Annotated in this window: 52 protein-coding genes and 2 tRNA genes (2 of these 54 cut by a window edge); 42 read left to right on the top strand and 12 right to left on the bottom strand. The window is 45.3% G+C overall.

The window, feature by feature from the left end; genetic code table 11:
* From ffh to KUL49_RS08560, 7 genes are all read left to right on the top strand, one after another.
* Positions 1 to 991, top strand: the 3' portion of a protein-coding gene (gene ffh / locus KUL49_RS08590) for a signal recognition particle protein (protein ID WP_131137025.1). 449 nt of this gene lie to the left of the window's left edge; the window shows 991 of its 1,440 coding nt (coding positions 450–1,440); the start codon falls outside the window, past its left edge; the stop codon is at positions 989 to 991.
* A 187-nt stretch (positions 992 to 1,178) separates the two neighbouring features.
* The gene (locus tag KUL49_RS08585; protein WP_131137024.1) at positions 1,179 to 3,263 is read left to right on the top strand and encodes a YncE family protein; all 2,085 of its coding nucleotides are present in this window, start codon (positions 1,179 to 1,181) and stop codon (positions 3,261 to 3,263) included.
* Positions 3,264 to 3,615: 352 nt separating this feature from the next.
* Positions 3,616 to 7,338, top strand: a complete 3,723-nt coding sequence (locus tag KUL49_RS08580) for an ATP-binding protein (RefSeq protein ID WP_131137023.1) — start codon at positions 3,616 to 3,618, stop codon at positions 7,336 to 7,338.
* The gene (locus KUL49_RS08575; RefSeq protein WP_014978725.1) at positions 7,335 to 7,970 is read left to right on the top strand and encodes a hypothetical protein; all 636 of its coding nucleotides are present in this window, start codon (positions 7,335 to 7,337) and stop codon (positions 7,968 to 7,970) included. Before KUL49_RS08580 ends, KUL49_RS08575 begins: the two co-directional genes overlap by 4 nt.
* A complete protein-coding gene (locus KUL49_RS08570; RefSeq protein WP_131137022.1) occupies positions 7,967 to 9,184 on the top strand; it encodes a phosphoenolpyruvate carboxylase in 1,218 nt (405 codons plus the stop codon). The genes KUL49_RS08575 and KUL49_RS08570 overlap by 4 nt, the downstream gene beginning before the upstream one ends.
* Positions 9,185 to 9,653: 469 nt before the next feature.
* Positions 9,654 to 10,046 (top strand): TerB family tellurite resistance protein, encoded by a 393-nt coding sequence (locus KUL49_RS08565; RefSeq protein WP_014948825.1) that lies wholly within the window; start codon positions 9,654 to 9,656, stop codon positions 10,044 to 10,046.
* A gap of 35 nt (positions 10,047 to 10,081) precedes the next feature.
* The gene (locus KUL49_RS08560; RefSeq protein ID WP_131137021.1) at positions 10,082 to 11,338 is read left to right on the top strand and encodes a carboxylesterase; all 1,257 of its coding nucleotides are present in this window, start codon (positions 10,082 to 10,084) and stop codon (positions 11,336 to 11,338) included.
* 202 nt (positions 11,339 to 11,540) lie between these two features.
* Here the strand turns inward: KUL49_RS08560 and KUL49_RS08555 are convergent, their stop codons facing one another.
* The 3 genes from KUL49_RS08555 to KUL49_RS08545 all read right to left on the bottom strand — a co-directional run bounded on the left by KUL49_RS08555 (position 11,541) and on the right by KUL49_RS08545 (position 17,648).
* A complete protein-coding gene (locus KUL49_RS08555; RefSeq protein WP_131137020.1) occupies positions 11,541 to 14,657 on the bottom strand; it encodes an efflux RND transporter permease subunit in 3,117 nt (1,038 codons plus the stop codon).
* Positions 14,650 to 15,708 (bottom strand): efflux RND transporter periplasmic adaptor subunit, encoded by a 1,059-nt coding sequence (locus tag KUL49_RS08550; protein ID WP_131137019.1) that lies wholly within the window; start codon positions 15,706 to 15,708, stop codon positions 14,650 to 14,652. The genes KUL49_RS08555 and KUL49_RS08550 overlap by 8 nt, the downstream gene beginning before the upstream one ends.
* 131 nt (positions 15,709 to 15,839) lie before the next feature.
* Positions 15,840 to 17,648, bottom strand: coding sequence for an ABC transporter transmembrane domain-containing protein (locus KUL49_RS08545; RefSeq protein WP_131137018.1), 1,809 nt, complete (start codon positions 17,646 to 17,648; stop codon positions 15,840 to 15,842).
* Between the two features lie 192 nt (positions 17,649 to 17,840).
* On the opposite strand from KUL49_RS08545, the gene KUL49_RS08540 reads away from it, so the two are divergent.
* The 6 genes from KUL49_RS08540 (at position 17,841) to KUL49_RS08515 (ending at position 21,503) form a co-directional block, all read left to right on the top strand.
* Positions 17,841 to 18,515, top strand: a complete 675-nt coding sequence (locus KUL49_RS08540; protein WP_131137055.1) for a DsbA family protein — start codon at positions 17,841 to 17,843, stop codon at positions 18,513 to 18,515.
* A 292-nt stretch (positions 18,516 to 18,807) separates the two neighbouring features.
* Positions 18,808 to 19,059 carry a 30S ribosomal protein S16 gene (gene rpsP / locus KUL49_RS08535; RefSeq protein ID WP_014948832.1) on the top strand — a complete coding sequence of 84 codons (252 nt, stop codon included), beginning with the start codon at positions 18,808 to 18,810 and terminating at the stop codon, positions 19,057 to 19,059.
* 23 nt (positions 19,060 to 19,082) lie between these two features.
* Entirely contained in the window at positions 19,083 to 19,604 is a 522-nt protein-coding gene (rimM, locus tag KUL49_RS08530) for a ribosome maturation factor RimM (protein ID WP_039233395.1), read from the top strand.
* The gene (trmD, locus tag KUL49_RS08525) at positions 19,605 to 20,366 is read left to right on the top strand and encodes a tRNA (guanosine(37)-N1)-methyltransferase TrmD (protein WP_014948834.1); all 762 of its coding nucleotides are present in this window, start codon (positions 19,605 to 19,607) and stop codon (positions 20,364 to 20,366) included.
* Between the two features lie 18 nt (positions 20,367 to 20,384).
* Complete coding sequence (gene rplS / locus KUL49_RS08520; RefSeq protein WP_024015986.1) at positions 20,385 to 20,744, top strand: 50S ribosomal protein L19; 360 nt, start codon at positions 20,385 to 20,387, stop codon at positions 20,742 to 20,744.
* A 129-nt stretch (positions 20,745 to 20,873) separates the two neighbouring features.
* Positions 20,874 to 21,503, top strand: coding sequence for a trimeric intracellular cation channel family protein (locus KUL49_RS08515; RefSeq protein ID WP_014948836.1), 630 nt, complete (start codon positions 20,874 to 20,876; stop codon positions 21,501 to 21,503).
* Between the two features lie 97 nt (positions 21,504 to 21,600).
* Here KUL49_RS08515 and KUL49_RS08510 read toward each other — a convergent pair whose 3' ends face one another.
* Positions 21,601 to 22,317 (bottom strand): enoyl-CoA hydratase/isomerase family protein, encoded by a 717-nt coding sequence (locus KUL49_RS08510; protein ID WP_131137017.1) that lies wholly within the window; start codon positions 22,315 to 22,317, stop codon positions 21,601 to 21,603.
* Between the two features lie 429 nt (positions 22,318 to 22,746).
* On the opposite strand from KUL49_RS08510, the gene KUL49_RS08505 reads away from it, so the two are divergent.
* Positions 22,747 to 23,835 (top strand): 3-deoxy-7-phosphoheptulonate synthase, encoded by a 1,089-nt coding sequence (locus KUL49_RS08505; RefSeq protein ID WP_014948838.1) that lies wholly within the window; start codon positions 22,747 to 22,749, stop codon positions 23,833 to 23,835.
* Between the two features lie 75 nt (positions 23,836 to 23,910).
* Positions 23,911 to 25,065 (top strand): bifunctional chorismate mutase/prephenate dehydrogenase, encoded by a 1,155-nt coding sequence (tyrA, locus tag KUL49_RS08500; RefSeq protein ID WP_014976023.1) that lies wholly within the window; start codon positions 23,911 to 23,913, stop codon positions 25,063 to 25,065.
* A gap of 58 nt (positions 25,066 to 25,123) precedes the next feature.
* Here tyrA and pheA read toward each other — a convergent pair whose 3' ends face one another.
* The 3 genes from pheA to yciH all read right to left on the bottom strand — a co-directional run bounded on the left by pheA (position 25,124) and on the right by yciH (position 27,856).
* Entirely contained in the window at positions 25,124 to 26,305 is a 1,182-nt protein-coding gene (gene pheA / locus KUL49_RS08495; RefSeq protein ID WP_039227282.1) for a prephenate dehydratase, read from the bottom strand.
* A 354-nt stretch (positions 26,306 to 26,659) separates the two neighbouring features.
* Complete coding sequence (locus KUL49_RS08490) at positions 26,660 to 27,460, bottom strand: response regulator (protein WP_131137016.1); 801 nt, start codon at positions 27,458 to 27,460, stop codon at positions 26,660 to 26,662.
* A 63-nt stretch (positions 27,461 to 27,523) separates the two neighbouring features.
* Complete coding sequence (gene yciH / locus KUL49_RS08485) at positions 27,524 to 27,856, bottom strand: stress response translation initiation inhibitor YciH (RefSeq protein ID WP_131137015.1); 333 nt, start codon at positions 27,854 to 27,856, stop codon at positions 27,524 to 27,526.
* Between the two features lie 171 nt (positions 27,857 to 28,027).
* On the opposite strand from yciH, the gene KUL49_RS08480 reads away from it, so the two are divergent.
* From KUL49_RS08480 to KUL49_RS08445, 8 genes are all read left to right on the top strand, one after another.
* Positions 28,028 to 28,333, top strand: a complete 306-nt coding sequence (locus KUL49_RS08480) for an STAS domain-containing protein (protein ID WP_069943977.1) — start codon at positions 28,028 to 28,030, stop codon at positions 28,331 to 28,333.
* A 43-nt stretch (positions 28,334 to 28,376) separates the two neighbouring features.
* On the top strand, positions 28,377 to 30,053 hold the full coding sequence (locus KUL49_RS08475; RefSeq protein ID WP_075176226.1) for a fused response regulator/phosphatase: 1,677 nt from the start codon (positions 28,377 to 28,379) through the stop codon (positions 30,051 to 30,053).
* A 251-nt stretch (positions 30,054 to 30,304) separates the two neighbouring features.
* Positions 30,305 to 30,745 (top strand): TerB family tellurite resistance protein, encoded by a 441-nt coding sequence (locus KUL49_RS08470; protein WP_014948851.1) that lies wholly within the window; start codon positions 30,305 to 30,307, stop codon positions 30,743 to 30,745.
* Positions 30,746 to 30,926: 181 nt separating this feature from the next.
* Positions 30,927 to 32,999 carry a bifunctional diguanylate cyclase/phosphodiesterase gene (locus tag KUL49_RS08465; protein ID WP_039233444.1) on the top strand — a complete coding sequence of 691 codons (2,073 nt, stop codon included), beginning with the start codon at positions 30,927 to 30,929 and terminating at the stop codon, positions 32,997 to 32,999.
* 298 nt (positions 33,000 to 33,297) lie between these two features.
* On the top strand, positions 33,298 to 33,579 hold the full coding sequence (locus KUL49_RS08460) for a calcium-binding protein (RefSeq protein ID WP_223866688.1): 282 nt from the start codon (positions 33,298 to 33,300) through the stop codon (positions 33,577 to 33,579).
* Positions 33,580 to 33,639: 60 nt separating this feature from the next.
* Positions 33,640 to 35,037: a sensor histidine kinase KdpD gene (locus tag KUL49_RS08455; RefSeq protein WP_014948855.1), complete on the top strand. Its 1,398-nt coding sequence runs from the start codon at positions 33,640 to 33,642 to the stop codon at positions 35,035 to 35,037.
* 1 nt (position 35,038) lies between these two features.
* Positions 35,039 to 35,623: a hypothetical protein gene (locus KUL49_RS08450; RefSeq protein ID WP_014948856.1), complete on the top strand. Its 585-nt coding sequence runs from the start codon at positions 35,039 to 35,041 to the stop codon at positions 35,621 to 35,623.
* Positions 35,620 to 36,960, top strand: a complete 1,341-nt coding sequence (locus KUL49_RS08445; protein ID WP_014948857.1) for a sigma 54-interacting transcriptional regulator — start codon at positions 35,620 to 35,622, stop codon at positions 36,958 to 36,960. Before KUL49_RS08450 ends, KUL49_RS08445 begins: the two co-directional genes overlap by 4 nt.
* An 86-nt stretch (positions 36,961 to 37,046) precedes the next feature.
* Here KUL49_RS08445 and KUL49_RS08440 read toward each other — a convergent pair whose 3' ends face one another.
* Positions 37,047 to 37,532 carry a GAF domain-containing protein gene (locus KUL49_RS08440; RefSeq protein WP_131137014.1) on the bottom strand — a complete coding sequence of 162 codons (486 nt, stop codon included), beginning with the start codon at positions 37,530 to 37,532 and terminating at the stop codon, positions 37,047 to 37,049.
* Between the two features lie 124 nt (positions 37,533 to 37,656).
* The gene (locus KUL49_RS08435) at positions 37,657 to 38,508 is read right to left on the bottom strand and encodes a DUF72 domain-containing protein (RefSeq protein ID WP_131137013.1); all 852 of its coding nucleotides are present in this window, start codon (positions 38,506 to 38,508) and stop codon (positions 37,657 to 37,659) included.
* Between the two features lie 247 nt (positions 38,509 to 38,755).
* Between KUL49_RS08435 and aspS the strand changes: the two genes are divergently transcribed.
* The 15 genes from aspS (at position 38,756) to KUL49_RS08360 (ending at position 50,864) form a co-directional block, all read left to right on the top strand.
* Positions 38,756 to 40,516: an aspartate--tRNA ligase gene (aspS, locus tag KUL49_RS08430; RefSeq protein WP_069943983.1), complete on the top strand. Its 1,761-nt coding sequence runs from the start codon at positions 38,756 to 38,758 to the stop codon at positions 40,514 to 40,516.
* 3 nt (positions 40,517 to 40,519) lie between these two features.
* Positions 40,520 to 40,960: a dihydroneopterin triphosphate diphosphatase gene (nudB, locus tag KUL49_RS08425; protein ID WP_131137012.1), complete on the top strand. Its 441-nt coding sequence runs from the start codon at positions 40,520 to 40,522 to the stop codon at positions 40,958 to 40,960.
* Positions 40,960 to 41,478, top strand: a complete 519-nt coding sequence (ruvC, locus tag KUL49_RS08420) for a crossover junction endodeoxyribonuclease RuvC (RefSeq protein ID WP_014948862.1) — start codon at positions 40,960 to 40,962, stop codon at positions 41,476 to 41,478. Before nudB ends, ruvC begins: the two co-directional genes overlap by 1 nt.
* Before the next feature lie 36 nt (positions 41,479 to 41,514).
* Positions 41,515 to 42,135: a Holliday junction branch migration protein RuvA gene (gene ruvA, locus KUL49_RS08415; protein ID WP_014948863.1), complete on the top strand. Its 621-nt coding sequence runs from the start codon at positions 41,515 to 41,517 to the stop codon at positions 42,133 to 42,135.
* A 68-nt stretch (positions 42,136 to 42,203) separates the two neighbouring features.
* Complete coding sequence (gene ruvB, locus KUL49_RS08410; RefSeq protein ID WP_014976035.1) at positions 42,204 to 43,208, top strand: Holliday junction branch migration DNA helicase RuvB; 1,005 nt, start codon at positions 42,204 to 42,206, stop codon at positions 43,206 to 43,208.
* Between the two features lie 586 nt (positions 43,209 to 43,794).
* The gene (gene ybgC / locus KUL49_RS08405; RefSeq protein WP_014948865.1) at positions 43,795 to 44,193 is read left to right on the top strand and encodes a tol-pal system-associated acyl-CoA thioesterase; all 399 of its coding nucleotides are present in this window, start codon (positions 43,795 to 43,797) and stop codon (positions 44,191 to 44,193) included.
* Positions 44,183 to 44,872, top strand: a complete 690-nt coding sequence (gene tolQ, locus KUL49_RS08400; protein ID WP_014948866.1) for a protein TolQ — start codon at positions 44,183 to 44,185, stop codon at positions 44,870 to 44,872. Before ybgC ends, tolQ begins: the two co-directional genes overlap by 11 nt.
* Before the next feature lie 29 nt (positions 44,873 to 44,901).
* Positions 44,902 to 45,321 carry a protein TolR gene (tolR, locus tag KUL49_RS08395; protein WP_014948867.1) on the top strand — a complete coding sequence of 140 codons (420 nt, stop codon included), beginning with the start codon at positions 44,902 to 44,904 and terminating at the stop codon, positions 45,319 to 45,321.
* 7 nt (positions 45,322 to 45,328) lie between these two features.
* Positions 45,329 to 46,222 carry a cell envelope integrity protein TolA gene (gene tolA / locus KUL49_RS08390; protein WP_131137011.1) on the top strand — a complete coding sequence of 298 codons (894 nt, stop codon included), beginning with the start codon at positions 45,329 to 45,331 and terminating at the stop codon, positions 46,220 to 46,222.
* Positions 46,223 to 46,226: 4 nt separating this feature from the next.
* A complete protein-coding gene (gene tolB / locus KUL49_RS08385; RefSeq protein WP_131137010.1) occupies positions 46,227 to 47,582 on the top strand; it encodes a Tol-Pal system beta propeller repeat protein TolB in 1,356 nt (451 codons plus the stop codon).
* Positions 47,583 to 47,622: 40 nt separating this feature from the next.
* The gene (gene pal, locus KUL49_RS08380; RefSeq protein ID WP_014948870.1) at positions 47,623 to 48,189 is read left to right on the top strand and encodes a peptidoglycan-associated lipoprotein Pal; all 567 of its coding nucleotides are present in this window, start codon (positions 47,623 to 47,625) and stop codon (positions 48,187 to 48,189) included.
* A complete protein-coding gene (gene ybgF, locus KUL49_RS08375) occupies positions 48,189 to 48,983 on the top strand; it encodes a tol-pal system protein YbgF (RefSeq protein ID WP_131137009.1) in 795 nt (264 codons plus the stop codon). Before pal ends, ybgF begins: the two co-directional genes overlap by 1 nt.
* A gap of 292 nt (positions 48,984 to 49,275) precedes the next feature.
* Positions 49,276 to 49,351, top strand: a tRNA-Lys gene (locus KUL49_RS08370).
* 244 nt (positions 49,352 to 49,595) lie between these two features.
* Positions 49,596 to 50,651: a quinolinate synthase NadA gene (gene nadA, locus KUL49_RS08365; RefSeq protein ID WP_039227298.1), complete on the top strand. Its 1,056-nt coding sequence runs from the start codon at positions 49,596 to 49,598 to the stop codon at positions 50,649 to 50,651.
* A gap of 122 nt (positions 50,652 to 50,773) precedes the next feature.
* A tRNA-Ser gene (locus KUL49_RS08360) sits at positions 50,774 to 50,864 on the top strand.
* A gap of 188 nt (positions 50,865 to 51,052) precedes the next feature.
* Here KUL49_RS08360 and KUL49_RS08355 read toward each other — a convergent pair.
* Positions 51,053 to 51,487, bottom strand: a complete 435-nt coding sequence (locus tag KUL49_RS08355; protein WP_014976038.1) for a hypothetical protein — start codon at positions 51,485 to 51,487, stop codon at positions 51,053 to 51,055.
* A gap of 236 nt (positions 51,488 to 51,723) precedes the next feature.
* The gene (locus KUL49_RS08350; RefSeq protein WP_131137008.1) at positions 51,724 to 52,893 is read right to left on the bottom strand and encodes a patatin family protein; all 1,170 of its coding nucleotides are present in this window, start codon (positions 52,891 to 52,893) and stop codon (positions 51,724 to 51,726) included.
* Positions 52,894 to 53,113: 220 nt separating this feature from the next.
* On the opposite strand from KUL49_RS08350, the gene KUL49_RS08345 reads away from it, so the two are divergent.
* From KUL49_RS08345 to KUL49_RS08335, 3 genes are all read left to right on the top strand, one after another.
* A complete protein-coding gene (locus KUL49_RS08345; RefSeq protein ID WP_131137007.1) occupies positions 53,114 to 54,130 on the top strand; it encodes a 2-dehydropantoate 2-reductase in 1,017 nt (338 codons plus the stop codon).
* Positions 54,131 to 54,293: 163 nt separating this feature from the next.
* Positions 54,294 to 55,484 (top strand): OprO/OprP family phosphate-selective porin, encoded by a 1,191-nt coding sequence (locus KUL49_RS08340; RefSeq protein ID WP_242633777.1) that lies wholly within the window; start codon positions 54,294 to 54,296, stop codon positions 55,482 to 55,484.
* Between the two features lie 155 nt (positions 55,485 to 55,639).
* Complete coding sequence (locus KUL49_RS08335) at positions 55,640 to 55,999, top strand: VOC family protein (protein WP_049585881.1); 360 nt, start codon at positions 55,640 to 55,642, stop codon at positions 55,997 to 55,999.
* Between the two features lie 118 nt (positions 56,000 to 56,117).
* Here the strand turns inward: KUL49_RS08335 and asd are convergent, their stop codons facing one another.
* Complete coding sequence (gene asd / locus KUL49_RS08330; protein ID WP_131137005.1) at positions 56,118 to 57,242, bottom strand: aspartate-semialdehyde dehydrogenase; 1,125 nt, start codon at positions 57,240 to 57,242, stop codon at positions 56,118 to 56,120.
* Positions 57,243 to 57,657: 415 nt separating this feature from the next.
* Between asd and KUL49_RS08325 the strand changes: the two genes are divergently transcribed.
* Positions 57,658 to 57,671, top strand: the start of a protein-coding gene (locus tag KUL49_RS08325; RefSeq protein ID WP_131137004.1) for an SDR family NAD(P)-dependent oxidoreductase. 790 nt of this gene lie beyond the right edge of the window; only the first 14 of its 804 coding nucleotides appear in the window; its start codon is at positions 57,658 to 57,660; its stop codon lies off the right edge, out of view.

The raw sequence follows: 57,671 nt of genomic DNA, 5'->3' as shown, positions 1-57,671 counted from the left end.
CCTTGCCGGTGAAGTGAATGTAGCTTTTCACCCGTCAACGATTTTACAAAAGCCCATTGATATCGTTAACGATGCCATTGTTGAAGCGAAGAAGAATTTCTTCGATGTACTACTAGTGGATACAGCAGGTCGTTTGCATGTCGACAACGACATGATGGACGAAATTAAAGAGCTTCACGCTGCAGTTAAGCCAATTGAAACTCTGTTCGTGGTTGATGCCATGACCGGTCAGGATGCTGCGAATACGGCAAAGGCGTTTAACGACGCGCTACCGCTAACCGGTGTAATACTGACCAAAGCAGATGGTGATGCACGAGGTGGTGCTGCACTGTCGGTTCGTCACATCACGGGTAAACCTATCAAGTTTATCGGTATGGGCGAAAAGGTTGATGCACTTGAGCCTTTCCACCCTGAGCGTATTGCGTCTCGTATCTTGGGCATGGGCGACGTACTTAGCCTTATCGAAGAGGTTGAGCGTAAAGTCGATAAGTCGAAAGCGGAAAAGCTGGCCAAGAAGGTACAGAAAGGAAAAGGCTTCGACCTGCAAGACTTTAAAGATCAGCTTGAGCAAATGAAGAACATGGGCGGCATGATGGGAATGCTTGATAAGCTTCCTGGCATGGGCGGTATGTCTGACAAAATTAAAGATCAGGCAAACGACAAGCAGTTTAACCAAATGGAAGCCATCATTAATTCAATGACACCGGCCGAACGTGCGCGCCCCGATATGATTAAAGGGTCGCGTAAGCGCCGTATTGCAGCAGGCTCAGGTACGCAAATTCAAGACGTAAACCGTTTGCTTAAACAGTTTACGCAAATGCAGAAAATGATGAAGAAGATGTCTGGCGGCGGCATGAAGAAGATGATGCGCCAGATGAAAGGCATGATGCCTCCGGGTGGCGGTTTTGGAGGCCCTGGTGGTCCAGGCGGCTCGGGTGGATTCGGCGGCCCTGGCGGATTTGGTGGAGGCGGTGGCTTCCCACCACGTTAAAAGACTGTCGCATTACTTAACAATGCTTAAAAACCTCAATTGCAGCAATGCATTGAGGTTTTTTTATTTTTTTGCATCCATTATCACTCATCAGTCGTTTGGCTTGTTGAACAGGACGTGAGCAGTACTTATCGCATTATGCGTTTAAGAAACGTCTCTTCGCGAATCAACAAGTACGGAGATGAAGATGGAATTCAATAAAACATCACAGCAAAAATTAAAATTGTCACTGTTGGCGACGGCAATGGTTCTCGCGCTAAGTGCCTGCGACGGTGACGACGGAACAGATGGTGTCGATGGGACTGATGGCGCGCCTGGCCAAGATGGTACACCCGGTCAAGATGGTACACCCGGTCAAGATGGAACCCCAGGCTTCGCGTCTGCGACATTCTTGGTCGCAAATAATGGCGATGACAACCGCAATACGGTTACTTCGATTGACCAAAACGCAAATGTTTTGTCTACGGTAACCACTGGAGCGAATGAGGGGATTGTATTCACGCAAAGCGGAAGCTTGGTACAAGCTGGCGACAGTGATTTACCGTTATTAAGAACGCTTTGTAATTTTGAAGCTCAAGCCGACTACATGATGAGTACAGGGCATGAGATAACGGGCGCAACTACGGGCCTTGTTAATCCGAAAGGTATTGCCTTTGCTGAAAATGCAGGTTTAGTTATGGTGGCTGACTTTAACGGTCAAAAGGTTAGCGTATTCGGTGGCCAAGCAGCAGGCAATGTTGCACCGATTGCAGAAATAATGACCTCAGCAAAACCATGGGATGTGGCCTATGACGAACAAAGCGATAGATTGTTTGTTGCACTGACCGATGGGACACTCGCGGTTTACGATAATGTCGCTGGTTCTGATTTTGCGCCCACAGTTATGCGTTCAGTGGTGCCTTCAGATGCAGACGGAAATCAAATATCGATTAATCTGCACGGTATCGCTTACGAGCCTATGTCTAATCGTATGGTATTGTCAGACGTTGGCGATGCTGCAATTGCTGATGATGGTCAAATTTTTGTTTTAGAAAATGTCTCTACGGCTGACGGGGCTGTTGTACCAAGTAGAGTGATTGGCGGCGCATCGACCCAGCTTGGTAATCCAGTAGACATTGTTTTAACCGGTTCTGATCTTCGCGTGGCGGAAAAATCTAATGACGCCATTTTGGTGTTCTCAAACATATTCAACGGTGCTAGTGGCGACGTTGCACCAACGCTATCAACGCCTTCAGTAAAACCAGAGTCGTTGGCCGAGTTAACTCAGCTGAACGAGATGAAAGACGCATCGGACGATGGCATAACTACCATGCCTATTATGGGCCTTTCGGTATCAAGTAACCCTGCAAGCGAAGGTGCAACCACGGGGCAAGTAGCGCAATACAGCGCTGTACTTTCCAGTGAGCTAAGCACTTTTGACGCTGGTATGAGCATTGAGAGTGCCGCTTTCACGGCTAGCGGTGATGGCGTTATTACCTTCGATGATGTTGAAACCTCAACGGGTGGTTTACTCGTGATTAATCGCCTCAATGCCATGCGAGACGGTATGATGTATAGCGATAGTTTCGACCACATGATTGCGGGTAGCGATACAGGCTTGATTGCACCTAAAGGGTTAGACATTGCCTCAGAAGCAGGTGTGGTATTTGTGGCAGATGTTAACGAAGCTACTCCTGCCGTTCGCGTATTTTCGCCTTGTGCATCAGGCAATGTTGCGCCTCTATTAACACTTGAAGCTGCCAACGGGGCGCGCCCTTGGGATGTGGATTACGACCCATCAACTGATAGCGCGTATCTGGCGTTAACTAACGGTTCGGTTGCCGTGTTTGAAGAAGTGATGCGCAAAATGGAAAGCGGTGAAACCGTAATTACGGGTGAAGACAGGCTGATTGTCCCTGCAAGTGGTGGGACAGCATTTGCCGCGCCAACCAACATCCATGGCATAGACTATGATAGCCAAAGCGATAGTTTGGTCATTTCTGATGTAGGCAGCGCAGCGGATGCTACTGACGGTAAATTGTACGTGATTCCTGGCGCAGGCAGTGCCGATGGCATAACGGATGTATCCGTCAATATTGCAGGACCGAACTCAACGTTGGGTAATCCGGTAGACTTGATGCTCAGCAATGGTCATGTATATGTTGCTGAAAAATCAAATGGCATGATCCTGCGCTTTGACAATATTCTAAATGCAGCCTCGGGTGATATTACGCCCAGCTTTAGCATGATGTATCCCGCACCAGAGTCGGTGAATGTATTGTCAGTGAAGTAAAACAACTGATGAACAGCCTTGTAGAAACAGTTCATTTCATCGCTGTTCTATGAAAGCTCAATGCTTTTGCTAAAGCGGCACGTACCTAATCAGTACGTGTCGCTTTATATTTATGTGGCGTTATTGGGATATTTAAAAGCTTTGCCAACTTAACTTTTAAACAATAGCATGCTTTATAACCAACAAATCACCGCGCATCTGTGCAAATTCGTGAATTCATAATACACTGACGGGCTACATCGTGCGCATGTGCTCGCTTTCTTTCAGGTAGGCAACTTTTACCCTATCAAAGCAGGTACAGTTTTGTGCTGTGTGAGCGTTCACGCGGCAGAGTTATTGATACAGGAACACTATGGCAGGCTTAAAACGTATTATTCTTATCGACACGCATTTACCAGGCGTAGTCGAGCTAAAGCTTGATGGACACACCAATATTTGTGGTACCAATGCGTCGGGTAAAACCACGCTTCAACGACTTATTCCCGTGTTTTACGGCGAGTACCCAAGTCGCGTGGTACCGGCAACCCGTGACAGCTTTGAACGCTGGTATTTGCCTCGTTTGTCTAGCTTTATTATTTATGAATACACGCGTGCTGAAGGTGACCTGTGCCAAGCAGTGTTAAGCTCAAATGGTACGGGCGTAAATTACCGTTTAATTGGCAAGCCATTTGAAATCAGTGACTACTTGATAGAGCAAAAGAACGGCAAACACGCCAGTGTAAGCAGCGCCGAGCTTGCACGTGCCATGAAGCGTAACAACATATTGGTTACGAGCTTACTTAATACGAAAGACTTCCGCGCCATCATTCAAAACGACCACGGTGTGCTTAACCAGAGTAACAATGCCCGTGAGCTATTAGGCTACGCCAAAATCTTTAGCCTTTGCGAACCGTCGAAACACATGCGCCACATCGAGAAACTGGCTAAAGCGGTTCACTCTAAAGAAGGCAAGATGGAAACCATCAAGGCCATGATTGCCGCCATTTTAGAAGAGGATGGCGTTACGCCACCTACTTCAGGCCTAAGCAGCCACCGCGTCGATGACTGGATTAAAGAATGTCATTTAATTAAACAATTCGACAAAATTCGCCCTGAGTTTTCTAAACTCGAACAAGCTGACATGGCGCTAACCACAACAGAGCAAGTGCTTGCTAACCTTAAGCATAGCTTCGAGCTTGATAAGACCTACTTGGCTGCGCGCGTTGAAACTACAAAGAATGAACTGGATGAGAATAGCTTCCAGCGCAAACAAACGGACAGCGAATGGGGTGATACCCGCGATCACCTAAATCAGGTTATTTCATCTGCTCGTGCCGATGTTGAGAAGTTCACCAGTGAACTTGATACGGTAGAGCGTGAATTCGATAAGTGGCAAGACCAAAATATTGAGCAGCTTAAAGAAGATGTGGCAAATCTAGCGCAGTGGCAAAATGAAAAGGCCATGGCCGACAGTCGCTATGTACTGCTTACTGAAAAACACCAAGATATTGAGTCGGCCTACAACAAGCGCTTGGCTGAGCTAGGTGAAAAGCTGTCAATTACCCTGGAAGAAATGTCAGCCGCACGCCAAGAAGCCGCAGAGAATAAAGCTGAGCAGCAGCAGAGCGAGCGTGAAGCATTAAGTCGCATTCAGAGCGACTACAATAGCCAGCTAAATGCGCTTCAGAACGACTACCAAAATAGTTTGAATGAGTTAAAGGTAGCTGAAGCTGAACTAAAAGCTTCACTAAGTAACGCAGGCTACAACGAGTTTGAACAATCTCAGCTAGATATTCTTGATGCGGCCATTAAAGAAGCATCTATCAACGAAGATGCAGCGCGCGGAGAACTGCGACAAGCGCAGCAGGCGCATAGTAAATCAGTTGAGTTTCGCAAAGAATGTTCAAATGCGTTAGATAAAGCACGCAACGCTTTTCAACAAGAAGAAAAAGCGGTTAACAAAATTAATGCGCTTCTTTACCCCGGCGAAGGCTCGCTACTTGAGTTCTTGCGCGCCAATGTCGATGACTGGGAGTTATCCTTAGGTAAAGTTATTCGCCCTGAGCTACTAGAGCGCACTGATTTAGCCCCTGCTATGGCAAAGGATGCACAAGGCGACAGCCATACCTTTATGGGCGTTAAGTTAGCACTTACTGAACTTGATACCCCAGACTATGCCTTTACCGAGCAAGCCCTTAAGCAGCAACTGCAAGAAGCTGAAATTCGTCAAGCCGCTGCCCTTGCTGCGCAAAACGAATGCGAACAGCGCTTGGCGAAAGCGAACGAAGATGTGCGCAACGCCGAGCTTGTGGTTACCCAAAAAGACAACGCCGTTAAAAGTGCCGAAGCCAGCCGTAAACGCGCACAGCAAGACCGCGATACGGTACTTAGCGAATATCAGCAGGCGCTTTCTGCACGTAAGCAAAAAGCCAAAACTAAGCTTGAAGCAAATCAACAGTCGCAAAAGCAAGCGAAGGCGCAGTTTGAGCTTAGTCGTGACGAAATTAAAGATCAGCAGCGCGAAGCGGAAACCGAACACAAATTCCATTGGCAGCAGCTTATTGCTGACAGTGAAGCACGTATATCTCAGCTTGATAGCGACATGCGTAAGGCGAAAGACAACGCTGCACAAGACCGCAAAGATATGCAGAGTTGGCTGGAAAGCGAATTAAGTAATCGCGGCGTGGATGTTGATGAAATAGGTCAGCTTAAAAAGCAAATCAATACGCTTAAAGAAGACATTACGCGCACTGAAACCCACCGTCATAAAGTAGCCGACTACGAGCGTTGGTACACTAACGTGTTTACCAAGCAAAAAGTGGTATGGCAGGAAGGCTTGTCTAAGTCGCGTAAGTTATTGGGCGAATCTGAGCGTAATTTAGCCAGCAAACAAGCAACCTATAAAGCTAACCGCGAACAGCTTCAAGAGCAGCACGGGCAGCTTGAAACTACGCTTAAAACTGCCAGTGAGCACCTAGAACAGGTTAAAACCTTAAGTAAATCTCTTGCCAAGCTTACGCTTCAAGCGGGTGATGAAACGGCTGAAATTAAGCATGACGATGTAAGTATTGGTCAGCGTATCTCAGAAGTGCAAAGCCAGCTTCAAGAGCGCGAAAACTTACTAAGCGATATTCGCGCCTATGTAGAAAGATTCGACCAGCTTATTGCCGCGCAAGCGGGCACAGGTTTGTCGGATACGTGGGAGCGCGCCCGTGAAGAGTGCGCAACGTTGAACGCTCACGGCGTGAAGAGCTTTGATCACCGCCGTATGGTGTCGCATTTAGCACAGCTTCTAAACGTGATTGTTCCCCAGAAGCTACAGGGCTTGCGTGAGCAAGGCCGTATCTTTGGTGCCGATCTTTCGCAATACTACTTTGTACTTGCCGATATCGACAAACGCATTGTGTCGCAAAGCCGCCGTATTACCCAAGAGGTCGACGGCGATCTTTCTCTTGATGGTGTATCAGACTCGGCTGTTAAAATTCGCTCACGTATTAGTGAACTTGAATTCTGGCCCGAACTTGAGCAATTCAGAAAGCTTTATGAACACTGGATGGAAGAGGGGGCTAACGAGTTACCGGAAGAAGAATACGGTCAAAGTATGCGCCGGGTTCTTGATATTCTAGGCCGTGCAGCGCTTACGGGCGGTATTAGCAAGCTACTTGATATCGAGCTACACCTTCGTGAGGGTAAAAGTGACCTTGTCATTCGTACTGACCGCCAGCTTAACGAGTCATCAAGTCACGGTATGGCCTACCTAATCTTGTGTAAATTCTTACTCGCTTTCACCCGTCTTCTGCGCGGTGATGCCGACGCCACAGTGCACTGGCCTATCGATGAACTAGGTACACTTCACCAAAACAACGTGAAGAAAATCTTTGAAGCGTGTCAAAACAATAACATTAGTGTAGTCGGCGCATTCCCTAACCCAGAGTCAGAAGTATTGACGTTGTTTGAAAACCGCTACTTGATAGATAAGGTAACCCGCCAACTGCAGGTGGTTCAGCCAAAAGCAAGCTCTATAGGGGCGCGCATTAAACAGAAAAAAGAAGCAGAAAAGAACGGTGAAGTAGTAGGCAAGGAGACATCAGCATGATGACAGAACAAGGCCGTGTACTGAGTGCACTTTTACAAGGCGCGTTTATTTGTCAGGTGACCGATGAAGAGGCATGGCGTTTTCTTAAATCAAGAGACAACGCTGCGCAGTTAGAGCCTCATTTAGCGTTATTAAATCGTACATTATCGACCACCGCTGAGGGTGACGTATTCTTTGCCAGCTTCCTCACCATTGGTGAGAACGAGCGCAAAGTGCTTACACAGCAGTTCCAAGATACAGCATCTAACCTAGTGCCTCTGGTAGAGTGGTTGCTGCTGGTTCAGCAAGCCAATGAATCTGATATGCCCATTACCATGGGCAGCGCGATTCGATTAAACGAGCTGCAAACTACCATTGAAGATACGCCCGCCTATGCTGAGCAGCTAGAAAAAATATCGCGTTATCGAATGTTTGGCTCCACCAGCGTGAACTTAGATGGACAGCTAAAGCAGGTGTTTAAACGCTTGACCGAAATGGGTTATCTGATTAAGCCAAACCCAGATAAACAGATTTATCTGGGCACTGGCAAAATTGAACACCTTTACGAAATGCTACGTTTCATTGATGAAACTGAAGCGCTGAGCTTATCTGAGCAGGCGGAGGCCGCTATTTCGCAAGGTAGCTTGATATGAGCCAGGTGTTAATTCAGGCAGGAACTAAACTATTAAACGCATTGGGTCGTCACAGCGACCTGATTATGCAGGCGTACATTAATGGTTCAGTAAAAGAGCGCGATCACAGCCCTAAGGTGTTGGAACAGCTTGTTCAACTAGGCGTGTTGTGGCGTCCGGAAGCGCAAAGCGAACTGCGTTTGAAAAGCGCGGTGAGAACCCTTTTAGAGGGCAGCTTACAAGACGAGCGCAACCGAACTATCAACGCCAATATTGGTGCGTCGCTGGCAAGCCTTAAAACCCTGACCGAGCACTATAAAGAAGCCCTTCACTACAACAAGTACAATGAAGCGGCAGCCCACATGGGCGATTTAACCGAGCATGTCTATCAACTTTCAGAATCATTGAGTAATAGCGTGCGTGTCATGTTTGGCCGTATTAACAACGAGTTTGGCTACGTGTCTTCGGTTGAAGCTAAAATTCGCGAAAATGAGCTAGCGCAGGGACAGGTAACCGACTTACTTGCCCAGCTTGAGTGTTTCCGCTTCGATGAGTTAAGTGAACTGGCAGGTTCTAATCGCGAACTTCGTCACTTGCTGGTGGTGTCGCTACAGCAGCGCTTTGCCAAGGCCGCACAGGAATTATCAGTAGTACAAGCACGCTTATTAGACTTGTTAGGCCGGTTTAGAGAGTTCCAAGGCCGTACACGCTTGCTTAAAGGCTTCTTGCTACACATGGAGCAGCTGCCTGATTTTGTGCCAGGCAACTACGCTAACCTGACTAATGTGCCTGTGTTGTTTAACCAATCGGACGCGATTATTGCTAACGCAGCACCAGACGTGAACAACGTTGAGCATGAAGCCGATTACCAAAATATAGTGGCGTCGTTAACCCACGTACACAAACGTCAGACTAAGCACGAAGACACGAAACCAGTCGACATTGATGTGACTGAGCAATCGACCTTGTCACTTGAAAAAGATCCATTGCAGCAAGCGGTAGAAGCGTATTTCTGTGAAGTCATCGATTCTGGTCAGCCTAAAACGGCGCTGGATTACTTTGAAGAACAGGCTTTAGACTTTGACCCTGAAGTGTGGATTTATCAGGTGATCGGGGGGTATCAAGCCCTAAACGATGAAGATAAGCAGTTTTTTGCATTAGAATCCCACGGTAATAACGATAAAGTCTATACGGGCAATTTCTACATCAACGACATCACGTTGGGCTTGCGTTAACGTCATTTCTTAATTTTACCCATCGACTATCAAGGTAAAGTCTGGCCCACGTTTATCAAGGGTGTGCCAGGCTTTCATACAACGTCAACGGTTCAAATTTAAACGTAAGTTAACAATGTTGATTAACTTCGTTCTTTTCTTTTTCACGCCAATTTTTGCGATGTGTGACACTTGGAACCTGTCAAAAAACACCTATAATGCAATAGGTGTTTACACTTATTTAACATTGTGAACTAAAAGCTTCATCGCGGCGTAACACTATCGTCAATTCAGCGGTCTACATTATTAGCCCTGTTAAACCTTGGAACCAAGTTAAAGGTTTATAGGTCCTATCGTAGTTCAACAACGACGCGTTATTGATGCTTTGGGTGTTAAATAGCTCGGTGTAGACACAAAAAAATTATCGCTACTGCTAGGATGCAGAGCATGTTGTGGTACTGCCGCGTACAGTACGAAGAGGAAGAGTGTTATGCAATTATCAGAACAACAAAGTTTTAACCAAGCCCTTATCAAGCTTTCAGTTTTACTTTATCAAGTCGATGGAATGGTCACGCTGTCTGAACAAGACTACCTGAATGCAATGGTCGAGTCTTTAGACTGGCAAAGTCCAATCTGCCGCGAAGCATTTCTTAACGATACTATCTACCAAACCCGAAAGGCCATTGACACCGGTGATGCCATTACGTTTTTACGCAGCTTAAAACATGACTTGTCGTTTGATGCTGAGAAAACACTAGAAGTGGCGATGGCGATCACAGGCGTTGATGGCGAGCGAAGCGAGGAAGAAACCGAACTTCTATCATTACTTACCCATAAATTACTCGCCAAAGCTTTAGTTTCGGGTAAAGATACACTGCAATAATCGCTTTTTTATTGCCACAGACCTAAACGTTAACAATGCCAAATTTTACCGTTAAAGCAGCACACGCATGTGCTGCTTCTCTCGCGCTGTTCTTATTGAGCGGCTGCCATTCGTCGCACAGTTCTCAGTTCAGCGCCAGTGCACAGGCCTTCCCGGTTGGTGTGCAGCCTTTCGATAATTACCTAAATGAAGTTGAACGTTACTTGCTTGAACATAGGGCATTTATTTCTGACGACAAAGCACAAGAAATGTCCATGAATATGCCATTTGAATGCGGCACACAATACCGCAATATTGGCGTCTTGTTAGTTCATGGATTAGGCGATTCACCTTACTTTTTTCGTGATGTCGCCAACGCCATGTGCAGTGAGGGCATTCACGTTAGAACCATCTTGTTGCCGGGACACGGCTCGAAACCCGGAGACATGTTAAATGTTAGCTATCAGCAGTGGCAGACAGAAACTAATCATCACATACGACTGTTTTCCGAAGAAGTAGACAACCTCTACATTGGTGGCTTTTCGACAGGCGCTAATTTAACCACAATAGCGAGTTTTTCGATGGCTGAAGAGCTTGATATAAAAGGGCTAATGCATTTTTCACCAGCCTTTAAATCACGCTTCTTTGTGTCTCGGTTAGCGCCTTATATTGACTCATTATTTCCCTGGCCTAATGTTGAAGAAGAAGATAACCCAAGCCGCTATAACTCCACTGCAATGCCAGGGTTCGCTGCCTATCAAGAAAGCGTAAATGTGCTTCAAGATTTATTCTCTAAATCGGAAAAAGAAAAGCGTGCGTTGAATTTACCTGTGCTTATGGTGGTGGCAGAAAAAGACAGTGTGGTTGACACAAAAAAAGTAGCTGAACAGTTTAGAGATAATTTTACTCATCCACACAAGTGTTTATTGTGGCAGGGTGAGGGTGAACCCGATGTACCTGAAAATACACTCGTCATGCAAACCATGAAGGTTCCGGAGCAGCGGATTAGCGCAGCCTCCCATATGAGTACACTTTTTTCAGATAACAACCCGCTATATGGTACTGCGAGTGACTTCCGCATATGTGATAACGGGCAAGGTAGTGACGCTGAAGCGCGCTGCAAAGCGGGAGAGGAAGTGTGGTACGGACCGTGGGGATTTAAGCCTGGTAACGCTGAAGAAAATTTAGCAAACAGTGAGCACGACCGCGTGTACGCAAGGCTAACCTACAACCCTTACTTTGATAGAATGGTCGATCAACTACTCGCCTTTACCGGCAAGGCGAAAGCCAAAGCGTTCTGTAAAGCCTACTAGGGCAGTAGGTTCTTAATCCATTTGAAAGCTCTAGCATCAGCCGTTTTTTAATAAAAAAACGCCCAAGCCTTAACGCGGGTAGTAACACTTGTTGTTACAACACACGTAGCTTGGGCGTCTCTCTTATTTCTCAAAGCAAACCTAGCGCACAGTCGCCGTTTAGATCTTAAATAGGCATAGCGCCTACTTAAGCGGGAAAATCCTAGGAATGCTGTGCGTTGGCTTCTTCCATTTCCTTCTCAAGCTTAGCGCTTTCATCGGCACGAGGCTTGGTGAAGCGGGCAAGTGCAAGATATAACACTGGCGTGAGGTAAAGAGTAAATACTACAGCTATACCTAAACCACCAAAAACCACCCAACCAATAGCATTACGAGCTTCTGCGCCAGCGCCTGTGGACAGAATGAGCGGCAGGCCACCTAGGATTGTTGAAACCAGCGTCATCATAATAGGGCGTAATCGCACTCTACCAGCCTCAACGATAGCATCGTAAATATCATAACCCTTATCGCGAAGCTGGTCGGCAAATTCAATCAAAAGAATCGCGTTTTTGGCGAGAAGACCTATCAACATTACCAAGCCAATTTGCGAGTAAATATTAATGCTGGTGCCGGTTAAAAACAGGGCATAGACCGCGGCTGCAATACCAAAAGGAACGGTAAGCATAACCACAACCGCACTGTTCACACTTTCAAATTGTGCAGCCAATACAAGCAGTACAATAACAAAAGCCAACACATAGGTAAGCGCTACTTGCTTAGACGTTTCTTCATAAGTTTGTGCTTCGCCTAAGAATACTAACCCAATGCCATCAGGTAGAGTATCGAGTGCTAAAGTGCGAATTTCATCCACCACATCGCTAAGCGCCACATCTTCTGGTAACTCCATTTCCACTTTTATCGCACGTCGCTGTGCTTGACGCTCTAATTCTGCTGCAACACCTTCTTCACTGATAAAGGCCACGCTTGAAAGAGGCACTAAGTTTCCATCGTCGCTCTTAACATAAAGACTGGTAAGGTCTGAAGGATCTAAAGTACTGCGATTATTGGTTTGCAGCATAATCGGAATAGCTTGATCGCCTACGTTTAAGTCGGCAATATCATCGCCATTAACGGCGGCGCGCAATGTGCTGGCAATATCGTTGAGCGGAACCCCCAACTCTTCTGCGCGACGTCTGTCTATATTTACGCGCATTTGAGGTTGTGTTGGGTCGTAGCTAATTCTAGGCCTTCCCAATTCGGGTAAGTTTTCTTCAAGCTGACGGGAGAAGCTTTGTGCAGCTATAAAAATATTCTCGTAGGTATCGCCGGTAAGTGCAATCTCTAAACCACCACCTTGGCCGCGCAAATTAAGACTGTTACCGCCAAAGGCATTGCCAGGCGCACCAGGTATTTGCTGTAGTTTAGGACGTATTTCGTTTACGACATCTTGCAGTGATTTATCCCGTTCATCCCAATGTTTAAGTGGTGCAGTGATAAATACGATGTTCGGGTCCCATGAGCCAACCACGGTGTAAATAGAGTCAATGGTGCCATTGTCCACATAAGGTAGCAGTAGCTCTTCCATTTTTTCAGCTTGTCTATCCATAAAATTAAGACCCGCGCCATCAGGGCCTCGTGCAAATATACGAATTGTGCCTCTATCTTCACTTGGTAGAAGCTCGTTATCGATATTTTGTGACAATATATAAGCACCACCGCCAGCGGCTAGACTTAGTATGCCCACTACCCAACCATATTTAAGGGCTTTTAATAGTGACGCTTGATATACGCGAAGGCAGGCATTGCCAAAGCGACCAAAGGTTTGACTAAACCAGCCGTTAGCTTTTGTTTCTTTTACTTTGAGTCGAGCCGTAAGTGCAGGTACTAGCGACAGCGCAACAAAAGAAGAGATCACCACAGCGCCAGCTAACACGCCACCAAACTCTCTAAACAATCGGCCTGCAGTTGATGGAAGGAAAGCGATAGGAATAAATACGGAAGCGAGTACGGCTGTGGTTGCCACTACAGCGAAAAACACTTCCCGGGTGCCGACTACGGCGGCAGCGCGAGCACCTAAACCCATACTTCTGCGTCGCTGAATATTTTCAGACACTACAATAGCGTCGTCCACTATCATGCCAGTGGCAAGAACAAGGGCAAGTAGGGTAAGAATATTAATTGAAAAGCCCATACCCCAAATAATTGCCAGAGCGCCTGCCAATGATACCGGGATAGATAGTGCAGGAACGATGGTAGCGCGCCATGAACCAATAAATACCAGTAATGTTACTACGACTAACGCTACAGTAAGGCTAAGCGATATCACGACTTCTTTGACAGAATCACGAATAAATTCTGCGTCGTCTGCTGTCACTACGATATTCATGTCGGCAAAACGCTTATCGAGGTCTTTGACCATAGCTAGCACTTCATCAGAAATCTCGATGGTGTTAGAGCTTGCTTGGCGAATAACGCCAACGCCTATTACTGGTGTGCCGTCTAAGCGAACTACACTAGTGGTGTCGGCCGGACCGAAATAAACACTGGCGACGTCATTAACACGTATGTCGCCGCTAACCACAATGTTTCCCACATCTTCTGCTGATACTGATGTTGCATCAGCGCGTACGATAAGCGCCTGTTCAGCCGACTGTATACTGCCTGCGGGTACATCAAAAGGTGCCAGTGCGAGTGCTTCTGCTATGTCGCTCATTGATAAGCCGAAACTGGTTAAACGCAAGGGGTCAACCGACACGCGCAATACGCGTTCTCTGTCGCCATTTAACGTAACATCGGCAACGCCGGGAATACTTAAAAATAAAGGCGCTACATCGGTATCAACGCGCTCGGTGAGGGTTTCCATATCCAGTGTGTCGCTAGAGATAGCAAGGCTAACTACCGCTTGGGCGTCGCTGTCTGCGCGGATAATCGCTACTTGTTCAACGTCGTCGGGAAGTTGGCGTTGTACGCGGCTAACTGATTCACGTACTTCATTGGCGGCATCTTCTAAGTTTACACCGGGGCGAAACTCAACGCGAACACGGGCTGAGTTTTCTTCACTTTGCGCGTAAATGTCTTTCACACCACTAACTCGCGCTACGGCACCTTCAAGGCGACCTGTTACTTCGGCATCTACAGTTTCAGGTGACGCGCCTGGAAATTGCGCTGTTACCGTGACGCGAGGCGTGTCAACATCAGGAAGTTCACGCACTTCGAGACCGCTTAACGCCGCAAGACCTGCGATAGCAATAAGCAAATTTAAAACGACAATTAAAACTGGGCGTCGTATAGAAAGTGAGGGCAGATCGCTTACCGAAGAAGAAAGATTTGGATCACTCACCTTTTGGTCCTCCGGCCAGTTCGGTGGTAATTTCTTGTCCAGTGCGCAAGCGCTGAACACCTTCCGAAATTAATGTGTCGCTTTCTTTAATATCGCCTGAAACTAAGATAGTTCCTCTTAGGCGTTGGTGAACGCTCACATCTACACGTTTAGCCTTTCCATCTTCAGCAAGCCATATATAGGCGCCTGTTGCTCCCCACAGTAACGCAGCTTCAGGCACGGCTGCATAGCGCTCACCTTCGATACTTAGATTGACCCTAAAGCTCATTCCTGGGCGGAACTTATCAGACGAGTTATCCAATAATGCGCGTGCGCGAAGTGTTCGGTCCGCTTCGTTTATGCGAGAGTCTATTTGTGCTATCTCGGCTTTTACCTTTTGCTCTTTATCGCTCCATGGTTCCAGCGTGACATTAGGCGCATTCAGTAAAACGGGCAATGCTGCTTCAGGCGCTCTGAAGTTAATAAAGAGTTTGCTTCTGTTATCCAGTGTAGTGATCACAGTCTGCTCGTTAATGCGATCGCCTACTTCAACGTCGGTAATGCCCACCACACCATCAAAAGGCGCAACGATGTGTCTGTCTTGTAAATCGGCTTGAGCTTCTTCCAATGCAACTTCTGCAAGGTCACGTTGAGTGCGTGCTAAGTCCAATTCACTGACCGGCACAGCGCCTTGCTTATAGCTTGATGCTAATCGTTCTACGGTGCGCTGTGCGTCTTCCAAAGTGAGTTTGGCGCGTTTTAATGCCGTTTGCTGACGTCTATCATCAAGACGAACAAGCACCTTTCCTTTTTCTACTGTTTGCCCAGGGACAAAGTTAATTTCTGTTACTTCATCAGCGACGGCAGGATACAACACAATTGAACGAACGGCTTCAGCACTACCTACTGCTTCCACTTTTCGCGTTTCGTTCATAAATTCAATGGGCTTGGTTACTACAAGCTTTGCTTGCCTGTCTCCCATAAACTGCGCATTTGCAGTTGGCACCATGATTAAAAAAAGAGCGCAAAGACCTGTCCATGTCTTCATTGCACCATAGAATGAATTTTTCATTTTAAACCCGTAGCGTTATTGGAACCTGTGCAGAAAAAGCTGCTGGCCCTTTATTTTTGTATTACCAAAACGTATGTTTTGTAGTCGATTGGTCGACCTCGTTGTTTGTACCGTATAGCACCACAGGCGGTTCAGCTAAGCAATTGCAGTTCGGCGTATTCCCTGTACAGGGTATCGCTTTTCATTAACGATGCATGGTCGCCGCTTCCTACGACCTGACCTTTATCCATAACTAATATGCGATCGGCGTGCTGCACCGTCGCAAGTCGGTGAGCAATCACAATGCTGGTTTTACCTACCATTAATCTATCTATCGCTTGTTGAACCATACGCTCACTCATCGCATCAAGCGCACTTGTTGCTTCATCGAGGAGTAAAATTGGGCGGTCGGCCAAAATAGCGCGAGCAATAGCAATACGTTGTTTTTGACCGCCAGAAAGTTTTACGCCTCGTTCGCCTAACTGTGTGTTGTAGCGCTCATCTAGGTTATCGATAAATTCGTGGGCAAATGCCTGCTTCGCTGCATTTATCACGGCGTCGTCACTTGCATGTGGGCTGCCGTAGCGAATATTTTCCAACACGGTATCAGCAAAGACGACGGGCTCTTGGGTAACTATCGCAATATGTTGGCGCAGAACGTCTACAGGCATTTTGTTGATAGGCGCACCATTGAACAGTATTTGTCCGGCACTTGGGTCGTAGAAGCGCATTAATAATTGAAATAGCGTTGTTTTGCCTGCGCCACTTGCTCCTACCAGAGCAAGACGTTCTCCTGCTTGAATGTTAATGTTTAAATTATCAAACAAAGGTTTGCTGTTGGGGTAAGCAAAGCTGACATTTTCCAATTCTATTTTTGGTGCCGCTTTGGAGATTATCGGTTTAGCGCTTGCTCCTTTTAATGCTGAGTACGTTGAAGAAGCAGAGGCTTCAGCTGTGTCACCATTCAAAGATCGAATAGAAGGCTCAGTGGTAAATAGCTCGTACAAACGCTCACTTGCACCAACACCTCGCTGTACTTCACCAATGACTTCGCTGATTGTGGCCACACTGCCGCCAGCCATTACGGCATAGAAAAGGAAAGCTGAGAGTTCACCTACGGTCATAGTGCCGTCTAATACTTGCCTTGCCCCTACCCAAGCAATAAAGATGATGGCCGTCATACTGATACACATGATGCAGCCAATAAGTAGTGAGCGATAGTGAATACGCTTTTTAGCTACGTCCATGGCAAGCTCTACCTTTTTAGAGAAATGCAGTCGTTCGGCATTTTCAGCGGTATAGGCCTGTACGGTCATAATTTCATGGAGACTTTCATCAATGCGTGCACCCAAGTCTGCCACTTTGTCCTGGCTTTCTTTGGCATAACGGCGCACTTGAGGCGCCAGTACCTTGATAGGAACCAGCACCGCGGGTACTGCAACAATTACACAGAAGGTAAGAAGGGGACTAGAAAACGTCATAAGTGCCAGTGCACCAACGAAAGTCACGACCGAGCGAAGGGTCATCGACAAACTCATTCCCACTACAGTCTGGATAATTGTAGTGTCGCTGGTAAATCGAGAAATGACCTCGCCAGTTCTAAGTTCCGCAAAAAATGAAGGCGGAAGAGACAGCAAGTGCGCATATACCTGGTTTCTGATATCAGCACTAACGCGCTCCCCAAGCCAAGTCATTAAGTAAAAGCGCGCATATGTTGCTAAACAGGCCACGATAGTAATGGCTAGCACTAATACTGTGGCTTTGTTTAACGTATCCGCTGCGTTTTCTATGAAGCCGCTGTCGATAGCGTACTTAATGCCTTGCCCAAGTAAAAGCCATGCAACTGCGGCCGTGAAAAGTGCTATAACTGCACCTACAACGCGCGCTTTGTAGCGAAGTAAATGTGAGCCAATCCACTGTAAGACTTGTTTGGTTGATACACTAGCGAGTGGTGTTGTCAAAATTACCTCTTCATGCGCATAACTAATTCATAGCGTTGATTTCGCTACGCTTATTAAAATTCATTATTTGGATTATACGGCAAAGCATGTACATTGGACGTAGGCAATGCGATTACAGCGGCAGTATTTACGCTGGGATGAAAGTTAACGTCGCAGAAGCAAAGCAAAATAGTTAAAACGGGGAAAATAATGATGAGTGAAACACGTACTTTGTATTATGTTCATGATCCAATGTGCAGTTGGTGTTGGGCATTCGTTCCTACTTGGGAGCAAATACAGCGTGAGTTACCCAACGACATTGAGGTTGTCTACTTGCTTGGCGGGCTCGCACCGGATAGTGATTTACCTATGCCGGAACAAATGAAACTTACTATTGCAGGCTATTGGCAAACTATTCAAGATCGTGTGCCTGGAACACAATTCAACTATGATTTTTGGACAAAGTGTCAGCCTCGTCGTTCGACCTATCCTTCGTGTCGAGCAGTTCTTGCAGCAAAAGCGCAGGCTAGAGATAGCGATGAAGTAAAAGCATTAGAGAAGGCAATGATCAAGGCAATTCAAGAAGGGTATTACCTGAATGCGAAAAACCCGTCGGATTTTGATACCTTGATAGCATTTGCTGAAGAAATAGGGCTTGATGTCGAGCGCTTTGAAATAGCACTCAATAGTGAAAGTACAATTGAGAAATTAAACGAAGAAATGCATATGGCGCGTAGTATAGGCGCCCAAGGCTTTCCCAGCTTAATACTCAAATCAAACAAACTTGCCGAGGCAGAAGAGACAAAATCACAAGCGCTTAAAAAGCCACAGTGGCAAAACGTTCCCTACGACTATAACGACGCAAGTGTAACCCTGCGTCGTCTTTGAAATTTCTCGAAATTAACTTCCCCCAATACGAAGACAACAAAAACGCCGCCGTTAATTGCTTGTTGAGCCTGGCTTGTTGTGGTGCTGCTTTCGACGATGATTAAAGTGCTGCTATCGACAATGATTAAAGTAATGTCACCGAGCACGCGCTAATTATAAGTTAAGCAAGACTTTTACTTGCATTGAGTGGCGATATCCGTATAATTCGGCGGCCTTCTAATTGGCGTCTAATTTTTAGTCGTAGTTTGAAGGCTTAAGTTAACGGTAACGCTACAACGAGTTTGAGGCATTTATGGTTACTATTCGTTTACAGCGTGGTGGCGCGAAAAAGCGTCCATTTTATCAACTAGTGGTGGCTGATAGCCGTCGTGCAAGAAACGGTCGTTTCATTGAAAACATCGGTTTCTTCAACCCAACTGCACAAGGTCAAGCGGAACGTCTTCGCGTAGATCTAGAGCGTGTTGAATACTGGGTTGGCGTAGGCGCGAGCTTATCAGATCGCGTTTCTAGCTTGGTAAAAGAAGCGAAAAAATCTGCAGCGTAAGCTGTTATTAACTGGTGGTATAGATGAGTCTAGCGTCTGACAAAGTGATTGTTGGCAAAATTGGCGCACCGTACGGTGTTAAAGGTTGGGTCAAAATCAACAGCTATACAGAAACGCCAGAAGGTATTTTTGAGTACGCGCCATGGTTTCTTGGCGATGAAAAGGAATACCAAATTGACCAGTGGCGACCGCACGGTAAAAGCCTCGTTGCAAAAATTGTGGGCGTTGATAGTCGAGATGATGCCGAGCGCATCAAAAACTTGGATATCAACATAAATGCTTCACAGCTGCCTGATTTAGGCGACGAAGGGGTTTATTGGCGTGAGCTAACCGGCATGAAAGTAGTAACAACGCAAGGTTACGACTTGGGTGTGGTGAAAGAAGTGTTTAATACAGGTGCTAACGACGTGATTCACGTTAAAGCGAATGTAGGCGATGCTTTTGGTCAAAAAGAAAGACTATTACCTTTTGTGTTCGACGAAGTCGTACAAGAGGTGGATAAGGAAGCGAAGGTCATTAAAGTTGACTGGGACCCGGGGTTTTAAGTGACACCGGAAAAGTGGTTCGGCGTTGTTAGCCTGTTTCCAGATATGTTCGCCCCTTTTACCCAACAGGGTGTTATAGGTCGAGCAGTTAAGTCTGGAACGTTATCGGTTGACACCTTCAACCCCCGTGACTTTACACATGATCGCCATCGTACAGTAGACGATCGCCCCTACGGAGGCGGACCCGGTATGCTGATGATGGTAAAACCGCTAACCGACGCAATACAAGCTGCCAAGAAAGTGGGTGGCGAAAAAAGTAAGGTGATCTACTTATCACCACAAGGGAAACCCCTTGACCAAGCAGGCGTACAGCGCCTTGCTAACATTGACCGCACAATTTTAATTTGCGGTCGATATGAAGGCATCGACGAGCGAGTAATCGAAAGCCATGTAGATGAAGAAGTCTCTATTGGTGATTACGTGCTAAGCGGCGGTGAACTGCCAGCAATGGTCCTTATGGACGCGGTTGCTCGATTAGTTCCTGGCGTGTTGGGGCATAAAGCCTCAGCAGTTGAAGATTCTTTCACTGACGGTCTTTTGGATTGCCCGCACTATACGCGGCCCGAAATACTCGATGGTCAAAAGGTACCTGATGTGTTGTTAAGTGGGGACCATGAAAAAATTAGGCAGTGGCGATTGATGCAATCATTAGGTAGAACCTGGCAGCGTCGCCCTGAATTGTTAAATCACCTAGCTCTGACTGAGGAGCAGCAGCGTTTGCTTGAATTATTCCAAGCGCAACTGCAGCAAGATGACAGTTAACTAGGACGAGAGGATATGATGAGCAAAGTCAGTCAAGATATCATCAAAAAAATCGAAGAAGCACAGCTAAAGACTGATGTTCCTGCGTTTGGTCCAGGTGACACAGTAGTTGTTAAAGTTCGCGTTACCGAAGGTGACAAAGAGCGTCTTCAGGCTTATGAAGGTGTTGTTATCGCTAAACGTAACCGTGGTCTGCACTCGTCTTTTACCGTGCGTAAAATTTCTAGCGGCGAAGGCGTTGAGCGTGTGTTCCAAACACACAGCCCGGCAGTTTCTTCAATTGAAGTGAAACGTCGCGGTGCGGTTCGTCGTGCTAAGCTTTACTATCTACGTGAGCGTTCAGGTAAATCTGCACGTATCAAAGAGAAGCTTAACTAAGATTACTAATCCTTGCGTTATTGTTAACTTCGAAAAAGCCCGCTTTAAGCGGGCTTTTTTGTGCCTGAAATTCGATCCATTCAATCTGTTTTTTAATACAAACATTAAGGTTTCTTAATAGAGAGAAGGATGAGTACAGAATACTTTATCGTGTTAGGCGTTGTTGGCGTCGCATTTTTTGCTGTATCGGGCGCATTGCTGGGGCATGACAAAAGTATCAATGGGTTTGGCATCGTCGTTGTCGGCGTGATGACAGCCCTTGGCGGAGGTACTTTAAGAGACCTCCTATTAGGGAAACCTATTTTCTGGGTAGAAACCTCAGAGTATCTACTAGCAACCTATTCAGCTATATTCGCGACAGTCTTATTCATTCGCTATATGCCTTCTCCTTCCAATTTTTACTTTATACTTATCGACACCATAGGGCTTGCTATTTTTAATGTCATAGGCATCGAGAAAGCACTTATTAGTGGAACCGGAATGATTGTCGCCCTAACGATGGGTATGACAACCGGTATCTTCGGGGGCTTGATGCGCGATGTGGTTTGCAGAGAAGTACCTTACGTTATGCGTGGAGATGTTTACGCGAGTGCATGTTTTGCCGGTGGTCTCACTTACGCCGCCTTATTTGCCCTAGACATCCCTTACATTTGGTGCATTTTAGGTTCTATCTCTGTAACAGTTTTAATGAGAATTGCATCGTTGCATTGGGGGGTTAAAGTCGATCTTTTTAGGAAGAGAACACCAAGGCCTAACTAACAGTGTAGAGTCCAACATCGATATGCCCATGAAAAGACTTATTAGCAAATATCGGTGAAGCGTCTTAAGTGACGCTTCACCATAGCGCCTGTTATTGTTATGCCATGAGTGATAGCGATTCTATTAACGGTTTGTTCTCGTTATCGATAGTGTGGATGATATGTTTGTGTAGACGCTTTTTGTGTTCGCCAAAAATGCCACGCTTTTTATCAAAGGTCTTAGCGTAGTTCAGCGCACCTTCCATCAAGCTCTCTTGTGTATCGTACGCCTTTTCTACCACGTGATCTTGCTCTAATTCTTTACCAGATACACGCCTTCCGGAAAGCTTCATTTCATTAAATCTGTAATACGGCATCGCTTTTTTAACAAACTCAATCATACCGGGCAGAAAGGGGATTGATAAATCTACTTCAGGGAAACAGAAGAAGCCTTTGTCTGCGCGCATAAATCTGAAGTCACAAGCGCACGCCAAAATTGCTCCGTTTCCGAAGGCGTGTCCATTGATTGCAGCAATAACGGGAAGAGGGAACAGAAGTAGCGCTTTAAACACGTCATCCATACCGTACATAAATTGCTTTATTTCCTCAGTGCGAGCTGCTTTCATCGCTGGCATTAGCCAGTCTGTGTCTATACCTAGACTAAAGCATTTCTCATCATTTGATGTGATCACTAGCGCTTTACAGCTTTCATTACTTTTAATGGTATTTAACGCTGAAAACATCTCCTTTGCGAAGAGAGGATTGTGGCGGTTCTCTCCATTTTGCATGGTTAGAATGGCGACGTCGCCAGTGTAGGTTAGGGCTAAATATTGCATTGTGTTCTCATTATTATTCCGTTGTCGCAATGATACAAAATCCTGACAATAAATGAGAAATTTAGCTTATTTATGTTGGTCAATTACGCCATTAAATTCGTGGAGCATTTGAAAACGTAAGGGCGGGATGTCACTACAAAGCGTTTGACTAATGAGGTAATTCGGAAAAAGCCTCACTGTCGATTAAAAATCGTGCTATCCCTATGCACTATTGCCATTCAGTCATGCTCATTCGCTTCGAATCTACCCTAGATTAAAGTATTATTCGTTATTACTTGCGCTATTACGCTTGAGTTGCTAAAAAGTCAATGACGTTAAAGAAATATAGAAAAAGCTGGTTGTACAATAAAGTTTACATGCAGATTGCACACTCTTTTGGCGTTTAATTTTCCGTTTTTTATTTGTAGTTAAGAGAGTAAGAGAGCTCCCATGATCAAGGACACCGTAAATAATGTTCACGTAAGTACCGAAGATGTACTTATAACCCCTGAAGCGCTTAGTGCTGAATTGCCTGTGTCAGACAAAGCGTTAGCGGCTATCTCTGAGTCTAGAAAGATTGTTTCAGATATCATTCATCGTCGCGACCATAGATTACTTGTAGTGTGTGGACCATGTTCCATACACGACGTTGAAGCCGCGAAAGAGTACGCACTTAAGCTTAAAGAGCTTCATGAATCATGCAAAGACACACTATTTATCGTTATGCGTGTGTACTTCGAAAAGCCGCGTACCACAACAGGTTGGAAAGGTTTAATTAACGACCCGCATATCGACGGTACATTTGATATTGAAACCGGTCTTCGTAAGGCAAGAGAGTTGTTAATTTGGCTTGCAGAATTAGAGCTGCCTGTTGCAACAGAAGCACTAGATCCAATTAGTCCACAATATCTTGCTGAGCTATTTAGCTGGGCTGCTATCGGTGCGCGTACCTCTGAATCGCAAACCCACCGTGAAATGGCCAGCGGCCTGTCTATGCCTGTAGGATTCAAAAATGGTACAGATGGAAGCCTAGATATTGCCATAAACGCCCTTAAATCGGCGGCATCGGGTCACCGCTTTATGGGAATCAATAAGCAAGGTCAGGTAAGTATTATCGGGACCAGCGGTAATCCAGATGGCCACATTATTTTGCGCGGTGGAAAGCAGCCTAACTATGATTCAGTATGTGTGTCTGAATGCGAAATTGAATTGCAAGATGCGGGATTGACTGCAGGCTTAGTTGTTGACTGCAGCCATGCAAATTCATCGAAAGACTATCGCCGCCAGCCTTTGGTTGCACAGAATGTGGTTAATCAAATTCTAGAAGGCAATCAGTCTATCATTGGCGTTATGTTGGAAAGCCATTTGAAGCCCGGCAATCAAAAAGCTGAAGGCAAAAAACCTGAAGAACTTGAGTACGGTGTTTCAATTACAGATGGATGTATCGACTGGGAAACAACAGAGAACTTAATATCTCAAACCAGAGATAAGTTAATAACTGTGTTACCCTTACGCCAAAATAAGCGCACGGTGGCATAAATCCAAGCAACGCCTAAAGTGGCAAGAAAAATTTGCCAATAAGCCCCGTGCCATTTGATTCAAGGATAAGACAGAATGGCCGATTTATCGCAGCACTTAAAAAAGTTAGATACGCTGCGTGAAGGTATCGACGAGCTGGATACCCAGCTTGTCGAATTACTCGCAAAACGCAATCAAATTACAACCCAGGTCGGTCAAATTAAGGCTGAAGCTGGTATGCCCGTTTATGTACCAGAGCGTGAAAAAGCGTTGATCGCATCCCGCCGTGCTCAGGCAGAAGCACTTGGGGTGTCGCCCGATCTCACCGAAGACTTATTACGTCGAGTAATGCGAGAGTCTTATCACACGCAAAACAACAAATATCGCTGTGTGAAACCTGATGTCGACAACGTTGTTGTAATTGGTGGAGCAGGGGCACTTGGCCGTGTGTTTGTGAGCTTGTTCGAACGAAGTAATTACAACGTTTCAGTTGTGGAAAAAGACGACTGGGAAAGCGGTAGAGCAACATCGTTATTAAGCTGTGCTTCACTGGTTGTTGTTGCAGTGCCTATTAATCTAACCGAAGCCGTGATTAGCAAGCTTACTATGCTGCCAGAGGATTGCGTGCTTGCAGATATAACCAGTATTAAAGCTAAGCCACTTGAGGCGATGCTTGCCGCACACAATGGTCCGGTTGTTGGACTGCACCCCATGTTTGGTCCTGACGCGCCTGGCATGATTAAACAGGTAGTGGTAGTGTGCGACGGACGTGGCAGTGAGAAATACAGTTGGCTCATTGAGCAAATGCGAATTTGGGGTGCTACCATTCACGACTCCAGCGCACAAGAACATGACCAAGCCATGGCTTATATTCAGGTAATGCGTCACTTCAACACGTTTGTGTACGGGCAACACTTAAAAGGTGAAGATCCTAATCTGGAATCACTCACCATGTTTAGCTCACCTATTTATCGTTTAGAACTCGCAATGGTAGGCAGGTTATTCGCTCAGTCACCACAACTTTATGCCGATATTATTTTCAATAACCCTGATAACTTTGCACTTCTACGTCGCTTTTACGAACGTTTTGGGATTGCATTGTCATTACTTGAGAATGGCGACAAAAAAGGCTTTGTAGAACAGTTCATGAAGGTCGGCGCGTGGTTCGGAGATTATGCGAAGAAGTGTTTAGTAGACAGCAAACAGATGTTGTTAAAAGCGGATGATGGTCAGCTTTTGAGAGACAAGTAGTTTTCAATAAAGCGGTTAATTGGTAAAAAGGTGAGCTTCAAAGCTCACCTTTTTCGTGTTAATCAGCCAGCGCACTCGCCGCGGCCACTTTGGTCGGGCTAATTTCTTCGCTTGGATAGCAGCCCAATACTTTGATGTAGCGGGTAATACCACGCAATGCATCAAGGGCATTTTGTACAGGGCCATCTTCTACGTTGCCTTCTACATCAATGTAGAACATCTCTTCCCATGGATTACCTGGAATAGGACGCGATTCAAGCTTCGTCATATTGATGCTGTTCTCTCGTAGCACCAACAAGGCCTCTACAAGTGCACCTGGCTTTTGGATGGTAGACATAACAAGTGTTGTTTTAGCAGGAACTTGAAGTGGAACCACTACTGGGTTGCGCGCAACAACGATAAAACGGCTATGGTTTTCTTTTTGGTTTGCTAAGTTACTCTTTATTGCCATTAGGCCGTACAAGTTACCACCCGCTTCGCTGCCTATTGCGGCTACGTCATCGCGTTTAAGCTCACTAACTGTCAACATGGCAGACGAAGTGCTGTCCATGGTTTTCACTTCTACGTTCCCTAGTTCTGCTAAGAAATGGCTACACTGAGTGAACACTTGAGGGTGAGCGTAAAGCGTTTTGATTTTATCGATACTGGTGTTGGTTCCCACTAACAATGTATGGCGGATAGGGTGGGTGAGTTCACCAATAATACTAAGTTGGGTATGCTGTAGTTGGTCATACACTTCATTGATACTGCCAGACGTCGTGTTCTCAATAGGCAATACCGCGTAATCGGCTTCTGTACTTTCAACTTTGTGAATAATTTCAGCAAAGCTCTGACAGCCAATTTCCAGCAATTCGCCGGGGCGACGAGAGAAGTACTTTTGCGTTGCTAGATAAGAGTAAGAGCCCTTGTCGCCCAAGAATGCCACTCGGTTTAAGGGCAATGTACTGCCAGGGTTAGCGCGTTCAGCAAGCATAGCCTGCTGGTTTAAAACAGAGTCCTCAATAATAACGTGAAAAATTTGCGTCACATAATGAGGGTCTAAGCCAATGTTTTGGCCTTCTTTTATTAGGCGCACCAATAGCTGTTCTTCTCGCTTTTGATCTCTCACAGGAATGTGATGCTTTATTTTCGTCTCAGCCACTTCGTTGGTTAACTTTCTGCGTTCTGAGAGTAAAGTAAGTAATTCACTGTCTAAAGCGGTAATCCGCTCTCTAACAGTATCTAATGCATTGTCTGACATATCATTCCCGTGCTTATCGTATAAGAAAATTCTGCTAAAAAAAACCTCCCAGTTGGGAGGTTTTCATGCATGTAGCCGCGCCTCCCTAGTTAAAGGATATAAACGCAAAAAAGAAAAGTGCTACGTGCATAGTATTCTGTTTCATAGGTTTGAATGTATGTTGAACGCCTATGTGTGTCAACCGATTTTTACAAATTGAATAGTTGTTTTTAATGTGGGGGACTTGAAAAAGTAATTAAAATGCGCTGTTGGCTTTATAGAAAGCCAAACGGTTAGGGCATGAAGCGTTGGCAGGTGCCGTAAATATACACCTGCCGGTGGGTAATTTGAGAACGCCGTTTAATATTTTAGCGCTTAGTTACCTAATAGTGCTGAAAGCATTTGTCTTACTTCGTTGGGCTCAAAAGGCTTATCGCATAGCGCGTTCACACCTGTTTGCTGAATATTAGCCATATGTGCACTGTCAGCCGACTCTGACGTTACCATGATAATCGGTATATGTGTGGTTTCTGGATTAAAGCGGATAAATTCCGATAGTTCCCTGCCATCCATTTCGGGCATATTGTAGTCGGTAACCACGAGGTCAAAAGGTTCATCTTTTATATAAGTTAGCGCCGTTGCGCCATTCTCAGCTTCTTTTATGCGTTGAAGCCCCATGCCTTCTAGTACGCGTCGAATATGATTACGCGCTAATTTACTGTCATCAACAAGTAGTACGCGAACATCATGTACGTCAAATAGTTCTAATTCTAGTTCATCGTGATTGATTAAATCTAAGCTTGCGTTTAACGCACGAGACAAATGAAGGGGTTCAAATGGTTTAGGAAGAATTGCCGCAACACCCGCCTGCTTAAACTCTTCTAGTTTGCTTAAACGATTTTCACTGGAAACCAACATGAAGGGGATTGTTTTAAATGCGTCGTCTTCTTTAATGAATTTAAGTAGTTCTAGTGCGGTTCCATCTTCGTAGTACATCGCGCTTACGATTAGGTCAGCACCGTGCGCTTTTACCGCTGAACGAGCTTCGGAAAGGGTACTGACGGGGTCAATTTCCTTTACGTGTTCTTTTAACAACAAAGTGGTGATGATCTTTCTTTGTGTGTCAGAAGGCTCAACTAAAATAATGTGTAGATCAGAAATTGACAGCTTTTCCATTTCAGACTCTTTTTGTTATATGTTTATGAAAAAGTGAGAGCTCGCTAGCTGGCTAGCGTTACATTAGCCCCCAGCAAGCTTAACTTTATACCCTTTATCGGTAAGTAGTGTGCGGAGCTTTTCCCTGTCATCAGTTTGTACTTCAATGACACCGTCTTTCACTGCGCCGCCGCAACCACACTTTTTCTTTAGCTCAGAGCCTAGCTTTTTCAGCTCATCAGACGCGAGGTCTAATCCCTTAATCAGAGACACCCCTTTTCCTTTGCGACCTTTAGTTTCCCTGTAAATACGAACAACGCCGTCAGAAGACACCGAACGCGCTTGCTCTTTTGGCTCAGGCTTTATTTTGCCGCTTTCAGTACTATAGACCAAAAGGGCGTCTTGCCAGTCTTGCATACATACCTCAATAAATTGCGTCTTTCCATCTAAATGGCGATAAAAAAAGCATTACCATACGAAAGTTTAAGATGACTTTCATGGCGATGTGTAAAAGTTCAACTAGTATAAGAATAGCAAAGTTAAAAGCATGTGATGAAGCATTTCTGCTTACATTTTTAAGGAGCGAATATGGAAATAACGTCGAGCTATCAAAATCAAGGGAAAGTACTAGTGGTAGATGTAGGCACTAAGTTTGACTTTAGTAAGGTAGAAGACTTCAGAAACGCCTATGGCGAACTGGGCGCCGATGTCTCTCACATCACCGTAGATTTATCGCGTACTGAATACATGGATAGCTCTGCCTTAGGTATGTTGTTAAACATGCAAAAGGCACTCGCTGAAAGAGAATTAACCTACAGTATCGAAAATGCCCGTCCTCAGGTTGCTAAAATCCTGAAAATATCTCGATTCGATAAAAAGTTCGACATTAAGTAAGAAAAGCAAGTCGCTAAATTAACATTTTATCGAAGAGACATACGTGAAGATCCTCATTGTTGACGACGAGGCTATCAACCGTACATTGCTTACTAACATGCTTTATAACGCAGGTTATAAAGAGTGTATCGAAGCGGTGGATGGTGTTGAAGCTATCAAAAAATTTACGCACGAAAAACCCGACTTGGTTTTGTTGGATGTTGTGATGCCTGGGCTCAGTGGTTTTGACGTTGCACCCAAAATACGCAAGCTTGCGAAAGGGCCGTATCTACCTATTCTTTTTATCACCGCTTTAGAAGATAAAGAAAGCTTAGTGAGGTGCCTGGAAGTTGGTGGGAACGACTTTGCCACAAAGCCCTTCGACCGACACATTCTAATTGCCAAAATTCGAGCCCACTTAAAAATACGTGCTTTGAGTGAACACATAGAACAGCAAAATAAAGCACTTCGTTTATTCAATCAAAGAGTGGCGAGAGAGCACGCCATTGTGGAACATATTTTTAGCCACGCTATTGTCAATCGACCCGAGGTAATGGCGCATTTCGACTGCTTCCTAAAGCCAGCTGAAACCTTTAATGGCGATCTCTTTCTATGCGAATCAAGCCCTAGTGGTGGTATTTATTTTGTGGTGGGAGATTTTACAGGTCATGGTTTGGCGTCAGCAATTGGTGCGTTGCCTGTAACCCGAGCCTTTCAAGAACTCAGCCAACAAGGGGTATCTATTTCTGAGATTATTTCAGAATTAAATCGAATTTTAATTAAGTTTCTACCAAGTGACATGTTTATGGCCGCAGTGGTGGGCGAAATTAACGCGGGGGGCAATAGAATCAACTTATGGCAGGGTGGAATGCCGGCTGTCATTGTTCCTGCGAAAACTGATTTAGCGCTGCGCTGCATCCCTTCACGTCACATGGCATTAGGGATCCTAGACGAGCATGAACTCAACACCGATTGCGATACCATTCAATTAGGATGCAATGAACAGCTTGTAATTTGTAGCGACGGGCTAATTGAGAGTACTAATCAAGAGGGAGAAATGCTTCTTGAGGAAGGCTTGGTAAGAATAGTAAAAGAGCAAATGCAGACGCATGGGAAAATAGAATCCAATTCACTTTTTCTTAAGGCGAAAGAGCATTGCGCAGCCTCTTCATTTCACGATGATGTCACGCTAGTCGTGTTTACCTCTCAACCCATTAAAACGCCCGTATCACCAAAGATGGATTTTGGATTGCCATCGGTGCATGAAGTTGCGCTTGACGCACAACATTTGAAACAGCCTGACATTCTTCAACGCGTGCTACAGCTTGCGGGGCAATGTGAGGGCATTCAAACGGTGCGTTCGATAATTTATACCGTGTTGTCGGAACTGTTTAATAATGCGTTAGAGCATGGGATCTTGAAACTCGACTCAAAACTCAAAGCTGATAGTACAGGGTTCCATCAATATTACGAAAACCGCGAGGCTTCACTAAAAGCGCTTAGTCACGGGCGAATTAATATTAGGATAGAGTCTTTACCCCTTAAAGGTAAGGTGCTGATAGCGGTTGAAGATAGTGGTGAAGGCTTTGAGTGGAATAAGGCAAGTACGGTAGGCCGGCGTCATTCCGTTCATGACGAAAGCTTTGGGCGTGGGCTCCCTTTGCTTCACGCGCTGTGCGAACGAGTGTGGTTCGAAAATGGCGGGAGTAAAGTGGTTTGCTTACTTGATACTAAAATTTAGGCGCCTTTAGACAATATCTTTACGAGCAAAATGTTCATATTCATGTTTCTCTGAGGGCTTTTAAACTCTCACTTTACAGCTCTAGTCGCTGAGTACAGTTTACATAGACTTGCTTCCTTGGTCATCGCTGTAAATCTGTCCATCTAATCCAGCAATTAATCGAATTTAGCTTTTACCGAGTAAAAGTTTTATCGATACTCAAATTTCATTAACCGCGGGCGTTTCTGCGGTGACACAAGAAGTAGGGCCCCATGCTGAAATCATTTCTTAAACTTTTCGAAGACACGCATAAGCGTACAGAGCCAACGTATACCGTTGAATTGGCGACTGCTGCATTACTTAGTGAAATTGTTAACGCTGATAATGAGGTAACGGATAGCGAGAGAAGTGAATACGAGAAACAGCTCAGAAAGCATGTAAACATAGATGAGGAAGCGATGTCGTTGTTGCTTGAAAGAGGACAAGAGACGGCTGACGATTCAATTGACTTAGTGCGTTTTACTCAAGTACTAAATAAACACTGCAGCGCTGATGAGAAAAGAGATGTGATAAAGAGCCTCTGGGCTATTGCATACGCGGATGAATCTTTAGCGCCTCTTGAAGAGAGTACTATTCGTCAAATAGCTGATTTATTGTACGTTCCCCATAGCCAATACATTAAAACTAAACTTGAAGTAGTTGAAAGAACATAGCGTTCATCATCACTCAGTTAGTCTTTTTTGTCTTAGCTAAAAAAATGGATTCAAATTTAGCGACCTGTACCTTACTATTGTGAACAAATAATAATAAAAGCTTAGCGGTGACAGTGCTGTTTCAGAGCCTATGGCATCACTTGCTTACAACAGCTTGCAGTACTGAAGTAAGGGTAGTTGAGTGTTTAGAACGTTGAAAATCCCAATTGGGCTTGTCATTGCATTGACGATGTCGGTGCTGGCGCTCTCTGTGGTAATTGTTAATAAATTAGAACACAACGCTTCTGTGGTGGATGTGGTTAAAGGCAATACCGCGACGTTAAGTAACGCTTTGTCGCTGCAGTTATCGGTTGTCATGGAGCGAAGTCCCGGTGATAACGCATTATTTTCCTCTCTTTTCCAACCGATAAAAGAACACGATAATCTTATTTCCGCCACGCTATATGACAACGACTATCAAGTCATTTCCACTATCCAACCTGATTCCTTAAGCCAGCTTTCCAATCAATCTGTTCCACTTGATCCTGCAGAAATTCCATTTGGTGTTACGCAATACGACAATGTTATCACTGCCCATCAAATTGTAGGCAGTAGCCTATACCCACTTGGACATGTTGTTCTTTATGTGGACATTGAAGACACCATGGCGGCAAGTTCAGCCCGCCAGCTCATTAAGCAAGTGCCTATCGTTATCGCGGTTTGGCTGCTTTGCACTGGCACTTGTGTCTTTATTTTATACCGTTTGATTTCTCCTATTGGGTCGCTGAGGCAGTTTACTCAAGAAGTATTTGAGTCAAAAGATTATGCGCTGCGCAGTTCACTTAATACATCTAATGAAATTGGACAGTTATCGAATAACATTAATAGTTTATTGGATACCATTGAAGTTGAGTTACTTATCAACTTTGAGCAAAAGCAAACATTGGTTGATCAACAAGAAACCATGTCTCGTCTGGCAAACTTCGATAGTTTAACCGGTCTTCCCAATCGACAGTTTGTTCTCGATAACTTAAGACTTGAGCTAGCCAGAGCCAAAAGAAATGATGAAGACTTACTGCTCCTGTTTTTTGATTTAGATGGGTTTAAGGGCATCAATGATTCTTTAGGACATGAAACCGGGGATCTCATTCTCATAGAGGTTGCTGACAGAGTTCAGTGTTTGCTGCGCGACGGCGATTTATTCGCGCGACTGGGAGGGGATGAGTTCTTAGTACTGCCCGATAGAGATGTGACTACTGACCAAGCGCAAAGCTTGGCAACGCGACTTATTACCGCATTTGATGAGCCTTTTGAACTGCGTGGCTTATCACTAACGGTAGGTTTAAGCGTTGGAATTGCTACGGCTTCCGATGCGGGCTACGACCTAAGCGAGCTGATGAGCAATGCAGACCTTGCAATGTATCGTTCAAAAGCGCGAGGGCGGGGCAGCTACACACTGTTTACACCTGATATGGTTGAGTCGCATAAGCGTAAACTCCACTTAGCTAACGGTATTGAGCAAGGAATCAGCAACGATGAGTTTGTTGTTTATTACCAGGTTAAAGTTAACAACGAAGGGAATGTAATAGGCGTAGAAGCGCTTATTCGTTGGCAACATCCTGAATTTGGCTTGGTCATGCCGAACGAGTTTATCCCCATTGCTGAGCAGGGCGGTAAGATCACTGCAATTACCCGTTGGGTAATTAAGCGCGTTTGTATTGATATGCCAGATTTAAAACAATGGGCCACGTCTCCGTTTAGAGCCTCAATCAATTTATCTGGACATGATTTGCGAAGCTCGCAGCTGTTTGACTACATCTACAATACTTTCAAGCTCTATGACATCAACCCAGAAAACATTGAATTTGAAGTGACAGAAAGTGCGTATCTAGAAAACTTTACTCTTTCAAACAAGTTCTTCAGACGCATCGGAAACATGGGGTGCGCCATAGCTCTAGATGATTTTGGAACGGGTTACTCCTCGTTAAGTTACCTGACGCAAATCAATATCGACACGCTAAAAGTTGACCGACAGTTTGTAATGGAAATTCAAACTTCAGAACGAAGCCGTCTTGTGACTGGGGCAATTATTGATTTGGCGAAAAGACTGTCACTCTCGGTATGTGCTGAGGGCATAGAAAACCTTGAACAGTGGAATTATCTTAGAGAGCATGGATGTGACAATGTGCAAGGATTTATGTTTAGCAAGCCCATCCCCTTGTCGGAGCTCACTTGCTCTCCCTCCCATTATAGCGATAGTAGTTTCTCTGTATAGCAAGGTATCGATAAAACCACTTTGACATACAGTGTTTCAAAGTGGTGTTTCTTTTTTGCAACATTTAACCTGTATGCTGAGTGGTTGATAGTACACTTATTTGCATATGCTGCTGTTTTTAATGTGCTTTTTCTTTTTGGTCTGAAAATCGCATAAGCAGTTTGAATGCAATTATGATAGTGGTTAATTGAAGACTAGTGGTAGTATCCATGAGCTTTAATAGCAGCATAACCTGATAACACAGGGCTGGTATCAAAGCGGATTGAGAAGGATTTTAAAAGCGTTTAGCGGAGGATTCATGATGAAACGTCTCGAAAAAGTTTTCTTAGCACTTTGTGCTGTTGCTGCAGTACAAGCCATTTCAGTAGCGGACGCGTACGCAAGTCCAGCGCGCTCGTTGATGCAGGAATTAGACACAGATAAAGATGGTCTGATATCACTTAAAGAAGCGGTTCGACACACAGGTCTACTGCGTAACTTTGGGCTGATTGATGACAACGAAGATGGCAAACTTTCCGAAGCCGAATTGGCAAAAAGCAAGTTGACGCCAGGCAATGAAAAGCTCACAGCAAGTGAGTAGATAAAATAATATATTTAAGAGGGTAAGGTTCTGATAAACAAGGTTTCGTTTGGTGAACGCTTGGTACAACTTGGTTCACTAAGGCAATTGACGCTAGGTAGTTTTGTACTGGCCCTTATCCCTCTTATAGCCTTACTTTGGCAAAGTCAAAGCGACTTAGCCAAAGTGGGTCAAATGACAACACTTGAAACACGGTTTGTTGTCGATGTTGTTAGCGACATGCAAAGACTCGATAACGCGGTCGTTGACGTAGAGCGCAGCATTCGCCAATTTGCTGTGTTGAGAAATGATAGGGTGGCCTCTCTTTCTGATAACGCCATCGATCAATTTGCCGTGGCCGCTGACAATCTATGTCAGGCTCTCTCGGTACCAACTACCTGCACGCGACTTTCAGAACAGCTAAATCAATTAGCCGAATATCGAGCGATTGAAGACCAGCTTTTACTTAATGCCTACCTTGCGTCAGTGGGCGATAGCGTCGACCAGCTTCGCGACGATGTAGAAGCCGCTATTACTGAACGTGTCAAAGTCCAGCAAGATGACTTAAATGCCATGCAAGCAAAGCAAGCTTGGTCTACAGCTATGCTTGTAAGCGTTTCGTTATTGCTAATACTGATGGGGAGTCAACTTATTGTGAACCCCGTTAACAACTTAAAAAAGATTATAAGGATCATGGCCCACAGCGATGGTCAGCTTCCACCCCTTTCAAGACAAGCGCCAAAAGAACTGATTGATGTAGAGAAAGATTTACATTGGCTTTATGATCGACTACAGCAGTTGGAGCATATTAGAACCGCCTTGCTGCGACACGCTGCTCACGAGCTCAAAACTCCGCTTGCCAGTATTAAAGAAGGCTGCAGCTTGTTGTCTGAAAACGTAGTGGGCGAGTTGAATAACAGTCAACGCGAAGTACTTTCGCTACTTACTGCTAGCACGCAAAGGCTCAACACGCTGGTGGAAAAGTTGCTCGACTACAACCTGCTGTTGCAACAAGCTCAGCCAAAAATGGTACAAAGTGACGTTAGTAAGTTAGTTTCTGCTTGTTTAGAAGATTACGCGCTCGCCATTCAGGATAGAGAAGTGGAAGTAAAGATAACTGCGTCCGAGGTGCGTATAGACGAGGAGCTGTTTAGAAGAATACTTGATAACTTGGTGTCCAATGCAGTCGCGCATGGCGCAGTGGGAAGACCGATAAATATTAGCCTTTATAACGAAAACGATAATCTTGTACTGGATGTTGCCAATCGCGGTAAGCGTATTGCTCCAGAGTCAGTACATACTTTATTTGAACCTTTTATCCGAGGAACCGAGCCGAGAAACGACAATGTCATTGGGACGGGTTTAGGGTTATCAATTGTTGCCGATTGCGCTCGACTGATGCATGGTGATGTGCGTGTTGTAGATGTAGACTATGCCGATGTTTGCTTTAGAGTGACCATTGGGCAACAGGAAAAATAAAATGAGAATAAGTGGTTTAATTGTCGCCTTACTGGTGCTGACAGGATGTCAGAGTTTAACCAGGAACAACGACAACGCAGGTGAGCCAGAAAAGGTGACGCCTGTAGCTAAAATAGAACGTGGCCTTTGTTTATTTGTTGAGCCTCCACAGGGGTTCGAGCACAATTGCGATGCAACCTATTGGCTTAACGCGTGGATTGACGCGGCCAACCAACCTTGGTTAGAGCGTAAGCAAGCATTAAAAGCGTTAGGTGATACAGCATCTGACACGCTTCACGCCTACGTTTTAACACTACCAACAGATACACCTTATCAAGACAGGTTGCGCGCGCAGCTTGCCCTAAATGATATTGCTGGAACATTTACACCCACTGCGCAAGAAGTGGTGACTGTTATTGCTGCGTCGCACAACAATCAGATTATGCAGCTTGAATCTGCCATGGTGGTGTTGGAGCAAGAAAATACTTCTCGTGGCGAGAAAGTAAAAGCACTTGAAATTGAAGCAGTTAACCTGCGCAAAAAACTAGAAGAATTGTTGCAGATTGAAGCAACACTGATGGATAAAAACAGGAGTACACAACAGTGAGCGAAAAGGCGAGTAGTAACCCTAACTTATTGTTGGTAGATGACGATAAGAGCTTATTGCGCTTATTAACCATTCGTCTGGAAGGCGAAGGTTATGAGGTGACCGCAGTGGAAGACGGTCAATCAGCGTTAAGAAAGCTTCAAAACGACAACTACGATGTAGTATTAAGTGACTTGCGTATGCCCGGCTTAGATGGTCTGAGTTTGTTTGAAGAAATTATGGGAATTAGAAAAGATATTCCTGTAATTCTGATGACGGCTCACGGCACCATTGCTGATGCGGTAGCAGCCACTCAGCGTGGTGTATTTGGGTTTTTGCCTAAACCTGTCGATCACGACGAATTACGCGCGCTGCTGCAAAAAGCACTTAGCCAGTCTCAAGCTGCACAGCCTGGGGATTGGGCAAAGGACATCATCACCCGTTCTCCAGAAATGCTAAATGTACTAGACCAGGCGTTCCGCATAGCTCAGCGTGAAGTGTCTGTGCTTATTAGCGGCGCGAGCGGTACAGGTAAAGAATTACTTGCTAATGCCATTCATAAAGCCAGTAACCGCAGCGACAAACCATTTGTAGCTATTAACTGTGGAGCATTGCCTGAAAACTTGCTTGAGTCTGAGCTATTTGGTCATGCCAAAGGTGCGTTTACCGGTGCTGTAGCTGCTCACCCAGGTCTGTTTAGAGAAGCCGACGGCGGTACCTTGTTCTTGGATGAGATTGGCGATATGCCGATGACGCTGCAGGTAAAACTGCTGCGTGCATTACAAGAGCGTCAAATTCGCCCAGTAGGTAGTAGCAAGCACGTAGATATCGATGTGCGTATCATTTCTGCAACGCACAAAGACTTGCACAAAGAAATGGAAGAAGGCACCTTCCGCGAAGATTTATATTACCGTCTAAACGTGGTGAACCTAAAACTTCCGTCGCTAAAATCGCGAAGTGAAGATATTCCACTTCTGGCTCGCTCGCTGCTGCAGCAAAGCGCACAGCGTCATGGCGTGAATGTAAGCCAATTTTCTGATGACGCTATGCAACAGCTGGTAACCTCATCTTGGCCAGGTAACGTACGTCAGCTTGTTAACGTGGTTGAGCAGTGTGTTGCGTTAACGCAAACGCCGGTTATTCCGCTTCACTTAGTAGAGCAAGCCTTGTCAGCCACTAAGCAAAGCTGGCCAACGCTTACAGAAGCGCGCGATGCGTTTGAACAGCAATACTTGCACAAGCTTCTAAAAATGACCGACGGCAACGTAACGCGCGCGGCAGAGCTTGCTGGTAGAAATAGAACTGATATGCACAAGCTTATGAAAAAGCACGAGCTAGACGCAGCTGATTTCAGATAGACATAGTCGAGCTTAGAGAGTTATTAAACGCATCACTTTTTAGTGATGCGTTTTTGTTTTGCGATACGAAAAGCGTAGGGCTGGAGTTATGCTGGAAGGTGCTCTGAAAAAATAATGGTTTCAACTGTGCGGGCGTGGTTTTTTAAGCTTTCTATCTCAACATCTAAAAAGTCACGTGGTTCATCAAACAGTAGGCATAACGTACCCAATTCATAGCCATCTTTGTTGCGCAAGATAGCACCTGCGTAAGCTCTTATGAAAGGGCTGCCAGTAACCAGCGGGTTATTAGCAAATAGCTTATCGGCTTTAGCGTCGGGAACAATTAAGTATTCTTCTTCGGCTATCGCGTAGGTGCAAAACGAGATATTACGCGGTGTTTCGGTAGCATCCATACACTGGCGAGACTTAAACCATTGACGATCTTCTGCAACAAGGCTTACCAAGCAGGTTTTAGCATTAAACTCTTCTTGTACAGCTTTGGTGAGCTCGTCAAGTTGTTTGCTTGGGGAAGTATCTAAAATATCTAACGATTCAAGCGCAGCAATACGCGCTTTCTCATATTCATGGTTCATTGAGGTTATTTCACGGTAAATAATGGTGTAGTACCAAAATAGATAAGAGCAGTAGTTTACCGCTGAATTAGAAAAACGCTATCTATTAAAAAATATTGATAGGCTCAATGTCAGTTGCTCGTCATCAAAACAGTGAATTCTGCTCTGGTTGAGTTTTAATAGACAGGTTATTTAGCGCGAGTGATGGAGTAGTGTTGTTATACAAATCGATAAACTGCTGCGCTAACCAGGGAGCATCTTTGTTGTCTGGGCGGTGACAAAAAAAGTACACGTCTTTTCCTTCACTTTGCCAAATCTTCACTTTTTTCACCCAAGGCAATAAACAGCGTTGGTTGTCATCATCAACATCATTGCCTACAAAGCGCACAATGGGAGTATGGCCTGTAGCAATAACATTTACTGGTACACGAGGCTTTTTCTCTCGTACTTCCTCTAGCATCGCTCGTCTATTGTTTCCCCCTGCGTCTAAAGACCCAGTAAACAGTGCTCGGGTGTCCATAATGATTCTATTCGCACCGTGGCGGATCAAAAGTTGGTTAAGTGCCTTTTCCTCATCCCCCTTTGCAAAAAATGCCAAGTGGCGCACCTCAACCGCTATGTTTAATTCTTGAGGTAGCGCCGCTAAAAAAGTATCTAAAATGGATAGCTTTTCTGGCCCGAAAGAAGCGGGCAGTTGCAGCATCATTACTCCTAGCTTTTCTTTTAGCGGGCTTAATAAAGCAAGCTGTTGGGCAACCTCTTCTTCACAATGCTGTAGTTGATGTACATGCGTAATGTTTTGGTGAAACTTGAAAGTAAATCTGAAGTGGTCGGGTGTTGAATCGCACCATCTCGCTACAGCGTCTTGGTGGGGAAGAGAGTAAAATGTGGTATTCCCTTCAACCGTATTACACTCCTTGGCATACAGTGACAATCCATTATCAGACTTGGGATAATTAGCAAACCACGTGCTTGGCCAATGGCTGTGTTGCCACATTGGCAATCCAATATAGAGATTTCCTTGTGATATGGCTGATTTGTGCATATTTGTCATTGGGCTTTATCAAGCATTTGTTTATACTATGCGGCCTTTAAATCATTACATTATGCATGTTGTGGGCGGGCCAGCTAATTGGCCAGCAAGTTTACGCGATTTTTGGCAAAGTCTTAAGCCCAAAAGTAAGCGGTTTTGAACGCCAATTCACAGCATGAGAAGCAAGAAAAAACATCAGGGGTCAAGGACCATGCGCACAGATTACTGTGGGAATATCGATTCATCATACATTGGACAAGAAGTTACCCTTTGCGGGTGGGTTAATAAGCGTCGCGATTTGGGCGGTGTAATTTTCATCGACTTACGCGACCGCGAAGGTATCGTACAAGTGGTGTTCGACCCAGATTTACCAGACGTGTTATCGGTAGCTAACACCTTGCGTAGTGAATTCTGCGTAAAGCTAACGGGTAAAGTGCGTGCGCGCCCTGAAGGTCAAGTTAACAAAGACATGCGCACAGGTGAGATTGAGATCCTTGGCACAGGCCTTGAAGTGATCAACAAATCTGACGTGCTTCCACTAGACTGGAACCAAGAAAACTCAGAAGAACAGCGCCTTCGCTATCGTTATCTAGACCTTCGCCGTCCCGTAATGAGCCAGCGTTTACAGTTCCGTGCAAAAGTAACCGGTGCTGTACGTCGTTTCCTAGAAGAAGAAGGTTTCCTTGATATTGAAACGCCTATTCTTACTAAGGCAACGCCAGAAGGTGCACGTGACTACCTAGTGCCAAGCCGCACCCACAAAGGTGAGTTTTTTGCACTTCCGCAATCGCCACAGCTTTTCAAACAGCTTCTGATGATGTCGGGCATGGACCGTTACTATCAAATTGTTAAGTGCTTCCGCGACGAAGACTTACGTGCCGACCGTCAGCCAGAATTTACCCAAATCGATATTGAGACCACGTTCTTAGATGCCGATGGCGTAATGTCTATCACCGAGCGTATGATCCGCGACTTGTTCAACAAAATGCTAAACGTTGACCTTGGCGACTTCCCGCGCATGACGTACAAAGAAGCCATGACGCGCTTTGGTAGCGACAAGCCAGACCTACGTAACCCGTTAGAGTTAACAGACGTTGCCGACTTGCTTGCTAACGTTGACTTTAAAGTATTCAGCGGCCCGGCAAACGACCCTAAAGGTCGCGTAGCAGCTATTCGCGTACCTGGTGGGGCGTCGCTTTCGCGTAAGCAAATAGACGAATACACTAAATTTGTAGGTATTTACGGCGCGAAAGGTCTGGCTTGGATTAAAGTTAACGATGCTGGTGCAGGTCTTGAAGGTCTACAGTCGCCAATCCTTAAATTCCTATCGGAAGACATCACTAACGCCATGCTAGAGCGCACTGGCGCACAAAGTGGCGATATTCTATTGTTTGGTGCAGACAGCTACACTGTGGTTACCGAAGCGATGGGCGCACTTCGTCTTAAGCTTGGTGAAGACTTTGAGCTTCTTGAAGGCGAGTGGAAGCCACTTTGGGTTGTTGACTTCCCAATGTTTGAAGAGTTTGACGGTCAGCTTCACGCTATTCACCACCCGTTTACCGCGCCACGTGGTTTAACGCCAGAAGAACTTAAAGCTAACCCAGCTGAAGCCTTATCTGACGCTTACGATATGGTATTGAACGGTGTTGAATTAGGCGGTGGTTCTGTACGTATTCACAATGAAGACATGCAGTCTACGGTATTCAACATTCTTGGCATTGACGATGAAGAAGCGAAGAACAAGTTTGGCTTCTTGCTAGACGCACTGCGCTTTGGTGCGCCGCCGCATGCAGGTCTTGCGTTTGGTCTAGACCGTCTGGTAATGCTTATGACTGGCGCGACGTCTATTCGTGATGTTATGGCATTCCCTAAAACGACCACAGCGGCATGTCCGTTAACATCGGCGCCTAGCCCTGCGAACCCACAGCAGCTTGAAGAGCTTGCTATTGCAACGGTGAAAAAGCAATCGTAATTTATGGCGTATAAGAAGCCTGAATCTGCACTGGTAGTGTTGTACGACCAACACTACCGAGTGCTGCTTTTGCAACGACAAGACGACCCCACCTTTTGGCAGTCGGTAACCGGCGCGTTAGAAGAGGGGGAGTTACCCTTAGAAACGGCATATCGTGAAGTGTGTGAAGAAATTGGCATCGATGCCAAAGCACACGGCTTTGTGGTCAACGACCACGATAAGCAAAACCAATATGAAATTCGTAGCCGCTGGCTACATCGTTATCCTCCTGGTACTGTGCACAACACAGAACACGTATTTTCCCTTCAAATAAACAGCGATTTACCCCTTATTTTAACAGAGCACTTACAGTACGAATGGGTGTCGAAAGACGAAGCACTCGCGCGTTTATGGTCTCCCTCTAATAAAGAAGCGGTATCTTTGTTTGTACCGAGTGTGCCTTAATGGTTATACTGGGTATAGATCCAGGTTCTCGGATCACAGGCTACGGTTTAATTGCACGCAAGCAAGGTAAACTGGTGTATGTAGCAAGCGGATGCATTCGCGTTGGAACGGCAGATTTACCCTCTCGTCTTGCTAATATTTTTACCGGTGTTGGCGATATTATTCGTCAATATAAACCCGACCAGTTTGCTATTGAGCAGGTATTTATGGCGAAAAACCCTGATTCAGCGCTGAAGCTTGGTCAGGCCAGAGGTGCCGCGATTGTGGCAGCCACCCAAGCGCAACTTCCTGTTGCTGAATACAGCGCAAGGCAAATTAAGCAGTCGGTAGTTGGAAAAGGTGGCGCAGATAAAACGCAAGTTCAGCACATGGTAAAACACCTGCTGAATTTAAGCGGCACGCCACAGGCCGATGCTGCCGATGCATTAGCCGTTGCCTTGTGTCATGCACACACTGAACAGAGCCTGATAAACATGGCAGGGCAAGCCCGAAAAACCGTTCGTGGTCGTTTGCGCTAATACTGCTCGAAGCTCACGCTTTTACAGAGATAATTCATGATTGGACGAATTCGCGGTACGTTGGCTGAGAAACAGCCTCCAGAAATTCTTGTAGATGTAGCCGGTGTTGGCTACGAAATTCACATGCCTATGACCAGTTTCTACCAGCTTCCCGCGGTGGGTGAAGAAGTGGTGGTGTACACACATTTTGTGGTTCGTGAAGACGCCCAATTGCTGTTTGGTTTTGCTGATAAAATGGAAAGAGGGCTTTTCCGAGAATTGATCAAAGCCAATGGTGTAGGCCCAAAGTTAGGCCTTGCTATTTTATCTGGAATGTCGGCAAGCCAGTTCTTGGCAAGTGTACAAAATGAAGATGTTTCTGCACTCGTCAGCTTACCGGGTATAGGTAAGAAAACCGCAGAGCGTTTAGTGGTAGAGCTTAAAGACCGCCTAGCAAAATTTGGCAAGGCGCAGAGTATTGCTGTACCACCTCCAAGTGGCGACTTGCTATCCACCAACACTATTGTTGCTGTAAACGACGCTCGGGAAGAAGCACAAAGCGCGCTTATTGCACTGGGCTATAAACCTGCTCAAGCGAGCAAGCTAGTCGACAGCGTATATAAAGAGGGCATGGAAAGTGAAGCCCTTATTCGCGAATCATTAAAAGCGGCCATATAATGGCGCTCAACGAAGACAGCGGTTCTTAGTCTGCCTGTCTTCACGTCACCGTTTAAAGTAGAACTATCATGATTGAAGCCGACAGACTGATTACGCCTGAAGCCAGCACCGAAGACGAGGTCATCGACCGCGCCATTCGCCCTAAAATGCTGGAAGACTATACGGGGCAGCCTCACGTATGTGAGCAAATGGAAATTTTTATTCAAGCTGCGCGTAATCGCGACGATGCGCTAGACCATCTACTTATTTTCGGTCCGCCAGGACTGGGTAAAACCACGCTTGCGAACATTGTGGCAAATGAAATGGGCGTGAACATTAAAACCACGTCAGGCCCTGTGCTTGAGAAAGCTGGCGACTTGGCTGCACTTCTTACCAACCTTGAGCGCAATGATGTATTGTTCATAGACGAAATACATCGCTTAAGCCCAGTGGTAGAGGAAATTCTCTATCCTGCCATGGAAGACTATCAGCTTGATATTATGATAGGCGAGGGGCCTGCCGCCCGTTCAATTAAGCTAGACCTTCCTCCTTTTACGCTGGTAGGCGCTACCACCCGCGCAGGCTCGCTAACGTCGCCATTACGCGACCGTTTCGGCATTGTTCAACGATTAGAGTTTTACAACGTTAAAGACCTTACCAGTATTGTGGCAAGAAGCGCGAGCTATCTGAATTTAGACATGAACGATGAAGGTGCGCAAGAAGTGGCTCGTCGTTCGCGTGGCACACCGCGTATTGCCAATCGTTTGTTACGCCGTGTTCGAGACTACGCAGAAATTAAAGCAGACGGCACGGTGGGGGCCGATACGGCAGCGAAGGCACTGGATATGCTTGACGTTGATAAAGAAGGTTTCGATTACATGGATCGTAAATTGCTTACTGCTATTATCGAAAAGTTTGATGGTGGGCCAGTAGGCTTAGACAATTTGGCAGCAGCCATTGGTGAGGAAAAAGAAACCATAGAAGACGTGATTGAACCCTTCCTTATTCAGCAGGGCTTTTTACAGCGCACGCCTCGAGGCCGTATTGTGTCGCAGCGCGCTTATCTTCATTTTGGTTTCGCTCCGTCTGAATAATTTACCGTCCCTTTGTAAGAAGGTACAGATTCGTTTTAAAGGCCTAGCAGGATTGCTGGGCTTTTTTTGGCAACACAGAAAATACAGAAGCCGTTTCAAACGCTACAAGTAAATGCTCGTATGGGGGAAGCTGTAACTTCAGAGCATTGAGATTGGATGGCGAATTACTGCATAGCGCAAGTTAAGCATGGGCGGCCAATATTTCGTTTTGTACAGATGCTAAATTACAAGCAAAAAAAAGCCCGCTCATTGAGCGGGCTAAAACAACAAGTGTTGAAGGAAATAAATCCAGGGAACTCATGTCTAACAGGAGAATAACTCTTGCATGACCGTGCTAAGCACCATCACGCTCTGTACGACTGATGCTGTGCATTATAGGGAGAGCAGAAAAAACTACAATTGAGTAAAATTGTTGTTTTGGATTAGAAAAACTAATGTGTTAACTGGGTGTTTAATATTGGTTTACTTTTGATTAAATGTTAGCTTTGGTGGGGCTTGTGGAGTGTTTTTGTTCTGCATTTTGTCGCGCTAATTAGTTATTTTGACTCCGCTTTGGATTATTAATTTTTTGGGTGAAGGAATAGTTATGCATTTACATCAGGTAAGAGTGTATTACGAAGATACCGATGCAGGCGGTATCGTCTATTATGCGAATTACCTAAAGTTTATGGAGCGAGCCCGTACAGAGTGGCTTCGCGAGCTAGGTTTTGAACAAGACACGCTGATGGAACAATCCATCGCTTTCGTCGTCAAACACGTTGAAATGCATAACTATGCGCCTGCACGGTTCAATCAACTGTTGAGTATTGAAACTCGCGTTGTAGAATTGAAAGGCGCTAGTATGACGTTTCAACAAATTATTAAAAATGAACAAGGCGTTACATTGGTATCGGGAGATATCAAGGTTGCCTGCGTCGATTTGGCCGTTATGAAGCCAAAAAGATTACCACGTACTTTGTTAGGGGAAATTTCGCGTGTCATCTGATCTCACTTTTATTGGCTTGTTTTTACAAGCGAGTTTTATTGTTCAACTAGTTATGCTTTTGTTGCTAAGCGTGTCGATAGCGTCGTGGACGTTTATCTTCCAACGCAGCAAAGCGTTGTCGGCGGCTCGCAACGAAATGCGTCAGTTTGAAGATAAGTTCTGGTCAGGCGCTGACCTTAACCGTCTTTATCAAGAGCTTTCTGCCAGAACTAACCTAACAGGCATGGGCAGCATCTTTTGCTCAGGCTTCAAAGAGTTTGTTCGCCTGCGCAAATCCAACACCGCCACCAACGGCATTGTTGACGGTACATACCGTGCCATGCGTGTTTCTATGTCTCGTCAAGTCGAAGAATTAGAAAGCCGTTTACCCTTTTTAGCCACGGCGGGCTCAATTAGTCCTTACATCGGTCTATTTGGAACTGTGTGGGGGATCATGAATGCCTTCATCGCACTAGGTGAAGTGCAGCAAGCTACCCTTGCAATGGTAGCGCCGGGTATTGCAGAAGCACTTATTGCAACTGCTATCGGCCTGTTTGCCGCTATTCCTGCGGTTATTGCCTACAACCGTTTCAGCCATCAGGTTGAGAAGCTAGAAAATAGCTACGGCAACTTCATGGAAGAGTTCTCTGCAATCCTTCACCGCCAAGCCGTTGCTGCGCAAGCACAACAACAAGCCTAAGCGTTTACATTCCAAACGGAGGACTTGTTATGTATGTAAGAAAACGCCGCAGGCCGGTATCAGAGATAAACGTAGTGCCCTACATCGACGTGATGTTGGTGTTGCTTATCATCTTTATGGTAACGGCGCCGCTTATTTCTCAAGGGGTAAAGGTAGATTTGCCTAAAGCAAGTGCCAACCCGATAGAGCAAGAAGATACACCACCGATTATTGCGTCAGTGGATGTTAAAGGTCGCTACTTCCTTAATGTAGGCGAAGACCAGGAATCGCCAATTAGCGAAGAAGAGCTTGGCGCTATTGTAAAAGCACAATTGACCAAAGAGCCCAATACGCCCGTAGTGGTAAAAGGCGATGGACAAGTAGCGTATAACGAAGTGATACAGCTAATGGTGTTATTACAGCAGGCGGGTGTGCCTTCAGTAGGGTTAATGACGGATCCGGTTGAGTAATATAGATATGTCGAAATCTGAAGTGTCGAAAAGCACGTCAACCGCTAGCCACTCAAACAACGCGAGTAACGGTGTAAGTGGTGATAAAAAGAACGGCAAAAGTGCCAAGCAAGCCAACAGTATAAGCCCAGAACAAGTAGGCTTGTACAAGTCTATTGGTTTGCATCTTTTTATTGCTGCGCTGTTGCTAATTAGCGTCAGTTTCTCTCCTGACCCGTTGCCAAGTATGCCGTCGAATGCGCCTGTGATAGAAGCGACGTTTATTGATGCGCAAGCGATTGCGGATCAAAAAAGGGAGCAGGCACAAGCTGAAGCTCAAGCAAGAGCCGAAGAGCAAGAAAGGCAAAGAAAAGCAGAAGCCGCGGCAGAGAAAAAACGCCAGCAGCAGCTAGCAGCCAAGCGTGCGAAAGAGAAGCGTGAAGCAGAAGCGGCTGAAGCGAAACGTCAGAAAGACTTGGAGCGCTTAGCTGCGCAGAAGGAACAAGAGCGTAAGGAGCGCGAAGCAAAAGCGAAAGCTGAGGCTGAGCGAAAGAAAAAAGAAGCAGCTGAACGCGCTGAAATGGAAAGGATCATGCAAGAGCAGCTTGCAAAAGAACAAGCTGCTCAGCAAGAACGTAGGCGAAAACAGGTACTTACTGAAGTAGAGCGTTATACTGCGCTTATTCAGCAAACCATTAAGCGCAATTTGTATTCAGACGACAGCTATCAAGGTAAAACTTGTCGCTTGAATATTCGATTAGCGACTACGGGCTTTGTAACGAGTATTCGCGTGCTAGGCGGAAACGACGCGCTTTGCAGAGCAGCTGAAAGCGCAGTTCGAAGAGCCGAAAAGTTACCGGTATCTGATGCGCCAGACGTTTACGAGCAGTTAAAAGACATTACTTTAAAAGTGGAATTATAGTGGTATGAAAAAACTAGGTTTATGGATAGCGCTTATTACGATGGCATTCAGTGCCAAAGTGTTTGCATCCTTAGAAATTGTGATAACCGAGGGCGTAGATAGTGCACGTCCAATCGGGGTTGTGCCATTTAAATGGAAAGGTCAGGGCAGTATGCCTGGCGATATTTCTAAAGTGGTGATGGCCGACTTAATGCGTAGTGGTAAGTTTAATCCGGTATCTGTCGACAAAATGCCACAGTACCCGGAGACAGCGGAACAAGTGTCTTTCACTGCATGGGCAACCTTAGGTGTGGACACGGTTTTAGTAGGAAGTATTGAGCCACAAGGAGGCGACCGTTACCTTGTATCCTATGAGTTGATTGATGTACTTAAAGGGCAAGTTGACGATGGGCAAGCTAAAGTACTCAAAGACGGCAATTTGGTATCGAGTAATGATCACGTACTAGCCGCCCGTCAGGCAGTGATCAACGGCCGAGATTTTCGCCAGTATGCGCATCGAATTAGCGACATTGTGTATGAAAAATTGACCGGTGTTCGCGGTGCATTTTTAACGAAAATTGCTTACGTCATTGTTCGCGACCGTGACACGGTAGAAAAACCTTACCAATTAGTCATTGCAGACTACGATGGTGAGAACGAAACGCGCTTGTTGTCTTCGCCAGAGCCGCTTATGTCGCCAGTTTGGTCGCCTGATGGCGAGAAGCTTGCCTACGTTAGTTTTGAAAATCGTAGACCGCAAATATTCATTCAGAATATCTACACCAGCGAGCGTACGCGCATTACTGATTTCCCTGGAATAAATAGTAGCCCGGTGTTTTCACCAGATGGCAAGCAACTTGCAATGGTTTTATCGAAAGATGGAAACCCTGAACTCTATGTGATGGACTTAGCGACAAAAAATCTTCGCCGAGTAACACGAAATAGAGCGATTGATACGGAGCCTTCATGGCTACCAGACGGCAGTGGGTTAATATTTAGCTCGGAACGGGGTGGTAAACCCCAGATATATAGCGTAAATTTAAATTCTGGGAAAGTAAGGCGAGTTACCTTTGTAGGTGAACAGAACCTTGGCGGTACGATTTCCCCAGACGGCAAGCAAATGATTATGGTAAACCAAACTAATGGGAACTATCACATTGCGAAGCAGTCTTTGGATGGTGGATCACCTCAAGTACTGACACGGACGTACTTAGATGAATCACCAAGCGTAGCGCCGAATGGAAGCATGATTATATACAGCACCCTTCACGAGGGAACCCAAGTGTTGTCACTGGTTTCTTTAGATGGGCGTTTTAAAGCTAGGTTACCAGCAGCCAATGGGCAAGTTAAATCGCCAAGTTGGTCACCATTTTTGTTCTAACAATTTAACGACTAAACAATAAAATTTAAGGATTAGTAGGATGCAAATGAATAAAGTGATGAAGAGCTTCATTATCGCATTGCCAGTAGTGACAATGATGGCATGTTCTTCAGGCCCTAGCGAAGAAGAATTGGCAGCAGAGCGTAACCGCCTTGCACAAGAACAAGCGGCTGCAGAAGCGGAAGCACGTGAAGCAGAAGCACAGCGCGTTAAAGCAGAAGCTGCACAGCGTATGAAGCGTCAGGAAGAAATGGTTCAGCAAGAAATGGAAGCGCTGAAAAACGAACAAACCGTTTACTTTGACTTTGACCGCTCAAGCATCAAGCCAGAGTTCCAGCGTATTCTAGACAAGCACGCGGCGTTCTTGGTGAAAAACCCAAGCACTAAAGTGACTATTGAAGGTCACACTGACAGCCGTGGTACGCCAGAGTACAACATCGCGCTAGGCGAACGTCGTGCACAGTCTGTTGAAACTTACCTACTTAATGCTGGCGTAAGCAGCAGCCAAGTAACAGTAGTTTCATACGGCGAAGAAAAACCAGCAGTGATGGGTTCTACTGAGTATGCATTTGCTCAAAACCGTCGCGGAGTGGTTGTTTACCGCTAATGACTATTCTAACGAATAAGACATTAAAAATGGGCGTCACTTTATGTGCCGCCCTTGCTGTTTCTACCGCATTTGCGCAAGCGCCTGTGGTAGACGCCAATGGCGGCAGTGAATTAGAGCAGCGTATTGTTGTGCTAGAGCGTATTGTTAAGAGCCGAACCGAAATGCAACACAGGCTTCAAACGCAGCTAGACAATATGCAAATGGAAGTCGACCAGCTGCGTGGTGCGGTTGAAGTTAATACCAATGAACTTCAAAAAGTACTTGAGCGTCAGCGTGAGCTTTACCTTGAAATAGATAAACGCGTGGAGGCACTTAAGCAAAGCGGCGCGCTACAAGGTAGCGCCATGCCTAGTGCAGGTGTTGATTCTGGCTCTGCGAGCTCTCCAACAGCATCTACGCCAACGCAAGCTCCGCAAGCAGGTGAAGATGAAGCCTACGAAAATGCGGTGAATTTGATCCTTAAGTCTCGTGAGTACGATAAAGCCATTCCTGCGTTTCAATCGTTCATTTCACGCTTTCCCAACAGTGGTTACGCACCAAATGCGCACTATTGGTTAGGGCAACTGTTGTTTAATAAGCAGCAGTGGAGCGAAGCAAGTGAACAATTTAATATTGTAGCTAATCGCTTTACCGATTCTTCCAAGCGTCCTGATGCCTTATTAAAACTAGGTGTCATTGCTGAGCGAACGGGAGACAGTTCAACAGCACGTCAGCTGTTCCAACAAGTTGTAAATGATTACCCTGATTCTTCGGCAAAACGCCTCGCTGAATCTCGGTTAAATAACTTGTAATGAACAAAGCCTCTTTTAAAGAGGCTTTTTTATGAGTTAGAGAAAAGTTTTTTTCAAAAAATTCCATTTAGAGTGCATAAAACTTCTGCACCAAATTTCACTGTATTTCGTAGAAACCTGACTAAACTCAATTAGTACTGGTATAAATACTCAGCGATTTGTTTTCATTTTGACCGTTTAGTCGTAATTTGACAGAAAAATGAAAATAAAAGGACGTTATGGGTTGCGTCGAATAAAAATCTGAGTATTATATGCCGCCGTTGCCAAGACACAGGCAACAACAGGAAAGAAAGGGTCGTTAGCTCAGTTGGTAGAGCAGTTGACTTTTAATCAATTGGTCGCTGGTTCGAATCCAGCACGACCCACCATCAAGTCTCAAACTCAAATATTCCTTTTTTAAATAATCTCCTCAATACAAAATGCCAATGCTTATTGCGTTTTAAAACGCTACTCGTCTCATTTGCACTTTGATCTGGTTTACCTAACCCCATGTAGTAGAACAGGTAAGCATAACTACGACTATTTAATTACCCTTATGTTGATTAGGTAGTGTGTAATTTTTATGACAGTTGGGTATAATCCGCACCCTTGTCGCAACAGAGATGTAGGTTAATGTCAGTAGCATTTCGAGTGGATCAGGTAGAGTACCCGTTCCCAGCAAAACCACAGCCATTGTCAGAAGCACGTAAAGCTGAATTAAAGGCTGAGATCAAAGCTTTACTTAAAGCCCGTAACGCTGTGCTTGTCGCACACTATTACACCGACCATGAAATTCAGGCACTCGCTGAAGAGACTGGTGGCTGCGTGGCAGACTCATTGGAAATGGCGCGCTTCGGAAGAGATGCACAAGAACAAACCTTAATTGTTGCTGGCGTTCGCTTCATGGGTGAAACGGCAAAAATTCTTAGCCCTGAAAAAACCGTACTAATGCCAACACTTGAAGCAACGTGTTCGCTTGATATTGGTTGCCCGGTAAAAGAGTTTAGCGAATTCTGTGATCAGCACCCTGACCACACTGTGGTGGTTTACGCGAATACATCAGCGGCAGTAAAAGCGCGCGCTGACTGGGTAGTAACCTCAAGCATCGCGCTTGAAATCGTTGAGCACCTAGACAGCCAGGGCAAGAAAATCATTTGGGGCCCTGACCGACACTTAGGCTCGTACATTGCCAAGCAAACGGGTGCCGACATGCTAATGTGGCAGGGCGAGTGTATCGTTCACGACGAGTTCTCTGCACAGAAACTAGCAGACATGAAAGCACTGTATCCAAACGCAGCGGTTCTGGTTCACCCTGAATCACCCGCAAGCGTGGTAGAAATGGCAGATGCAGTTGGCTCAACCAGTCAATTGATAAAAGCCTCGCAAACCATGGATAACGACACCTTTATTGTTGCTACTGATAAAGGCATCTTTTACAAGATGCAACAACTTACTCCAGAGAAGACGTTTATAGAGGCTCCAACGGGCGGTAACGGCGCTACGTGTAAAAGCTGTGCTCACTGCCCTTGGATGGCAATGAACGGCTTAGAAGCAATTAAGGCGTCTTTAACGGGCGAAACTGATGGGCATGAAATCTTTGTTGATGATGAATTGCGTAAAGGTGCACTCATTCCACTTGATCGCATGCTTAACTTCTCAGCCGAGTTAAAAGCGAAAGGCGGGCTATAAGCGCACGTTTTATAAGCACTTGCTGAATATTTTCCAGCAAGTTCTTGATTAAGCGCGCGGCTTTACCTACTATACGCGCGCTCAAGGGTTTTCGTCGTTGAAATCTTCTTGATACAAAATTTGGAGAGATGGCTGAGTGGCTGAAGGCGCACGCCTGGAAAGTGTGTATACGTTTATAGCGTATCGAGGGTTCGAATCCCTCTCTCTCCGCCAAATACAAAAAAACCGGCTTTAGGCCGGTTTTTTTGTGCCTACCGATCAGCGTTGGATGATGCGCGGATACTTTTCGCTTACGTAAAAAGAAACCCGCTATGAAGCGGGTTTCTTTTTAAACGCGATTGTTGCGACGCTGGTATGCTAAAGCTAATGGCTTTTCATCTGTGATGTCGCGCCGCTGCTAATTACTTCGCAATTTGCTGGTGAAGCTTGATTAAGTCAGGAAGCTTTTTCGCGTAAATCGCTTTCTTTGTACCTGGGTGAAGTAATTGGCTCACGAACGTGCGTAGGAAGCCAAGTACAAACGTTTGAACGCGATCAGCGTCTGCATCACTTGGGTTAGCAATAAGCTTTTCTGTCTCCGCTTGTACTTTATGTACAATCGGGTCCATGGTGTCTTTTCCAGAAACTAGGTCATTACCAGTCACAACGCCTTTGCCAAGCAAGTCTCTAACTGCTGAGTATAAATCAGCAGAAACAGCGTTAGACTGTCCCCAGTTCGCAATGTTGAATTCTTCAGCAATCTTATCTAGATCAGCAGTTGGGTCGTTCGACTTCAATAGGCTGTCGATAAGTTTATGGGCTTCAGTTTGTTTTACGGGTGTTGATAATTCTGACATGGTTACATTTAAAGATTATGTGGGTGAGCGCGTTATAAATATTCTGCCAGACAATGTCAACCCGTTTGCCGCCAATAGAGGCAAGAACGGGAGAGGAGCTTACTAAGTCATGATGTAAACATGGCGAACAAAGCACCGAAATAGCACCGAAATAACACAGAAATATTACTGAAAGAGTAGCAAAATAGAGAAAAGGCACCTGCTGCCAAGCACCCTTTATCAAATGAGTAAACGGGCTACGCGGAGATCCTATTCTCTTTGTCTACTTTATCTATTTTGCCTGTTCGACGTGCTGGGAAAGGCAACTTAATTGGACGTTTACCATTTAATGCAGCATGTTCTGATTTCACACTATAATTAGCGCTGTCTTTACTATGCATGCCCTTGGGTGTATCAGTTACATCGAAAAGCGGAGCAGCAGGCTGTCTGTTTTCCTCTAGCTGGTAAGCAATGACTTTGTTTTCGGTTTCTAAAAAGGCACTTCCAGCTTGCTTACCAAGCTTATAATCATGACGAAGTTGTGCGTCTGTACTACCTAACAATTTACTTTGAAGCTTATCTGACGCAAAAATTTGAATAACCTCTACGTCTTCTGGCGGGTTTTCAATAAATGCCAATTCTTTTTGATACGCTTGTTCGTGCTGCAGCAGATAGTCGATGGTCTTTGGGCACGTGCCCGTTGCGCACATTACCGCGCTTAACCTTTGTAGCCAAGGCGACTGTACTTGAAAGCCTCTATCTACGGTGCGAATAACTACGATTTTCGTCGCGCCGCGTTTGTATGCTTCGGTAACAGGCAACGGTGCAGCCAAGCCACCGTCTAGAAAGAAATCGGTATTGGCTGCCTGTTTTGTTTCGACATCAATGTGCAGCGGTACGCCCTGTTTGTAAAGTAAGGGGAGGGCGCTCGAAGCCTTGATAAGATCGACCCAGTTGTGAGTACTTTTCATTGGATCGAGAAAATACGCCTGTCTGTCTCTGGAATTTGTGGCGGTAAATAAAATTTCTCTGTCCGCAACATTAGCCTTCGCAGTATCAAGATCAAGTAAACGGTTCGCTTCTTTGGTTTTGTCAAAGTACCAGTCTAAATCGACAATATGTTTGCCCATTAAACCTCTTCCCATTTGGAAAAAGCGTTTGTGTCGAGTTAAGCCGCGAATAAGACGCTTTGCATAGCCTTTTTGACGCGCCACAAAACTCGTTAAGTTCTGTGAACCTGCTGAAGTGCCAATAAGAATATCGAAAGGGTCGTGTCCGGCCTCTAACCATATATCGAGTACGCCTGCCGTAAAAATTCCTCGCTGTCCACCACCTTCCGCAACCAAGGCAACTTTGCCATTGTTCGACATTTCAGCATTGTGTGCTTTTGAATAAGCGAGAGAAGGAGCAGATTGTTGACCCGACATGATAACCCTCTATTTGACCATGACTATAAATTGACTACTTGGTCTAATTGTAGGGAGATCACGACGCCGGAGAAAATTGAAAGAATAAATCGGACTGATAGGAAATAACTGATACTGAAACACTTTTTGTTATTTCATTGTGATTTTTGTGTTTACATTTTGATCGTTTAATCGCAGTCTAACAAAGTGTTGAAAGCTAAACTTTCATTGGGAGTCAATAATGAAAATTGCCGTGTTAGGTGCGGGAAGTATTGGATGTTATGTAGCGGGCTGCCTGTTAGCCTCTGACCCCACATTGAGTGCCGCTAATGCGCTTACGCTCATTGGCCGTCAGCGTTTATATGATGATATTACTGCTAATGGTCTTAAAGTAACGGATTGGCAAGGGCGTGAGCAGCTAACAAAGCCTGAGCATATTGCTTTTTCAATTGAGAACGATAGTTTAGTTGATGCTGACGTCATTTTGCTTTGCGTTAAAAGCCAAGATACCGAGCAGGCTGCTGCGATAATCAATCAGCATGCACAGCAATCAGCAGTCGTAGTCAGTCTTCAAAACGGAGTGGGTAATGCACACCTGCTGCGCCAGCACATAAAACAATGCGTAATTGCAGGTATGGTGCCTTTCAATGTTTTTTATAAAGGTAACGGCCATTTTCACTGTGGTACTGAGGGTAATATTGCCCTTGAAGACCCCAATAACCAATGTAGTGACATCATAAAAGCGCTTAACAACGCGTCGTTGCCCGTTACGGTTTATAACGATATGAAAGCTGTACAGTATGGCAAACTTATTATGAACTTGAATAACGCGGTCAATGCACTGTCGGGTATACCGCTGAAATCACAGCTAGGGGATAGGCAATATAGGTTAGTTATGGCAAAGGTGTTGTCCGAGGCGTTAGCAATACTAAAAGCGGAAGGAATTGCACCAGCAAGAACCGGTAAGGTCATTCCCAAACTGATGCCAAAAATTATGAAGCTACCTAATTTTTTATTCAATGTGGTGGCTTCATCTACGCTTAAAATAGATCCCGAAGCACGTTCATCAATGTATGAAGATTTGGCGCTGGGGCGACGAACGGAGATTGATTATTTGAATGGCGAGATAGTCAGGCTCGGTGAAAAAAATCACATAGCTACGCCAGTGAATAAGCATATTGTTAACCTGATCAAACAACACGAAGTTGCTCAGAAAGGAAGTCCTCACTTACCAGCAAATGCTTTACTGTTAAAGTGACAGATCTATTTAACGGTGTATTTCAACGTTAAATATTACAGTTTTGTGTCATTTTTGTGTCAGAGCACTTGATTCTTATACTAAAGTATATATCCTGCGCGCAAACTTCCGTTATATTTAGTGTGCTTTGCTTTTTCAAAATCGTTTTTCTTCTTGTCTTCTGTTGAGTGCTTTATGGGCGTCGCTTTTCCATACGACGGTTGTAGCGTCTGAGGTTGATGTCGAGCGTGAATCTAGCGCAACGTTCTCTCAATACAATGGCAACGGCCTTTCATTTCAAAGCGACAACAATACCTTCTCACTACGCGTGCGCGGTAGACTTCAGTTTCGCTATGCCAATCCCGGTATAAGCCAGCCTACCGAGCGTGCTGACTTTGAGCATAACGCCGGTAATCAATTTGGCGTTAACAGGGCGCGGGTCAAATTAGACGGTCACATTGGTTTGCCTTGGATTAAATATGGTGTGGAATATGATGCTGTCGATCAGCGCACCCTGACCGCTACACTATCCTTTGAAAAGTATGACGCGCTTCGGTTTAAGGTTGGTCAGTGGAAAGTCGAGTATTCCAGAGAGCGCAGTGTTAGCAGTGGCGGCCAGCAAATGATGGATCGTTCAATCATCAACAGAATATTTACGCTAGATAGGCAAATGGGGGCATCCCTGTACGGTAATTTTGATGGCCCAGGCGCGGCCAATTTCAATTACTGGGTAGGAGTATTCAATGGCTCGGGCCGTGGTGATTATAGCAATCACGATGGCGAGAATATGTATACAGGGCGATTACAGTGGAATTTCTTAGGTGAGTCTGTCGGGTTTAAAAACAGTGACATTAAACGAACAGCTACTCCCAAAGCAGCTCTAGCAATAGCAGGAGCGAAGTTCAAAAGCCAGTTTACGCGTTTTTCATCGTCTGGCGCTGGTAATTTAGCCAACTTTAGTGCGGGCGAGATCGAAGGTCAGTACGACATTCAGCAGTTTGTGATTGATGGTGCGTATTTTTATAAAGGGTTTAATGCTCAAGCGGAATATCATGAAAAAGATATTGTGGATTTAGCGGACAACAATAGAGAAACTACGCTGCGCGGCTATTATGTGCAGGCGGGTTATTTTTTGAGTGAATCAATCAGCTGGTGGCCAGAGCCCCTTGAAATGGCTGCACGCTTCGGGACCTATTCGCCCCGAGACAGTGAACAAGACGAACGCTTTTTTGAAAAGACAGTAGCATTCAACTATTTTTTTAACGGCCACGAAAACAAACTAACCGCAGAGGTAAGCAGGGTTTCACTGGATCAGTTCGATGCTGAAGTAGGGGACGAGACCATCTACTCTCTGCAGTGGGACGTCAGCTTTTAACTACTCACGCTGGGCGAGCAATAAAGCCAAACTAAGTGACCCGAATAAATGCTATTTTTCTTATGTTAAACGATTAAGCACGTTTAGAATTTAATCAATGAGTCTAAAGTTGGTGATAGTATGAGCTCATCATTTTTTAAAAAGAGGAGAGTGACATGCAAGAAAGCACCAAACTCAACTATGTCGAATTTGCATCTCTAGATATTCCCCGCTCAAAAGCGTTTTTTGAAAGTGCGTTTGGCTGGTCTTTTACCGATTATGGCAGTGAATACAGTGCGTTTAGCAATGCTGGCATGGACGGAGGGATTTTTTCTGCACAACGTGTGATGAAGGCAGAAAGTGGTGCGCCTTTATTGGTGCTGTATTCTAATAACATTTCTGAATCGCAAGAATGTGTAGAAAAAGCAGGTGGAGCAATTACTAAACCGTTGTTTGACTTCCCGGGGGGCTGTCGCTTTCATTTTGTCGAGCCAGGTGGTAATGAGCTTGCTGTTTGGTCTGAGTCGGCAAAATAGCGCTATCGTGTCTACGAAGTCTAGTGATTCTGGCTTTTATAGCCTGATAAAAAACGCCTTGCGTGTAATGACACAGCAAGGCGCTCTAAATTCAGATTAATTAGCTATTGGCTTGTCGTTACTTTTGCTCAAGTACAATGCGCAGCATTCTGCGAAGCGGCTCTGCGGCACCCCACAATAGCTGATCGCCGACAGTAAATGCCGAGATATATTCAGGACCCATGTTAAGCTTGCGAATACGGCCTACGGGAATAGACAGTGTACCGGTCACTTTCGCTGGCGTAAGTTCTTGCATCGTCGCGTCGCGATCGTTAGGAATCACTTTTACCCAGTCGTTGTGGTTAGCCAAGATTGTTTCAATTTCGGCTAGAGGCAAGTCTTTCTTTAGCTTAAGTGTGATAGCCTGGCTATGACAGCGCATGGCGCCAACACGAACACAAATACCGTCAATCGGCACTTCACTGCCTTTAATACCTAAAATCTTGTTGGCTTCCGCTTGGGCTTTCCATTCTTCGCGGCTTTGACCTGAAGGTAGTTGCGAATCGATGTACGGAATTAAGCTACCCGCAAGCGGAACACCAAACTGTTCACTAGGGTAGTCTGCGCTTCGAATAAACTCAGATACTTGCTGGTCAATTTCTAAAATCGCGGTAGCAGGATCTTCAACTTTAGCTTTCACATTATTGTGAATTGCACCCATTTGATTAATTAGCTCACGCATGTGCTGTGCACCTGAACCTGAAGCGGCTTGATAGGTCATTGGCGAAGCCCATTCAACCAAGTCTTTCTCAAACAGGCCACCGAGTGCCAGAAGCATAAGGGAAACCGTGCAGTTTCCACCTACGTAGGTACGAATGCCTTTTTCAATGCCACTATCAATTTCTTTACGGTTTACTGGATCTAGAATAATTACGGCATCGTCTTTCATACGAAGCGCTGACGCAGCATCAATCCAATAACCGTTCCAGCCAGTGGCTCTTAAATCGTTGTACACGGCTTTTGTGTAGTCGCCGCCCTGACAGGTAATAATGATATCCTGTTTAGATAGCGCTTCGATATCGTGCGCATCTTCTAGAACACCAGCATCCTTTCCAGCAAAATCTGGTGCTGCACTACCTTTTTGCGAGGTAGTGAAAAAGGTGGGCTCAATGTGCGCGAAATCTTGCTCTTCTTGCATGCGCTGCATTAATACTGAGCCAACCATACCGCGCCAGCCCACTAAACCTACTTTTTGTTGTGACATTAAATTGAGAACCCTTGTTACTAAAATGAAAAGTACTTCACCACCTATGTTTGTAAAAATTGATCAATACCCAGACCTTTTCATTAATTGGCGTGTATTGTCAAAACATAAAAGTGATGTCGAGCGCCGCGTGCCTAGCGCACTGGCGCAATACCTGTCGTTTTTATTTTTGTCTTTGCAGTCTAAGTGTTATTTATCCCGCTGGCTAGATGATTTTTATAAATGATCTATCGCTGATATAAGCATTTCAAATACGGTTAAAATGTAAGCTGTTTATTATATAGATTACCTTGAAACTGCTTTAACGAAACATGCGCTTATCTAGTTTAGGCATTATTGATAACTTAATGTCAGGCAATTAATTACAAGAAAGATTGAGTCAGAATTTTTTAAGAGAATTAACGGGTAGAGAGCAATAATGAAGACAGT

This window comes from Alteromonas sp. KUL17 (assembly GCF_006538305.1).
Classification (GTDB): domain Bacteria; phylum Pseudomonadota; class Gammaproteobacteria; order Enterobacterales; family Alteromonadaceae; genus Alteromonas; species Alteromonas macleodii.
Note: the sequence above shows the minus strand (reverse complement) of the source record. Positions and strands in the feature narration are given on the sequence as shown.

Coding starts and splice junctions, on each gene's coding strand:
- KUL49_RS08585 (WP_131137024.1), top strand. CDS start 1,179: ATGGAATTCAATAAAACATCACAGCAAAAATTAAAATTGTCACTGTTG.
- KUL49_RS08580 (WP_131137023.1), top strand. CDS start 3,616: ATGGCAGGCTTAAAACGTATTATTCTTATCGACACGCATTTACCAGGC.
- KUL49_RS08575 (WP_014978725.1), top strand. CDS start 7,335: ATGATGACAGAACAAGGCCGTGTACTGAGTGCACTTTTACAAGGCGCG.
- KUL49_RS08570 (WP_131137022.1), top strand. CDS start 7,967: ATGAGCCAGGTGTTAATTCAGGCAGGAACTAAACTATTAAACGCATTG.
- KUL49_RS08565 (WP_014948825.1), top strand. CDS start 9,654: ATGCAATTATCAGAACAACAAAGTTTTAACCAAGCCCTTATCAAGCTT.
- KUL49_RS08560 (WP_131137021.1), top strand. CDS start 10,082: ATGCCAAATTTTACCGTTAAAGCAGCACACGCATGTGCTGCTTCTCTC.
- KUL49_RS08550 (WP_131137019.1), bottom strand. CDS start 15,708: ATGAAAAATTCATTCTATGGTGCAATGAAGACATGGACAGGTCTTTGC.
- KUL49_RS08540 (WP_131137055.1), top strand. CDS start 17,841: ATGAGTGAAACACGTACTTTGTATTATGTTCATGATCCAATGTGCAGT.
- rpsP (WP_014948832.1), top strand. CDS start 18,808: ATGGTTACTATTCGTTTACAGCGTGGTGGCGCGAAAAAGCGTCCATTT.
- rimM (WP_039233395.1), top strand. CDS start 19,083: ATGAGTCTAGCGTCTGACAAAGTGATTGTTGGCAAAATTGGCGCACCG.
- rplS (WP_024015986.1), top strand. CDS start 20,385: ATGAGCAAAGTCAGTCAAGATATCATCAAAAAAATCGAAGAAGCACAG.
- KUL49_RS08515 (WP_014948836.1), top strand. CDS start 20,874: ATGAGTACAGAATACTTTATCGTGTTAGGCGTTGTTGGCGTCGCATTT.
- KUL49_RS08510 (WP_131137017.1), bottom strand. CDS start 22,317: ATGCAATATTTAGCCCTAACCTACACTGGCGACGTCGCCATTCTAACC.
- KUL49_RS08505 (WP_014948838.1), top strand. CDS start 22,747: ATGATCAAGGACACCGTAAATAATGTTCACGTAAGTACCGAAGATGTA.
- tyrA (WP_014976023.1), top strand. CDS start 23,911: ATGGCCGATTTATCGCAGCACTTAAAAAAGTTAGATACGCTGCGTGAA.
- pheA (WP_039227282.1), bottom strand. CDS start 26,305: ATGTCAGACAATGCATTAGATACTGTTAGAGAGCGGATTACCGCTTTA.
- KUL49_RS08490 (WP_131137016.1), bottom strand. CDS start 27,460: ATGGAAAAGCTGTCAATTTCTGATCTACACATTATTTTAGTTGAGCCT.
- yciH (WP_131137015.1), bottom strand. CDS start 27,856: ATGCAAGACTGGCAAGACGCCCTTTTGGTCTATAGTACTGAAAGCGGC.
- KUL49_RS08480 (WP_069943977.1), top strand. CDS start 28,028: ATGGAAATAACGTCGAGCTATCAAAATCAAGGGAAAGTACTAGTGGTA.
- KUL49_RS08470 (WP_014948851.1), top strand. CDS start 30,305: ATGCTGAAATCATTTCTTAAACTTTTCGAAGACACGCATAAGCGTACA.
- KUL49_RS08460 (WP_223866688.1), top strand. CDS start 33,298: ATGATGAAACGTCTCGAAAAAGTTTTCTTAGCACTTTGTGCTGTTGCT.
- KUL49_RS08450 (WP_014948856.1), top strand. CDS start 35,039: ATGAGAATAAGTGGTTTAATTGTCGCCTTACTGGTGCTGACAGGATGT.
- KUL49_RS08440 (WP_131137014.1), bottom strand. CDS start 37,532: ATGAACCATGAATATGAGAAAGCGCGTATTGCTGCGCTTGAATCGTTA.
- KUL49_RS08435 (WP_131137013.1), bottom strand. CDS start 38,508: ATGTGGCAACACAGCCATTGGCCAAGCACGTGGTTTGCTAATTATCCC.
- aspS (WP_069943983.1), top strand. CDS start 38,756: ATGCGCACAGATTACTGTGGGAATATCGATTCATCATACATTGGACAA.
- nudB (WP_131137012.1), top strand. CDS start 40,520: ATGGCGTATAAGAAGCCTGAATCTGCACTGGTAGTGTTGTACGACCAA.
- ruvC (WP_014948862.1), top strand. CDS start 40,960: ATGGTTATACTGGGTATAGATCCAGGTTCTCGGATCACAGGCTACGGT.
- ruvA (WP_014948863.1), top strand. CDS start 41,515: ATGATTGGACGAATTCGCGGTACGTTGGCTGAGAAACAGCCTCCAGAA.
- ruvB (WP_014976035.1), top strand. CDS start 42,204: ATGATTGAAGCCGACAGACTGATTACGCCTGAAGCCAGCACCGAAGAC.
- ybgC (WP_014948865.1), top strand. CDS start 43,795: ATGCATTTACATCAGGTAAGAGTGTATTACGAAGATACCGATGCAGGC.
- tolR (WP_014948867.1), top strand. CDS start 44,902: ATGTATGTAAGAAAACGCCGCAGGCCGGTATCAGAGATAAACGTAGTG.
- tolA (WP_131137011.1), top strand. CDS start 45,329: ATGTCGAAATCTGAAGTGTCGAAAAGCACGTCAACCGCTAGCCACTCA.
- tolB (WP_131137010.1), top strand. CDS start 46,227: ATGAAAAAACTAGGTTTATGGATAGCGCTTATTACGATGGCATTCAGT.
- pal (WP_014948870.1), top strand. CDS start 47,623: ATGCAAATGAATAAAGTGATGAAGAGCTTCATTATCGCATTGCCAGTA.
- ybgF (WP_131137009.1), top strand. CDS start 48,189: ATGACTATTCTAACGAATAAGACATTAAAAATGGGCGTCACTTTATGT.
- nadA (WP_039227298.1), top strand. CDS start 49,596: ATGTCAGTAGCATTTCGAGTGGATCAGGTAGAGTACCCGTTCCCAGCA.
- KUL49_RS08355 (WP_014976038.1), bottom strand. CDS start 51,487: ATGTCAGAATTATCAACACCCGTAAAACAAACTGAAGCCCATAAACTT.
- KUL49_RS08350 (WP_131137008.1), bottom strand. CDS start 52,893: ATGTCGGGTCAACAATCTGCTCCTTCTCTCGCTTATTCAAAAGCACAC.
- KUL49_RS08345 (WP_131137007.1), top strand. CDS start 53,114: ATGAAAATTGCCGTGTTAGGTGCGGGAAGTATTGGATGTTATGTAGCG.
- KUL49_RS08335 (WP_049585881.1), top strand. CDS start 55,640: ATGCAAGAAAGCACCAAACTCAACTATGTCGAATTTGCATCTCTAGAT.
- asd (WP_131137005.1), bottom strand. CDS start 57,242: ATGTCACAACAAAAAGTAGGTTTAGTGGGCTGGCGCGGTATGGTTGGC.